The organism is Streptomyces sp. NPDC030245 (assembly GCF_055572995.1).
Window position 1 is genome coordinate 674,188 of record NZ_JBVICF010000002.1, and the last position, 55,598, is coordinate 729,785.

A 55,598-nucleotide genomic window follows, 5' to 3' on the forward strand; every position below is an offset into this window, starting at 1 on the left:
TGCGCACGCTCGTGGAGCGGGTCGCCGACGCGACCATCGCCGGGTTCCGCGACTCCGAGGGCGCCGATCTGCTCACCCAGTACGCCTGGCCCATCGCCTTCCAGGTGCTGAGCGCCCTGCTCGGCTGCCCCGACGAGGTGGGCCGCCGCATCGCCGACGGCATGGCCAAGATCTTCGAGGGGGTGGACGCCGCCGCCGGCAACGAGATCCTCGCCGGGGCCGTCGCCGATCTGGTGGCCCTGCGCCGGCGGCAGCCCGGGGACGACATCACCTCCCGGCTCCTCGCGCACGCCGCTGAGCTCGACGACGTGGAGATGGCGCACCAGCTCGTCACGCTCTACGGCGCGGGCATCGAGCCCCTCACCAACCTCATCGCCAACACCGTCCTCAGGATCCTCGTCGACGACCAGTTCTCGGGCGACCTGCACGCGGGGGGCTCCTCCGTGCGGGAGGCGCTGGACACGGTGCTCTACACCGACCCGCCCCTGGCGAACTACTGCATCAGCTATCCGCCGCACCCCGTCGACGTGGACGGCTTCCTGCTGCCCGCGCACCAGCCGGTCGTCATCTCGATGGCCGCCTGCAACAACGACCCCGCCCTCGGCGACCAGCGCATCGCGAGCAACCGCGCCCACCTCTCCTGGAGCACCGGCCCGCACGCCTGTCCCGCGCGCCCGCACGCCTATCTGATCGCCGAGACCGCCATCACCCACCTGATCGACGCGCTGCCCGAGATGGACCTCGCCGCCGCCCCCGACGACCTGATCTGGCGCCCGGGGCCCTTCCACCGGGCGCTGTCCGCCCTGCCCGTCCTCTTCCCCACCGCCGCATCCGTCTGAAGGGACCACCACCATGGCCGTGCCCACGCAGCCGATCGTCCTCGACCCCACCGGAGCCCGCGCACACGACGAGCACCGCAGGTTGCGGGCGCACGGTCAGGCGGTCCGTGTCGACATCCTGGGCGTCACCGCCTGGTCCGTCACCGACCCGGCGCTCCTCAAGGAGCTGCTGACCAGTCCGGACGTCTCCAAGGACGCCCGCGCCCACTGGCCGGAGTTCACCGACACGGTCCAGCGGTGGCCGCTGGCGCTGTGGGTCGCGGTGGAGAACATGTTCACCGCCTACGGCGCCGACCACCGGCGTCTGCGGCGCCTGGTGGCCCCCGCCTTCAGCCACCGCCGCATCACCGCGCTGCGGGAGAGCATAGACACGCTCGTCACCGACATCCTCGACGGGCTGGCCGCGCTCCCGCCCGGCGACACCGTCGACCTGCGCGAACACCTCGCGTATCCGCTGCCCATCGCGGTCATCAGCCGGCTCATGGGCGTACCGGCCGCGCAGCAGGACGCCTTCCGCCGGGTCGTCGACGGCGTCTTCGACACCACCCTGACCGCCGAGCAGTCCGAGGCCAACACCAAGGCGCTCTACGAGGCCCTCCACCTGCTCATCGCCGCAAAGCGCGGCGAGCCCGGCGACGACATGACCTCCCTGCTGATCGCCTCGCGCGACGAGGACGAGGAGGGCGGCATGTCGGAGGACGAACTGCGCGACACGCTGCTGCTGATGATCAGCGCCGGGTACGAGACCACGGTCAACGTCATCGACCAGGCGATCACCCAGCTGCTCACCCACCCCGACCAGCTCGCGCTGCTCCGCTCGGGTCAGGTCGACTGGAGCGAGGCCGTCGAAGAGACCCTGCGCCTCGAACCGGCCGTCAGGCACCTGCCCCTGCGGTACGCGGTGACCGACATCGCCCTGCCCGACGGCCGGACGATCGCCAAGGGCGAGGCGATCCTCGCCTCCTACGCGGCCGCCAACCGGCACCCGGACTGGCACGGCGAGAGCGCGGACGACTTCGACATCACTCGTACGGTCAAGGAGCACCTCGCCTTCGGCCACGGCGTCCACTTCTGCCTCGGGGCCCCGCTCGCGCGCCTTGAGGTCAGCACCGCTCTGCGCATGCTCTTCGACCGCTTCCCGCAGCTCGAACTGGCCGTACCGGCAGGCGAGTTGAAGCCCCTCGGCTCCCTGCTCAGCAACGGCCACCAGGCCCTGCCCGTACGCCTGCGGCCCGCGCAGCCCTGACGAGGTAAGGGTGGCCGTGGCCGACGGCCGGTCGGCCACGGCCACCCTCTACGAGCCGCGCCCGGTGCCGTCCACCGCGTGATCCGCCGGCTCCCTCTTCCGCGAGGGCCGGGCGGTTCTGCGCCGGTCAAGCCGGGAGACCACCGGCCCGGCCGTGAGGCCGTGCAGCACGACCGACACCAGTACGGTGAAGGTCACCACCGCCCACAACTCCCGCTCCGGCACCGGGAAACTCTGCCGGCCCAGCGCGTAGGCGAGGTAGTACAGCGACCCGATGCCGCGGATGCCGTAGGCGGCGACCATCCACCGCTCCCGGCCCCGCACCCGGCCGCCCAGGAGCCCCGCCCAGCCGGCGAGCGGCCTGATCACGAGCAGGAGCAGCAGCCCGGTGGCGGCGCCCTGCCAGGTCAGCGGTGCCAGGCCGCCCAGCGCGACGAAGGCGCCGAGGAGGAAGAGCAGGGCCGCGGTGAGCAGGCGCTCGACCTGCTCGACGAAGTCGTGCAGCACGTTGTGGAAGCCGTGTGCGCGCTCGGCCGCCCGGACGGTGCACGCGGTGGTGAAGACCGCCAGGAAGCCGTAGCCACCGGCGAGTTCGGTCACCCCGTACGAGAGGAAGGTGGCGGCGAGTGCCACAAATCCTTCCTTGTACTCGGACAGGCGCAGCGCCGTCGCGCGGGTCCGGAAGAACAGCCAGCCCAGGAGCCGCCCGACAAGCAGCCCGCTCAGTACGCCGACGACGCCCTTGAAGGCGACGTCCTCCACCGCCCACGCGCCGACCCACTCGGCCGACCAGCCGGACCCCGCAGCGGCGGCCAGCGCGATGGCCGCGTAGGTGAGCGGGAAGGCGAGCCCGTCGTTGAGCCCCGCCTCGCTGGTGAGGGCGAACCGCACCTCGTCCTCGTCGTGCTCGTCCCCGGTGGGCTCGCCCACCCGCACCTCCGAGGCGAGCACGGGGTCCGTCGGTGCGAGGACGGCCGCGAGCAGCAGGGCGGCGGCGGGCGGCCAGTCAAGGAGCCACCAGGCCGCCAGCGCGGTGCCGACGAAGGTCAGGAGCATCGTGATGCCGAGCAGCCGCCAGGTCGAGGACCACAGCCGTGGGCCCACCGGCCGGTTCAGGGCAAGGCCCGCACCCATCAGGGCGATGATGACGCAGACTTCGGTGACGTGCTCGGTCAGCAGCCGGTGCTGCATGGGGTCGACCGCCGGCAGGGGCAGCGGCAGCAGGTACACGGCGACGCCGCCCACCAGGAAGACCACGGGCAGCGACAGCGGCCGCCCGGCCACCACGCGGGGCAGCACCGCCGCGAGCAGCGCTCCCGCTCCCAGCCACACGAACACGCCGTCGGCAAGCGTCACTGTGCTGTGCCTGTCCTTTCCGTGTCCCCCAACCCATACCTCACATGGGTTGCACCGCACCACACGGCTCACAGTTCCACGTGCCCTGGTGAGGGCGCCTTACGCGGTCTCGGGCAGCACGGCCCGGAAAACGATCAAGGGGCCGTTTCAGATTTCTCTGAAACGGCCCCTGATCTGCGACTCTTTCGAGTCGGGACGACAGGATTTGAACCTGCGACCCCTTGACCCCCAGTCAAGTGCGCTACCAAGCTGCGCCACGTCCCGTGGTGTTCCGCGCGGTGTTCCCGCGTGATCACAGGTAGAACTCTACCCCACGCGGACGGGTGCTTCGTCCTGCGGTGACCGCCGTCAGGCACGCGCGACAATCGGCGTATGAGCTCTGCACCTGGACCGTACGGACGTGACCGTGAGCGGGATCGCGACGAGGAGGGGCGGGCCCGCAACCAGCGGCCCCGCGACGGGCTCGGGCGGCCGCTGCCGTACGGCGCCGACGGAGTGCCGCGGCAGCCGGAGGGTGTCGTGCGCGCGCCCGAGGAGTCCGTGAGCGAGGCGCAGGCGCTGCTGGACGCGGGGCGGCCCTTCCACGCTCACGAGGTCTTCGAGGACGCGTGGAAGTCCGGGCCCGAGGCGGAGCGCGGCCTGTGGAAGGGGCTGGCCCAGCTCGCCGTCGGTCTCACGCACTCGGCGCGCGGCAACACCACGGGCGGTGCCCGCCTGCTGCTGCGCGGGGCCGCCGCCGTCTCCGACTGGAGCGCGCGGACCGGGCAGGACCGGCCGTACGGGATCGGTGTCGCCGAACTGGTCACCTGGGCGGAGACGTTGGCCGGGCGGCTTGAGCGGGAGGGGAGCGCGGTGGACGCGGCGTCCCACGCGCCGCGACTGCGCGGCGGGACACGGTAGGGGCAGCGGCGGCCCGTCCGCCGGTTCGGCGGACGGCGGCCCTGTCACCGCACCGGACTCGCCCGGCATGCACATGGCCGGGGGCGGTGTGAGGGTGTCCGTGTGACGACGACCACCGACCAGTCGGCTGCTTCCGCCTTCGCCGAGGCGCAGGCGCCGCCCGTGCTCGACCGGCGGCGCCGCAACGTCGTCTTCGTGACGATCATGCTGGGGATGCTGCTCGCCGCCCTCGACCAGACGATCGTCGGCACCGCGCTGCCGACGATCGTGTCGGATCTGGGCGGCGCGGAACACATGTCGTGGGTCGTCACGTCGTATCTGCTCGCGGAGACCGTCGCGACGGTCCTCGTCGGCAAGTTCGGTGACCTGTTCGGGCGCAAGGTCGTCTTCCAGGTGTCCGCGGTCATCTTCATCACCGGGTCGTTCCTGTGCGGTCTGTCGACGAACATGACGCTGCTGATCGCCTGGCGGGCGATGCAGGGCATCGGCGCGGGCGGGCTCATGGTCACGTCCATGGCGCTGATCGCCGATGTGATCCCGCTGCGGGAGCGCGGCAAGTACCAGGGTGCGATCGGTGCCGTCTTCGGGGTGTCCACGGTGATCGGGCCGCTGCTCGGCGGGCTGTTCACGGACCATCTGACGTGGCGCTGGGCGTTCTACGTCAACGTGCCCATCGCGATCGTCGTGGTCCTCGCGGCCGCCCGCACGATCCCCGTCGTGAAGTCGGCGGTGCGGCCCGTCATCGACTATCTGGGCATCGCGCTCGTCGCCGTCGGCGCGAGCGCGCTGATCCTGGCGACGAGTTGGGGCGGCAACCAGTACGCGTGGGGGTCGCCGACGATCATCGGTCTGTTCGTCGGCGGGCTGGTCGCGCTGGCGCTGTTCTGTGTCGTCGAGACGCGGGCCGCCGAGCCGATGCTGCCGATGCGGCTCTTCGCCAACCCCGTCTTCACGGTCTGCTCGATCCTCAGCTTCATCGTGGGCTTCGCGATGCTCGGCGCGATGACGTTCCTGCCGACCTACCTCCAGTACGTCGACGGCGACTCGGCCACCGTCTCCGGTGTGCGCACGCTGCCCATGGTCGTCGGGCTGCTCATCGCCTCCGTCTTCAGCGGCAACGTCGTCAGCAAGACCGGCACGTACCGCGTCTTCCCGATCGTCGGCGCGCTGGTGATGGCGCTCGGGCTCTATCTGCTCTCGCTGATGGGGCGGACCACCAGCACCTGGCTGGAGTCGCTGTACATGTTCGTGCTCGGCACCGGCATCGGGCTGTGCATGCAGGTCCTGACGATCGCCGTGCAGAACACCGTCGCGTACGCCGACCTCGGCACCGCCACGTCCGGAGTCACCTTCTTCCGTACGCTGGGCAGCTCGTTCGGCACGGCCGTGTTCGGCACCATCTACGCCAACACCCTGGCGCCGAACCTGAAGGACGGGGTCGCCGAGGCGGCGCGGGCCGGCGGTGACCCGGCCGTGCTCGGCAGGGCGGCGCAGAGCCCGGGCGGGCTGCACGAACTGCCCGCGGCCGGCGCGGAGCCCATCATCAAGGCATACGCGGACACCCTCCAGACGGTCTTTCTGTGGACCGTCCCGGTGGCGCTTCTCGGGTTCCTGGTGGCGCTCTTCCTCAAGCAGGTGCAGTTGCGCGACAGCGCGCGCATGGGCGCCCCGGACATGGGCGAGGGCTTCGCGCAGCCGTCCAGCGGCGACTCCGGGCATCTGCTGGAGCGGGGCGTCGCCAACATCATCCGGAACGTGGGCATGACCACGGCCCGCGGCATCATCCGGGACTCCGACACCCGCCTGGACATCGCGGGCGCCTGGGCGGTCATGCAGGTCTCGCTCTTCACCCGCATGGTCGGGCACGCCAGCCTGGGGCTGATCGCGGCCCGGCGCAGGCTCCCGCCCGAGGTCCTGGTGCCCGTCTTCGACCGCATGGTCGAGGAGGGCTATCTGACCCGTACGGACGTGTACTTCTCGCTCACGCCCGCCGGGGAGCGCGAGGCGGAGGTCGTCTCCCGGGCGTGGTCCGCCTGGCTGGGCGAGGAGGTCACGAAGGATCTCGGGCGGCCGCCGGACCAGGAGCTCGCCGCGGCGGTCGACGCGATCGCCAAGCGGCTGCTCGCGGAGGATCTGGAGCACGGGCTCACACCCGAGACGACGGGCGCCACGGTCGGCGCGCGCTGAAGGGGTTCGTGGCGCCCCCGGGCCCGCCCGGGAATGGTTCCTACGCGCTGTAGTGCGCCCTCAGTTCCCGCTTGAGGACCTTCATGCTGGGGCCGAGGGGAAGCTCGTCGATGAACTCCACGAGGCGCGGGTACTTGTGCCGGCCCAGGTGGTCCTTGGACCACTCGATGATCGCCGCCGCGTCGTCGGGCGTGGCGTCGGCCGCCGGTACGACGACGGCGCAGATCTCCTCGCCGTGCACGGGGTCGGGCAGTCCGATCACGGCGGTCTGGGCGACGGCCGGGTGGCGCATCAGGACCTCTTCGACCTCGCGCGGGTAGACGTTGAAGCCGCCGCGGATGATGACGTCCTTCTTGCGGTCGACGATGGTCAGGAAGCCGTCGGCGTCCTTGGTGCCCAGGTCGCCGCTGCGGAACCAGCCGTCGACCAGGGCCTCGGCAGTCGCCTCGGGGCGCCCCAGGTAGCCGGAGAAGACGTTGTGGCCGCGGATGACGACCTCGCCGAGTTCACCGGTGGGCAGCAGCTCGACACGGTCGTCGAGGTCGGCGCGGGCGATCTCCACGTCGACGCCCCACAGCGGGTGGCCGATGGTGCCGGGCCTCGTGCCGAAGTCGGGCTGGTTGACGGACGCGGTCGGAGAGGTCTCGGAGAGCCCGTACCCCTCGTAGACGGGGGTGCCGAAGGCCTTCTCGAAGCGTTCGAGCACGGCAACGGGCAGCGAGGCGCCGCCCGAGATGCAGATCCGCAGCCGGGGCAGCCGCTCGGCGGCCTCGGCTGCGGCGACCAGGCCCACGTACATGGTGGGGACGCCGTGGAAGGTGTTGACGCCCTCCGCGACCATCAGCTCGATGGCCCGTGCCGCGTCGAAGCGGGGCAGCAGGACGAGGGTGGCGCCCGCCCGCCACGTCGAGTTCATGGAGACGGTCTGGCCGAAGGCGTGGAAGAGCGGGAGCGCGCCGAGGGCGGTGTCGTCGGGGCGGATGTCGTTGGCGTCGAAGGCGTTGACCGTCGCGTTCATCACCAGGTTGAAGTGGCTGAGCACGGCGCCCTTGGGGACGCCCGTGGTGCCGCTGGTGTAGAAGACGACGGCCGGGTCGTCGGCGTCACGTGTGACGTACGTGGTGAGGGGCTCGGTGGTGCGGGCGAGGCTCTCCAGCTCGCCCTCGGCGCCGAGCCGCAGCATCCGCACCCCGGTGGCCTCGGCGGCCGGTCCGCCCGTCCCGGCCTGCGCGGGGTGGCAGAGGAGCAGGGTCGCGCCGCTGTCCCGCAGGACGTGCTCGACCTCCTCCGCGGAGAGCAGCAGATGGACGGGGACGACGACTCCGCCCGCGGCGAGGACGGCGTAGTACGCCTTCGGGAACTCGGCGGTGTTGGGCGCCATCAGCGCGACACGGTCCCCCGGCCGCACACCGAGCTCCGCGAGAGCCGCACCCTGGGCGCGGGCCTCGCGCCACAGCTCCCGGAACGTGAAGCGCTGTGCGCCCTCGACGAGGGCGATGCGGTCCGGGTGACGGCGGGCGGGCTCGGCGAGGATCGCGGCGAGGGACAGCGTGGCCATGAGGAAGGATGCTCCGTTCCGAGGGGCTGGGGCAGTGGGGCTTGGGGTGCGTCTTTCGTGGGGGATCCCCGGGTCGTCCCCGGGGTCAGTCGCGCTCGACCAGGAGCGCGCTGCCCTGTCCCACGCCCACGCACATCGTGGCGAGGCCGCGCGTGGCGCCGGTGCGGCGCATTCTGTGCAGCAGGGTGGTGAGGATGCGGGCGCCGGAGCAGCCGAGCGGGTGGCCCAGTGCGATGGCCCCGCCGGAGGGATTGACCAGCTCGGGGTCGATGCCGAGGGCGTCGACGCAGGCGAGCGCCTGGGCCGCGAACGCCTCGTTGAACTCCGCCTCCTGGAGGTCGCCGATCTCCCAGCCGACCCGGGCCAGCACCTTCCGCGTGGCCGGCACGGGGCCGATGCCCATGACGTCGGGGTGGACGCCCGCCGAGGCCCCTGCCGCGTACCGCCCGAGGGATTCGAGGCCGAGGTCGTTGAGCGCCTCCTCGCTGACGAGGAGCAGCCCGGCGGCGCCGTCGTTCATCGGCGACGCGTTGCCCGCGGTGACGGTGCCGCCCTCGCGGAAGACGGGGCGCAGGCCGCTGAGCTTCTCGTACGAGGTGTCCTCGCGCACGCATTCGTCCGCGTCGACGACGACGCCGTCCGGGCGCGTGACGGGCAGGAGTTCGTCGTCGAAATGGCCGTTCTTGCGGGCGGCGGCCGCCCGCTGGTGGCTGCGGAGCGCGAACTCGTCCTGGCGTTCGCGCGGGACGCCGTAGCGCTCGGCGACCTCCTCCGCGGTCTCGCCCATGGCGAGGACCCCATGGAGGTCCTTCATCCGCTTGTTGGTGAGGCGCCAGCCGAGGCGGGTGTCGGCGGTCTCCATGCGGTGCGGCAGCGCCTCGTCGGGGCGGGGCAGCACGAAGGGCGCGCGGCTCATCGACTCGGAGCCGCCCGCGAGGACGATGTCGGCCTCGCCGGCGGCGATCGTGCGCGCGGCGGTGGTGACGGCTTCGAGTCCGGAGGCGCAGAGCCGGTTCACGGTCGCGCCGGGCACGGACTCGGGGAGCCCGGCGAGGAGGGCGGCCATCCTCGCGACGTTACGGTTGTCCTCGCCCGCCTGGTTGGCGGCGCCCCAGTAGATGTCGTCGATCCGGGCGGGATCCAGCTGGGGGATGTCGGCGAGGAGGCCCCTCACGACGCCCGCTGCGAGGTCGTCGGGGCGGACGGCGGAGAGGGCGCCGCGGAGTCTGCCGATGGGGGTGCGGCGGGCGGCGGCGAAGTGGACGGTGCGCACGATACGGCTCCGGATCGTTCTGCGAGGTCTCGCTGCGTAAATTAGCGCTGCTAGTTTTGGAGTCTATGCGCGAGGTGGGGGCCATGGGAAGGGTTTCTTGGGCCTCACCAAGGGCCCCCGGTCCCGGGCGAAGACCCTCCTGCGCCGACCCCGGAGTGCCCACCGCCGGGCCGAGGGCGCCTTACGCCTCCCCCCGCCCCAGTTCCGCCAGGCGCGCCAGGGCGGGCAGGGCCGCCGCCACGGCCGTGCGCTGCTCCGGGGTCAACTGAGCCACGAGCGGCGCGAGATGCCGCGTGCGGTCCTCGTGGCGGGAGCGGCCGATGCTGCGGCCCTTCTCGGTGAGGTGGACGAGGACGGCGCGCCCGTCGGTCGGGTCCGGGCGGCGCTCCACCAGGCCGTCGCGCTCCAGACGGGTGACCAGCTGGGTGATGCCCGGCTGGCTGACCTGCTCGGTCTTCGCCAGCTCGGTCAGCCGCCTGGGGCCGCCGCCGAACGCGAGGGTGTCGAGCACCGACAGCGTCGTGAACGGCAGCTTCTCCAGCACCGGGAGGCGGATGTAGAAGCGGTTGAAGTTCTCGATCGCCGCGGTGAACGCCTCCACGTCCAGCTCACCGCCCCCGCCGCCGGCGCCGTGGTCCCGGTTGTCGTCGCGCTGCTCGTCGTCGTGCATGTCCGCCACCCTGAAATTACTTTGCTCACTTATGTAAGCTGCTTATATTGTTCTCGGCCGCGCCTCGTCGGCGCAAGGAGAGAGTTCCATGACTGTTCGTATCGGCATCAACGGCTTCGGGCGAATCGGCCGCAACGTCTTCCGGGCGGCGGCGGCACGGGACACGGACCTGGAGATCGTGGCGGTCAACGATCTGGGCGACGTGCCGACCATGGCCCATCTGCTCGCCTACGACTCGGTCCTCGGCCGCTTCCCCGGCGAGGTCACCTCCGAGCCCGGCGCGATCCGCGCCGGCGGCCGGACCGTCCAGGTGTTCGCCGAGCGCGACCCCGCAGGGCTGCCCTGGGGAGAGTTCGGCGTGGACGTGGTCATCGAGGCGACGGGCGTCTTCACCGACGCCGACCGGGCCCGCGCCCACGTCGAGGGCGGCGCCAAGAAGGTCATCGTCGCGGCCCCGGCCAGCGGCGAGGACGTCACGATCGTGCTCGGCGTGAACGACGACGCCTACGACCCCGAGCGGCACACGATCATCTCCAACGCCTCGTGCACCACCAACTGCCTCGGCGTCCTCGCGAAGGTGCTGCACGACGCCGTGGGCATCGACTCCGGCATGATGACCACCGTCCACGCCTACACCCAGGACCAGAACCTCCAGGACGCCCCGCACAAGGACCTGCGCCGCGCCCGTGCCGCGGGCCTGAACATCGTCCCGACCTCCAGCGGCGCCGCCAAGGCCATCGGTCTCGTCCTGCCCGAACTCGCCGGCCGCCTCGACGCGTTCGCGCTGCGGGTCCCCGTCCCGACCGGTTCGGTCACCGACCTCACCGTCACCACGCAACGGCCCACGAGCGTCGAGGAGATCAAGGAGGCGTACGCGGCGGCGGCCGCGGGACCGTACAAGGGAGTGCTGTCCTACACCGAGGCCCCCATCGTCAGCACCGACATCGTCACCGACCCCGCGTCCTGCGTCTTCGACGCCGGGCTCACCCGCGTCACGGGACCGCAGGTCAAGGTCGTCGGCTGGTACGACAACGAATGGGGCTACTCCAACCGCCTCATCGACCTCGCCCGGCTGGTCGGCGCCTCCCTCTAGCCGGAAGCTGCCGAGGCTAGCCGAGGGCGACCCGGACCGCGCCGCCCCGCACGTCCACCCGCGCCGTCCAGCTCCCGGAGACACGGAACGGCCGGTTCGGGACGGCCGGGCGGCGCGGGCGGGCGCGGTGCAGGGTCCTGCCGTCCTGGGTGATGACGAGGGTGGGGCGGGGGACGAACTCCGTGGCTCGGAGGGTGAATTGGTCCGTCGGCTCGTCCGGGCAGAGCCGGTTCGGGGCGATCCAGGCGAGCGGGGCCGCGACCCGCAGCGGCACCGAGGCCGAGGGCCAGTCCCCGTCGGCGAGGTAGCGCCGCACGGCCGCGGCCGCCAGGGCCCCCTCTCGGGCCACCACGCGCGCCGGCTCGGCGGCGTGCAGTACGTTGCCCACCGCGAAGACGCCTCGCTCGTCCGTGCGGAAGGCGCTGTCGACCGCGGGGCCCCGCGTGCCGGGATCGAGCAACAGGCCGCCGCGCCGCGCCAGTTCATGGTCGGGAATGAAGTCACCGGTGAAGACGACCGTGTCGCAGGGGACGTACGCCGTCCTGCCGTCCCGGTGGCGCAGCCTGACCCCCGACAGGCGGCCGCGGCCGAGGAGTTCGGCCACGGTGGCGTCGGTGAGCAGCGGTACGCCGCGCCGCAGCCGTGCGTCCAGGGCGCGGGCGGGCGGCGCCTGGTGGCGGGAGTGTTCGGTGACCTGCGCGGTGACGGAGACCCCGGCCCGCCGCAGCGTGTCGAGGGCCGTGAAGCTCACCGGTTCCGCGCCCACCACGACAGCCCGGGTGCCGATCCGCTGCCGGTGGAGGTGGACGGCCTGCTGGAGCTCGCCCGTGGTGTAGACCCCGGCGGGCCGCGTCCCCGGGACCAGGCGTGCGGCGCGCGGCCGCTCCCGGGCGCCCGTGGCGAGGACGACCGCGCGGGCGGTGATCCGCTCCAGGCCCCGGGGGCTCGTGGTGTCCAGGGTGAGCGGTGCCGACCAGGACGTGACGGTGACGCCGGTCCGCAGGACCGCGCCGGTGCCCACGGCCGCGGCCACGCACCGCTCCGCGTACTGCGGTCCGGTCATCCCGATGCGTCCGAAGCCCCCGTGCAGGCAGTGCCGCGGCACCCCGCCCGCCTGCCGCTCGCGGTCCACCACCTCGACCTCGCCGACGCCCGCCGCGGCAAGCCCGACCGCCGTGGCGAGGCCCGCGGGCCCGGCGCCGACGACCAGCACGTCGACAATCCGCTCGCGCCTCATCCGGTACCCAACTCCGCACCCCGTTCGTAGAGTTCCCGCACCACGGCACCGCAGTGGAAGCCCTGGCAGCGGCCGCCCCGCGCCCGGGTGCGCCGCCGCAGGCCGTCCAGCGAGCCGGGCGGCACCGTGGCCGCGAGGGCATCCCGGATCTCGCCGCGCGTCACCCGTTCACAGTGGCAGACCACGTCACCGTAGGCGGGATCGGTGGCGATGAGGTCGGCGCGCTGATAGGGGCGCGGGAAGGCCTCGCCGAGGTTCGGCATGCGGACGGGCGGCAGGTCGTGGGGGCCGGCCGGATCGAGACCCGTGGCGGCGAGGAGGTCGGTGACGTGTGCCGCGATGGCCAGGGACGCGGTGAGGCCGGTGGAGCGGATGCCGCCGACGGTGACGTAGCGCTGTTCCTTGTGGGCGCTGATGCGGTAGTCGTCGTGCTCGGTGGCGGCGCGCAGTCCGGCGTAGACCGCGGTGACCTCTTCGTCGAGCAGCTCCGGGAGGATGCGGCGGCCCTTCTCACGGAGCGCGGCGATGCCGTCGGCCGTCGACCCGGTGGCCGTCCTGTCGTCCAGCTCCTCGGCGGTGGGCCCCAGAAGGACGTTGCCGTATACGGTCGGGGCGACGAGGACGCCCTTGCCGAGCGCCGTGGGGACGGGCAGCAGGATGTGCCGCAGCAGGTCGCGGGCGAGCTTGTCGAAGACGAGGAGCTGGCCCCGGCGCGGGGTGACGGTGAAGTCGTCGTGGCCGAGCAGCCGGTCGACGGTGTCGGCGTGCAGGCCGGCGGCGTTGACGAGGTGCCGGGTCCGCACTGCGCCGCGGCTCGTGGTCAGGAGGTGCGTGTCGGTCGTCGTATCGACGCTCTGCACACGGCAGTTGAGGTGCAGGTCGACGCCGGCGCGCACGGCCTGGGTGGCGTAGGCGAGGGTGGTGGTCCAGGGGCAGATGATGCTCTCGCCGGGGACGTCGAGTGCGCCGAGGGCGCCGGGGCCGAGGTGCGGCTCACGCGCCCGGACCTCGGCGGGCCCGATGATCCGCGCCGCGTCGTAGCCGTTGCGCTCCGCCTTCTCCAAGAGGCCTGGCAGGGCCGCCAGTTGTTCGGCGTCCCAGGCGACGAGCAGCGCGCCGACCGGTTCGACGGGGATGCCGGACTCGGCGGCGTACGCGGCGAGCAGCCGTCCGCCCTCGCGGACCAGCCGGGCCTCCAGGGATCCGGGCACGGCGTCGAAGCCGGTGTGCAGGATCGCCGTGTTCGCCTTCGACGTGCCCTCGCCGACGTCGTTGGCCGCCTCAAGGAGGGCGATGCGCAGGCCGGGGTGGCGGGCCAGTTCGCGGGCGACGGCCGAGCCGACGACTCCCGCGCCGACGACGGTCACGTCGTACGTCACGTCGGGCGGCGCGCCGCGCCTGGTCAGCGCCATCAGGGCGTACGTTCCAGGAGTGCCGTCACCGCCGCGTCGAAGTCCGCGAGGCGTTCGGCGGCCCGGTCCGCGTCGATCCGCGGTTCGTAGACGGCGGCGGGCTCCCACCGCGGGACGACGTCGGCGACGGTGAGTGCGGGGTCGAGGCCCATGCGGGCGACGGCGGCCGCGCCGAGGGCGGTGACGTCGGGCAAAGCCGAGACTTCGACGGGCAGTTGCAGCAGGTCGGCCTGGGTCTGCATGAGCAGCGCCGAGCGGGTCAGACCGCCGTCGACGCGCAGGCTCGTCAGGGGCTGTCCCAGGTCGGCGGCGACGGCGTCGGCGAGCGAGACGACCTGCGCGGCGATGCCTTCGCAGAGGGCGCGCACCAGGTGGCCCGCGGTGGTGTCGAGGCCGAGCCCGGTCAGTGAGCCGCGCAGGTCGCCGCGCCACCAGGGGGCCGCGAGACCGGCGAGTGCCGGTACGAAGGTGACGCCCCCGGCGCCCGGGACGGTGGAGCCCACCGGGTCGATGTCCTCGGCGCCCGTGATCACGCCGAGGTCGGTGAGCCAGCGGACGGCGGACGCGGCCGTGTAGACCTGCCCGTCGAGGCAGTAGCTGCTGCGGCCCGCGAGCCGCCAGGCGACACAGCTGACCAGACCGGAGCTGCCGCGCCGTGGCCGCGCACCGGTCTGGGCGAGCAGGAACGCCCCTGTCCCGTAGGTGCACTTGGCGCTGCCCGGGGTGGTCACGTGCTGGGCGAGCAGTGCGGCCTGTTGGTCGACGAGGAGGCCGGTGAGGGGGAGTTCGGGGCCGAACGCGGTGGTCGTGCCGACCGGTCCCGCCGCGTCGACGACGCGGGGCAGCGGTTCGTCACCGAGGCCGTAGAGCTCCAGGGCGCGCGGTGACCAGGCGACGGTGTCGAGGTCGAGGAGCTGGGTGCGGCCCGCTGTCGCGGCGTCCGTCGCACAGGCCCCGGTGAGGCGGTGGACGAGCCAGGCGTCGCTGGTCGTGACCGTGCCACGCCGGGTCAGGTGGCGGCGTATCCACGCCATCTTGGGGGCGGCGAAGTACGGGTCGAGGGGCAGGCCGGTGAGGTCCCGCAACTCCTCTGCGTGGTCGACGAGTTCGGCGCAGACCGACTCGGCGCGGCGGTCCTGCCAGACGAGGGCGTCGGTGAGGGGGCGGCCGGTTTCCGGGTCCCAGGCGAGGACGGTCTCGCCCTGGTTGGCGAGGCCGACGGCGGCGACCGGTTCGCCCGCGTCCGCGAGCGCCCGGCGGCCCGCTTCGACGACGGAGGAGAACAGTTCGGCGGGGTCGGCCTCCACCAGGCCGCCGGGCAGGTGGCGGGGGCGCACCGGCGCCGCGCCCGATCCGATCACGCCGCGCTCCGGGCAGACGACGAGCGCCTTCGTCCCGGAGGTGCCCTGGTCCACGGCGAGCACGGGGCGCTGCGCCGGGGGCCGCTGATAGCTGATCACCGCGGGAAGACTGCTACAGCGTCCCTGAGGGCGTCAAGGGATCGCGGTGACGGATCGCGGTGACAGAAGACGCCCGTCAAATGATCGCTCGGCGCGCCGTATTGACAGAACGGGGTCATAAAAGATCGGTGAAGTCCCCTGCAACCGGAAGGCCCGGATCTACACTGTCCGCCGAGCCCCACCCGTCGACCGCCGCCCACACCTGCAACTCCCGCATCGAGCACGCCCGTTAAGCGTTCAACCTCCGCCCTCTTCCCCCAACAGAGGTCTCATGCCCATGCCGTTAGGCCGCCCGGTGTACCACCCGGCAGGCCACGACGAAGCGTTGCGCGCGGTGCTCCAGGACCTCAAGGCCGGCCGCTGGGTCTCCACGCGCAACCTGCTGACCGAGACACCCGACTGGGGGCTGTGGACCCAGCGCACGCAGATCCTGGGGGCCGCCGTCGCCGGGTCCGACGTGGTACGGACCTGGCGCGCCGAGGAACCGCGCAGCGCGTCGGCCGCGGTGCTGCACACCCGCGTCCTGGTGGAGCGGGCCCTGCGTGCCCACCGCACGGGGCACCGCGGGACCAACGACCTGTGGCGCGAGGCGGTCGCCGCGTGCGCCGACGCGTCGGCCATGTCGCCCGAGGACCCCGTGCCGTGGATCTGCCTGCTCGCCCTGGCCCGGCTGGACGTGGGGCAGCGCTGGGACGAGCACCGGGTGGCACCTCCGGAGCCGATGCTCTTCCCCGGCCCCTGGCAGTTCCTCGCCGAGGCCGACAAGCGGGACCCGGGCAACCGTGAGGCCTACCACCGGATGCTTCAGTTCGTGTACGGGCGCCGCGCGGAGGGGCCGCTCACCGAGGCGTACAACTTCGTGCAGTGGGCCTCGGCGTCGGCGCCCGCGGGCTCCGCGCTGCACCTGCTGCCGCTGCACGTGCGGGTCGAGCGGTACCGCAGGGAGTCCGGGCAGGAGCAGGCCCTCGATCTGCACTGGATCTCCGAGGACGCCACGCGCGCCGCGCTCCGCGCCCTGCATCTGTGGTTCGACCACGCGGCGCCCGCCACGACCTCGCTCCTGGACCTGAACCACCTGGCGCACGCGCTGTGGGGCGCCCACCAGTTCCACGACGCGTCGCGCGTGTTCCGGGCCCTCGACCCCTTCTACACGACCGTGCCGTGGGCGTACCGCACCCACTCCCCCGGTGACGCGGACGCCGCCGCCGAGGTCTTCGTCCAGGCCCGCGCCCGCTGCTTCAGCGCCTCCCGCGGCCCCGGCTAGGCCCACGCTCCCGCCCCACGGCCCCACCTTCCCCGCACCCCACCGCAGCTCCCCACCGGAGGTCCCACCGTGTCCCGCACCACCTGGTCGTCGAGCTCCGTCCCAGCGCCACGCCAGGACGAGGAGGAACGGCTCAGAGAGCTCGGCTACCAGCCCGTCCTCGCCCGCCGCATGGGCGGCTTCGGCAACTTCGCCATCAGCTTCTCCGTCATCTCCATCCTGTCCGGCTGCATGACCCTCTACGGCTTCGGGCTGACCACCGGCGGCCCCGCCGTGATGCTCTGGGGCTGGGTCGGCGTCGGCCTGTTCGTGCTCTGCGTGGGCCTCGCGCTCGCCGAGGTCACCAGCGCGTACCCGACGTCGGGCGCCCTCTACTACATGGCCGACCGGCTCGGCGGGCGCCGCTGGGGCTGGTACACCGGCTGGCTGAACCTCCTCGGTTTGCTCGGCGCGATAGCCGGCATCGACTACGGCGCCGCGCTGTTCACCGGCGCGTTCCTGAACCTGAAGTTCGGCTTCACGCCGACCCCGGAGAAGACGTTCCTGATCTTCCTGTGCATCCTGCTGCTGCACGCCGTCCTGAACCTCTTCAACGTCCGCCTGGTGAGCCTGCTCAACTCGGTCAGCGTGTGGTGGCACCTGGCCGGCGTCACCGTGATCGTCGGCGCCCTCGCGATCGTCCCCGATCACCACCAGTCCGCCTCGGACGTCTTCACCACGTACTTCGACGGCACCGGCTGGGACAACCCGCTCTACGTCACCGCCATCGGCCTGCTCCTCGCCCAGTACACGTTCTCCGGCTACGACGCGTCCGCGCACCTGTCCGAGGAGACCTCCAACGCGTCGGTGTCCGCGGCCCGCGGCATCGTGCGCGCCATCTGGGCGTCCTGGATCGCCGGGTTCGTGCTGCTCACGGGGCTGACCTTCGCGATCCAGGACTACGCGGGCACGCTCGACACGGACACCGGGGTACCGCCCGCGCAGATCATGATCGACGCGCTCGGCGAGTCCGGGGCGATGGCGCTGCTGCTCATCGTGATCGTGGCGCAGCTGTTCTGCGGCAACGCCGAGACGGCCGCCGCGAGCCGCATGGTGTTCGCGTTCAGCCGCGACAACGCGCTGCCGGGGTCCGCGCTCTGGCGCAAGGTCAGCTCCCGCACCCAGGTGCCGGTGCCCGCGGTGTGGCTGTCGGTGGGACTCGCCGCGGTGATCGCCCTGCCGTCCCTGTACTCGGCGACCGCGTACACCGCCGTGACCGCCATCAACGTCATCGGGATCACGCCCGCGTACGCCATCCCGATCTACCTGCGCCTGCGCGCCGGCGACCGCTTCCGCCCCGGACCGTGGAACCTGGGCCGCTGGAGCAGGCCCATCGGCTGGACCGCGGTGGTCTGGGTGGCGTTCGTGACGGTGCTGTTCTGTCTCCCGCAGACCTCGCCGGTGACGGCCGAGACGATGAACTACGCGTCGATCGCGCTCGCCGTGGTGCTGCTCCTGGCCACCGTGTGGTGGTTCGTGGCGCGCCGCTCCTACAGCACCCCGCAGGCGTACGGCTCGGACCGCGAGCAGGCCGAGGTCGCGGAGAACATCGTCTGACCGAGTACGGGGGGCGCGTCGGGACTCCCCCGTCGGAGCGTCAGCGGCCGCCCGCGACCCTCAGCACCGTGCCCGTCGCGTACGAGGCGTCGTCCGAGAGCAGCCAGGCGACGGCCGCCGCGATCTCCGACGGCCGGCCGGCGCGGCCCAGCGGGATGCCCGACGCGAGCTTCGCGGGGCGCTCGGGGTCGGCGTGGAACTCGGTCCAGATGACGCCGGGCGCCACGGCGTTGACGCGGATGCCGTCCGCCGCGACCTCCTTGGACAGACCGACCGTCATCGTGTCGACCGCGCCCTTGGCGGCCGCGTAGTGCACGTACTCGCCGGGTGCGCCGAGGGTGGCCGCGGCGGACGAGAGGTTCACGATCGCGCCGCCGCCGGTGGCCCGCATGTCCCGCACCGCGCGCCGGGCGCAGAGCAGATATCCCAGTACGTTCACGTCGAGCGCCCGGCGCATGCCCTCGGCGTCGGCGTCGGCGAGGGGGCCGACGGGGCCGCTGACACCGGCGTTGTTGACCAGTCCGGTGACCGGGCCGAGCTCGGCGGCGGCGGTGTCGAAGAGGCGGTCGACGTCGGCCTCGTCGGCGGTGTCGACCCGGACGGTGACGCAGCGGCGTCCGGCCGCGCGGACCGCGTCGGCGGCCTCCTGCGCGGCGGCCGCGTTCGAACCGTAGCCGATGACGACGTCATGGCCGTCCGCGGCGAGCCGTGCGCTGACAGCGGCGCCGATGCCACGACTGCCGCCGGTGACGACGGTGACGGGGTGGAGCTGCACGGGGACCTCCGGCTCTGGGTGGCTGACTGTCGCGCCGCCCGGACGCGGGGGTCGGCCCGCGTCCGGAACACGCCGTCATCCTACGAAGCGGTGATCTTCGTCAGGGCCGAGGGGCGCCGTCGCCGCGGCCGCGCGGGGCTACCGGGTCTCCGCCGGGAGCACGGCGTCCTCCGGGGCCGCCTTCTCCGCGGGCAGGCTGTCCATGAAGGAGCTGACCGAGAAGACGGCGTTGCCGGGGCCCGCCGGGCCGTATCCGGGCGGCGAGGAGAGGCCGTTCGCCTCCATCGTGGCGCGGTAGGCCTCCAGGAGCCGCACGTGGTACTCCAGGGGCGCGCCCTGCGGGTTCGCCTTGCCGAGCGGGGTCGTCGGCTCCGGGCACCAGGTGGTGAAGCGGGGCGTGATGCCGCGCGACATGAAGTACTGGAGCCCCTCGACGGTCGAGTCGATGGCCTCGTCGACGGTCTTGAAGCCGAAGGGCTCCGCCATCTCCACGCCCGCCACGAAGTTCGGGATCACATTGCGCGGCCCGAACACCTCCGCGGAGTCCAGGATGCGGCGGTGCCACTCGTCGCGGCCGACGTAGCGCTCCTTGCCGGGGCAGTACCGCTCGAAGAGGTACGGATCCCACACCTCGTAGTTGGGGTGGTAGATCCGCACGCCGTAGTCGTGGAAGCGCTGCACGTCCGCCTTGGGCAGGGCCTGGGCGACGACCTTGCCGATCCAGCGGCCCGGGAAGCGCTCCTCGATGGCCTTCGCGTACTGCCCGTAGAAGTCGGCCTCGTCCTTGCCCTGGAGCCGCGTGGTGATGGCCCCGCCGGTGAGCGTGTACGCGGTGGACGACTTGTTCGTGTCGTACTTGTCGATGATGGCGAGGGCCTCCAGGACCTCGTCCATCGGCTTCACGCCCGTGTAGGGGCGGCCCGCCGCCTTCTGCTGGCGCCAGTTGTGGTTGATGTCGCAGTACTGGCACTCCTCCTTGGCGCCGAAGTACTGGCAGACCCGGAAGACCGTCAGATAGATGAGGTAGCCCCACTGGATGGTGGGCGCCACCTCCATCACCGACTTGCCGTTCTCCAGCGTGTGCCGGTAGTAGTCCGGCATCGGGGGCAGGCCGACGTCGGAGATCCGCACGCCGTCCAGGTAGAGGCCGAGCACGCCGTTGTCGTCGGCGGCCACGCGGTACGGCGACGCCGGGTTCACGCGGACCGAGACGACGGTGCGGCGCAGCTCGTAGGGGCCGCCGGTGAGGACGATCTCCTCCGGCGGACGGCGCAGCGCGGCGGCGCCCAGCTCGGGGAGCGTGCCGTGGTCGAAGGAGAAGATGAAGTACGACTTCGGCTTGACGTCACCGGAAGCCTCGTTGGAGGTATCGCTGAGCGCCGACTCGTCGAAGGCGATGCCGCCGCGCAGCAGATCCTCCTTGATCACGGCTTCCCGCGGCACGTGCGGGAACCGCTCCATGAGTGACTCGATGAGCTGGGTACGGCTCTCGCTGCGGCTTGGCATGGGCCGGGCACCTCGGAATCCTGTCGACCGATCTGTTCCGTCCACGCTAATACCCCGCCGATCCGTTCCGGATCCGACTCCGGTCGCAGGACGCGTCCGCCGCAGGTCTATCCTGCGGGCCCGGCCGGGCGAGCCGGGTACGATCTCCGGCATGCCGCCCGCCGACCCCCGCATACCCGCCCCGAAGTGCGGAAACGGGCCACAGACCACTCCGGCACGGACTAGGATGAATGCTGCCGAAGCGGGCAGCGGGCAGCGGGCAGCGGGCAGCGGGTCCTGTCCCGTCGCGGGTGCCTCCGGCGACGGACAGCAGCGGCGAGAAGCACGTGCTCTTCGCCGCCCGGTCGGCGACCGCCCTGCACCGGCTCGTCGACGTGCTCCCCGTCTTCGCCGGTGACCACCGCGTCCGCCGCCGCTTCACCCTCGTGCCCGGCTCCGACTTCGGCGCCGACGCCCTCGCGGCCGTCGAGCGGGCGGGCGCGCGCACCATTCCGTGGGCGGAGGCCCTCACCTGCCGCCACGACCTGATCCTGGCCGCCAGCCCCAAGGGCGGCCTCGCCGAGCTCCGCGGCCCGCGGGTCCTGCTGCCGCACGGCGCGGGCTACAACAAGGCCCTCGGCGCGGAGACGGAAGGGGGCGGCCCCGGCGACTCCGCGTCCGGCATGGCCCCGGCGCTCCTGCTGCCGGGCGGCCGGCCCCTGGCGCGCCTCCACGCCCTCGCCCACCCCTCCCAGGTCGCCCGCCTCGCCACCGAGTGCCCGCCCGCGGCGGCGCGCGCCACGGTGACCGGCGATCCCACGCTCGACCGGGTCCTCGCCTCGCTGCCGCTGCGCGAGCGCTACCGGACCGCGCTGCGCACCCACGGGCGGCGACTCGTCGTCCTCACCTCCACGTGGGGGCCGCACTCCCTGCTCCGGCGCCACCCCGGGCTCCCCGCCCGCCTGGCCGCCGAGCTCCCCCACGACACGTACCAGCTCGGGCTCGTCCTGCACCCCAACGAACACAGCAGGACCGGCGGGTTCGACCTCGCCCAGGACCTCGCGCCCGCCCTCGACGCGGGCATGGTCCTGGCCCGGCCGCACGAGGAGTGGGCCTCGCTGCTCATCGCCGCCGACACGGTGATCACCGATCACGGCTCGGCGGCGCTGTACGCGGCGGCGGCGCGCGACGTCCCGGTGATCGCCGCGGGCGACGGCGGCGGCGAGCTGATACCGGGCACCCCGATGGCCCGACTCCTCGCCTGCGCACCGGCGTTGCCCTCCTTGGGCCGGCCGACTGCGGCCGATCTGGAGCGCGCCGTCGCCGCGCACCGGCCCGGTGTCCCGGCCGCGGCGGCCGGGCAGGCGTTCGCCGAGCGGGGGCATGCCGTACGCCGGCTGCGCGAGGAGCTGTACCGCGTCCTCGGCCTGACCCCGCCGGACACGCCCGCCGAGCCGCGCCTCCTGCCGGACCCCGCACCCGCCACCCGCACCCCCGCGGCCTTCGCCGTCCAGATCTCCCGGCAAGGCCCGCACCTGCACATCGAACGACGGCCCGCACGCTCCGACGCACCCGCCCATCACCTGGCGGCCGAGGACGGCAGGGCGTCGGACACCCAGGTGCAGAGCGCCGGGCTCGTGTTCCGCCGCGCCTCCCGCCCCGCCGGCCACCCCGTGCGCGGCGAGACCTGGACCGTCGACGGCTGGACGCGGCACGCGCTCGACGAGTACGGCGGCCCGCGCACGGCCGCCGTCGCGCTGAGCGCCGCGCACTGCGTGCTGCGCCGGTCCGGCGGCGCCCTCCTCTCCGTCCGTGTCGAACCGCACCGGGAGCCGGGTGGCCGCCTGCTCCACGCGGACCCGGCAGCGGTGCTCTCCGGCGTACACGCGTGGCTCGTGAACCACCCGGGGACGCCCACCGCCCCGGTGACGGTCCCCTGCGTCATCGCGGACCGCACCCACCGCGCGACCGTGGCCCTCGCCACCCAGGCGGAGGGGCAGCAGGAGATCTAGGTCCCGCCCCGGCGGGGACCTCACGGAGGCGGGATGAGTTCGATCAGGAACTCCTGGTCGGCGGCGCCGGAGCAGCGGCCCTGGACGATCTCCGCGCCGGCTTCGGTGTCCTGGTCGCGCAGGCTCAGACACTGGCCCGTGACGACGGGTTGCAGGCGGAAGTGCGTCGCGGCGGCCGGGCCGAGGGGGCTGACGCGGAACTGCTGGGCCCGGTCCTCGTCGGCGCAGTCGTCGCGAGGTTCGAGCAGGTCGCGGCCCGGCCCCTGCCGCAGGACCGTCAGGCAGCCGATGCGGTACTTCGGGTGGTGCCACTGGATCTGTACGACGTCCTTGCCCAGGGGTTCGAGGAAGACGCGGGGCTGGACCGCCTTCGCGCAGGGTCGCTGGACGGCGACGGCGGTCTTGTAGGCACCGGTGCGGTCCTTGCCCTCCGTCACGCAGAGCTCCGGCGTCCGGGCGGGGTGGATGCGTGCCCAGCTGCCCACCACCGGGATCCGCACGCCTGTGACGGGCATCGCGGCCGACACGGCCGTCGGCTCCGGCGCGTCGACGAGACTGCCGACGCCGAGGGTGCCTGCGACCCCGAGGCCCGCTGCGGCGGCCAGTCCGGCGGCCGTGTGCCACCACGGGGCGCGCACCGGGACGGACGCGGCGGTCCGGTCGTCGCCGCCCTCGGTGCCGCCGCCCCCGGTGCCGCCGACCGGTGCGTGTTCGTCGGTGGCGAGGCGCCGGCGGACCGCGAGCCACTGGCGTACTTCCTCGTCACCCAGGCCGCACGCGCGGGTGTAGGCCTCGACGAACCGTTCCCGGGGCAGGGTGACGCGGCCGAGGGTGGTCGCGATGGTGCTGGTGGGCAGGGTGTCTCCGTGTGCGGTGGCCTTGCTCTCCAGCTGACGGTAGGTCAGTCCGGACCACATCCGCATCGTGCGGAGCGCCGCCGCGAACTCGGCCGGGGTGCCGACCCCCGCCGGTTCCGGCGCTTCGGCCGGCCGTCCGGCCGCGGCGCCTCCCTCGTCCCGGCTCGTCACGGCGTCGGCCGGAGCCGGCGAAGAGCCCTCGCCGACGGGCGACGCCCTGGCGTGCGGGCGTGTACGGAACGCGCTGAGCACCGTTCCGAACAGGCTCGAACGCCGTTCGGCCTTGTCGGCGTGGTGCGCAACGGGCAGCGTCTGCCCCGACCGGTTCCGACCTTCACGCCGCCGCCCCCTTCGATGCCTGAGCACAGGAAGGCGGCCAACCTATGCACCACCGCTCCCGGTCGGCAGGTTTCATCCAGTCAATGTCACCGTCCGGCACATCGATCTCCAAGGAGCATCATGCGTACTCGCACCTGGTTCGTCGGGCTCGCGGCGGGAGCCGCTCTGCTGGCCGGCGGTTCGGTCACGACCGCACAGGCGGCCCCTGCCGCCGACGCCGGCGGGGAACCGCCCCGCTGGTCCCCCAGCGGGGTCCAGAGCTGTTCCTCCCACTCCCACAGCGACATCGACCCCGGCGGCGGGCAGACGGTCAGCACCCAGACGCTGCGCCGCAGCGGCCCGCACAACACCTGCGGCAGCAACCCCGTCCACAGCACGGCGGTCGACTACCACTGCTACACCACGAACGAGTCCGGCAACACGTGGACCTATGTGACGGTCCGTTCGACCGGAGCCCAGGGCTGGGTGTACGACGGGAACCTGACGAACGGCGGCAGCAACTACGCGTGCTGAGCTGACGCCTCACCGGGGTCGTCCAGGCCGCCGCCCCGCTCCCGCACCGCGCGCGCCGCGGTGCGGTACTCCGTGGCGGCGGCCTCGTCCCCCGTCTCCGCGGCCAGGTCGGCCAGGGCGTCCAGGGCCCGCAGCTCCTCGCGGGGGGACTCGCTGAGGCGGGCCTCCCGCAGCGACTCGTCGTAGAGCGCCATGGCCTCGCCGGACCGTCCGACGCGGCGCAGCACCCGGGCGAGCGCGAAGCCCGTACGGGCGGTGAGGCGGGCTCGGCCCAGCTCCTCGGCCCGCGTGTGCGCGGCCGTCAACAGGCGTGCTGCGCGGTCGAGTTCGCCGAGTTCGGTGAGGGCCTTGCCGAGCAGGTACGTCTGGAGCATGGCGCCGTAGGCGTTGCCGATCTCCGTGTGGACGCGTCCGGACGCCTCGAAGTCCGCGGCCGCCGCCGCCCACTCGCCGCGGGCGGCGCCGAGCAGTCCGCGGAACTCGATGACCGAGGCGCGCAGCCTTCTCTCCGGGGTGGTGTCCCCCAGCGTCTCGGCGGCCGCGGACGCGAGCCGCAGTTCCGTCGCCGCGTCGTCGAAACGTCCCCGCTCCCACAGCGGGCGCGCGAGCTGGCAGCGCATGCGGATCAGTGCGGTGAGGGGGCCTCCGGCGCGCAGCGCGGCGTCGCGTCCCGTGCTGAAGGTGTCGATGACCCGGGTGAGGCGGGGGTGGTCCATGTAGTGGGTCCACAGGGGTTCGCAGAGCGCCCAGGCCTCCGCGTCGAGTCCGTGCGCGTGGGCGATGCGCACGCAGTCGTGGAGCGCGAACCGTTGGGCCTCCAGCCAGTGCAGCGCCTTCGCCTTCCGCTGCTTCTCGCTGTCGGCGGCGGTGATGCCGAAGTCCGTGTCGGGGGTGCCGGGCAGGCACGGCACCGGCTCGGCGAAGGTCATGCGCGGGCCGGCGCGCAGCGTGTCGGCGCGCTGGGCCTGGCGGAGGTACCAGCGGATGACGCGCCGCCGGCCTTCGCCCGCCTCGGTGCTGTCGCCGTCCCGGCGCACCCGGTCCGCCCGGCGTGCCGCGTGGGCGCGCAGCAGGTCGTGCAGGCGCAGCCGTCCGTCCCGCTCCCTGGTCAGGAGGCTCGCCCTGACCAGCTCGTCCAGGGCGTCCTCGGCCTCGTCCTCTCCCCTGCCGAGCAGCGCGGTGGCCGCCTCCGGGTCGATCCAGGGGCCGGGGTGCTCGACAAGCAGCCGGTAGAGCGCGCCGGCGCCCGGGGTGAGGTCCTGGTACGCGGCGTCCCACACGGCCTCCACCGTGGGCACCCCTTTCGCGTCGAGTTCGGCGGCGAGCTGCGCGGTGAGGCGTGCGAGTCTGCGGGTGCGGTGCTTGCGCAGCCATTCGGCGGCCACGTGGAGGGCGGCGGGCAGGCCGCCGCAGATCCGGGTGAGCTCGGCGGCCGACGCGGGATCGGCGGTGAGCCGCGGGTCGTCGACGATGCGGTGCAACAGCCGCTCGGCGTGCGGCTCTTCGAGCGGGCCGACGGGGAGCTCCAGGTCGACGCCGCCCTCCACGTCGTAGAGCGTCTGGCGGCTGGTGGCGACCACGACGCTCTCCGCCGACGACGGGAGGAGCCGGCTGACCTCGGTGCCGGAGCGGACGTTGTCCAGGACGAGGACGAGGCGCCGCTTGCCGGTCTGCTCCCAGTACTGCTTGCGGCGCCGCGCCGGTGGGCCTTCGAGGAGGTCGGTGACCTTGAAGGAGCGCAGCAGTTCGCCCATGACGTCGGCGAGGTCGGCGCCGCCGTCGGGCCGGTGGTCGTCGAGGTCGACGTAGCGCACCACGTAGGTGTGCTCGTCGGCGAGGCGGTGGGCCAGGTGCACGGCGAGCGCGGTCTTGCCGACACCGTGCACGCCGGTGACGGAGACGACCAGCGGGCGTCCGGCCGTCCTGGGGCGGGCGGCGATGTCGAGCACGCGCGAACGCTGGTCGTCGCGGTCCTCGAAGTGCCGCACGTCCGGGGGCATCTGATGGGGCATGAGGGAGTCCTCGGGCGTGCCCGGGGCGCCGTACACGTTCAGCACCTCCACCCGGCCCGTCTGGACGGCCGTCCCGACCTGTGCCTGCCCGCTCACACTGTTCCGCGTCCGCTCGTCCACGGCCCCAACCCTAGGAGACGCTCGCGTTCGGTGAGAGGGGCTCAGGTGTTTCGCGACAGGGAGCCCGAGTTCCGTGACGGGAGAGGGCGGCGGACGTCTCCTGGGGGCCTGTTCACAGGAGTGACGCAGGAGGCGACAACCGGGCAGTTTCTCCGGGGAGCGGGAAGTGCTGCCTCACGTCTGATCGCACTGGTGGTCGGCGTGCGGTGTGCCGCCCTCCGCCGCCGGGGGCGGCATCTGGCATGGCCTGTTCCGGCCCACCGGAAGGTGTAGCGGGCATGTGACTAAATCCCCGGGGAACTGCTGAGGACTCCGGACGGAAGGACATCACTTGATGCGCCATCAGCTGTCGAGCGTCACCACTGCCGCGTACGACGAGGCGGTCGTCCACTACACCTCGCCGAAGCGGCGGGACCCGGTGAAACGGCTCTGGGAAGAGCCCGTGACCCAAGACTTACTGGCCCGGGCGCTGGGATATCTGGGCCCCCGGGAGAAGACCCGAGTACTGGACGTGGGCTGCGGAGCGGGGGAAGGACTCAACTTCCTTCTCGCCCTGGAAGAGACCCAGCCCTGGCAGTTCACGAAAGGGCGCTACGAATACTGTGGCCTCGACATGGACGAGGCGCTCCTGGAGACGGCCCGCATGCTCCACTGCCGACGCCCGGAAGCCGGGTTCGTACAGGCGGACATGCGCGACCACGTCCCGCAGGATCCGTACGATCTCTACTTCTCCAGTGGGGTGCCGTACTCGCACCTCACTCCCGCCGAACTCACCGACGTCCTGAGCAGAATCTTCGCCGCCGTGCGGCGCAACCACACCCGGTCCGTCGTCGTGGTCGACGTCCTCGGTCGTTTCTCGATCGAGTGGGCCGACATGTGGGCGAACCAGCGGTGGGACTACCGGATGAGCTTCTTCCAGGGTGGCTCGTCCGCGGACGCCGCACCGGCGCCCTCCGTCCCGATGACGTTCTGGGACTCCTGGGGGCTGCGCAGGGTCATCGACGAGGCATGCGACCGCGCCGGCCAGCGGTACGAGAAGGTCTCGTTCCACGACCGGTCCATCATGGTCGGCCGGCACACGCAGACCCGGGAGTTCAACCCCGACATCCCGCCCTACCGGCTCCTGGTGAACCGGCTGGAACGCGGCGACGAAACAGTCACCCCCTCAGACCTCCGTTTCCCGCGCCTGCCCACAGGGACGGCGCCGGACCACGTCCTGAACTTCTTCGACGCCTTCGAGGAACAGTGGCAGGCCCTCCTGCGGACCGACTTCGGCCGACTCCCCGGCGAGATCGGTGCCCCGATGCTGGCCTGCGGACTGCGCCGCCTGGAGCACCGGATGGCACCCGGCCTCGGCGTCGGGCACTCCCTGACCGCGCTCGTCCACCTCGATGCCCAGGAACCCGACAACGGCGCGCGGAGGCTCTGAGCGGAGATGGCGGTCTCCGCGCTGATCTTCGATCTGGACGGCACACTCATCGACAGCGGCAAGCACTACCTGCGCACCGTCCGGACCGTCTTCGCCACCCACGGAACACCCCACGTGGAAACCCACGCCTACGATCGCTGCGCCGGACTCAGCACGCGAGACATGCTGGCACTGCTGCGCGAGCACTACGAAGTCGGCACCGACGTCGACACCCTCATGCGCGACACCGAACGGGTCTACCTCGAAGGACTGCCGGACGGCGTCACCGCGATTCCGGGACCGAACACCCTGCTGCGGTGGGCGCACACCGCGGGCTTCCCCACCGCCGTCGCCTCGGGGTCACCCGACGCGATCATCACGGCGGCGCTGAAAGCCTGCGGTGCCGACGAGTACATCGACGCACAAGTGGCGGTGGAGAAAGTGCCGCGGGGCAAGCCGGCGCCCGACATCTTCCACTGCGCGGCCCGTTTGCTCGGTGCGGCTCCCGAGGAATGTCTGGTCATCGAGGACTCACCGGCCGGTGTCACGGCGGCGGCCCGAGCCGGAATGCGGTGCGTGGCCGTGCCCGCCCCGGGGACGGACCCGTACTCCCCATCGCTCGCCACGGCTGAACTGGTACTGCCGAGGAACGACCTGTCCCGAGCCCGAAGACTGCTGGAGGACGACATCCCGAGGAACCTGACCCGACCCGCGGCACCCGGACCGGAAACCTCAGACCTGGAACGTCGCACCACCCGGAGGTGACACCCCCATGGACACCACACAGCAGACCATGACCCACACCCACGAGACGACCGCTGCCGGCCCGGCCGCACAGGCGGAATCCGGCAAGGTGACGGCCTTCAACGACAGCCTGAGCCGGTTACGCCGCTCGCTGCGCCGTTCCGTGTGGCAGACCGGCCCCCTGGCGCAGAGCCAGGACATGACCTGGACTCCCTCCCTGGTACGCACCGAGCCCGACCCTGACGTTTCCCGGCTGACCGCCGCCGAGTTCGGCTACGGTCCAGGGCCGGACGGATCCGCGCCCCGCGGCGGGCCGGATCCCCGGCAGACGGTCTACTCCGGCCCCCACCGGCTCCTGACCGACGAGGGCGTGCGGCGGTTGCGCCGGATCTGCGAGAACCTCGCCGACCGGGCACCGGACGACGACTACATCGTCAGCCGCCGCGTGCGGAACGTCTCCGGCGCGTCCCGGTTCGTCCGCGCCATGGTCAGCGACCACACCTTCCTCGGCCGGGTGTCGGCCATCGCCGGACTCCCCCTCGTTCCGCACCCGCTGAGCACCCCCGCGATCTGCGCCAACTACTTCGACACCCACCAGGTGCGCGTGGGTGACCGCACGGAACCCCAGAAGGCCCGCTGGCACTACGACGGGATGACCTACGTCTTCGTCATGCAACTCGCCGACCTGGAGGAGTTCGGCAACGGCCGCCTCATGATCTACCAGGGCACCCGGGCGGACTTCGAACGGGACAGGGATGCGGTGGCCGAACAGGGCAACACCCACCCGAAGGTCTTCGAACCGCCGCTCCGCAAGGCCGGCGACACCGCCTACACCCTGGGCAGTTCCCTCTGGCACGCGGTGCAGCCGGTGTCGTCCGGCTCCCGGATCAGCGTCATCCTCTCCTTCTTCGCCCCGCTGGAACGGCACGACAGCAACCCCTTCTGGCACCTGGCGGCCGAGGACGGCATCGCCGAGGCGCTCGGCGGGTTCACCAAGTTGCGCCGTGCCCAGCGCGACCCGCTCGCCTACTGCTCGCGCAACGGCATCGACCTGGCCCGCGTCGTCGTGGAGGCCGAGCGGGCGGCGCCGCTCGTGGCCCCCGCCACCACCCGACCCTGATCCCGGCCGGCGGCGCGCCACGCGCCGGGCCGGACCATCCCCTCCCCGAGCAAGGAGCCCCCACCGGATGCGTTCCCCCTCCCTGACCAGCGGGCCGCTGCCCGCGGCAGCGCTCGTCGTGATGTGGAGTTCCGGATTCATCGGGGCCCGGCTGGGGACCGACGCCGCCGACACACTCACCGTCCTGATGTGGCGCTTCCTCATCGTGGCCGCCCTGGTGGTGCCGTTGTGGTGGCTCGTCCGCCGCCACCGGCACCATCTGACGCGCCGTGATGTGGCCACACAGGTCGTGGTGGGGCTGCTCGCGCAGAGCATCTACCTGCTCAGCTCCGTCAAATCCATCGAACTGGGCGTGCCGGCCGGCACGACGTCCCTCATCGAGTCCCTTCAGCCGCTGGTCGCCGGAGCGCTGGTCGGCCCGCTCCTGAAGGAACGCGTGACCGGACGCCAGTGGGTCGGTCTGGTGCTCGGCCTCGTCGCGGTCGCCCTGGTGATCGGTGACGGGCTGAGCCTGGCCGACGACCGGCCGGGCTGGATCTACGCGGTGCCCTTCATCGGCATGGCCACGCTCACGGCGGCCACGCTCCTGCAACGAGGGCGTGGCACAGCCGTTCCCCTGACCGACTCGCTGGCGATCCAGTGCTGCACCAGCGCCGTACTGTTCACGTGCCTGGGTCTCGCCTCGGGGCACGCCCAGCCGCCCCGTGACGGGGACTTCTGGTGGGCGCTGCTCTGGATGGTCTTCCTGGCCACGTTCGGCGGTTACGGCTTCTACTGGCTCAACCTCAAGCACCACACGGTCACCAGGGTCAACAGCCTCATCTACCTGTGCCCGCCCACCACCGCGTTCTGGGCGTTCCTGATGTTCGGCGATCCGGTCGGCGCCCTGGCCGTGACCGGCTTCGTCATCAGCCTCGTCGCCGTGCTCCTGGTCCACCGTCCCGGGAGGCCCACCGCGACGCCACCCCACCGGGACGAGAGGACCGGAGCACCGCCGCTGTCGCGGAGCTGAGCACCGGAATGGTCACGGACCGAGCCTGACCGGCACTCCGCTGCGGGCCGACGCGTACCCCGCCTCGACGATGCGCAGCGTGCGCAGGCCGCCCTCGCCGTCCGCGACCGGCGTGCCGCCCTCTGCGGGCCCGTACAGGAAGGCACGCAGCATCAGTTCGTCCAGGTCGACGCCGAACGGCACCTCGGTGCCGCGTCCCCGGCGTTCGCTGAAGCCGTGCACCTTCTGGTCGAAGGCGTCCATCTCCAGGGTGGCGCGCTCGCCGACGACGGTGAGTTCCAGGCCGCCCCAGGAGTGGTGGGAGCGGGGGTGGGACCAGCTGCAATCGATGGTGGCGACGGCGCCGTTGGAGTAGGTGACGCTGACCAGTCCCGCGGTCTCGGCGGTGACCTCGTCGGCGTACAGGAGGTTGTTGGTCTGCGCGTAGACCTCGACGGGCCCGGCCTCTTCGAAGAGGTCGTCGAGGAGGTCGGCGATGTGCACGGTGTGGTCCATGAGGGCGCCGCCGCCGGAGAGCGCGGGCTCGGCGAACCAGCGGCGGGCGCGGTTCGGCATGGCGCCGTTGTTGGCGCCGGAGACGGCGAGGATCCGTCCGGCGTCGCCCGCGTCGACGGTGGCCTTCACGGCCGCGTACGCCGGACTGAACCGCACGGGGTGGGCGACCGCGAGCCGTACCCCGGCGGCGCGGCAGGCGGCGACCATCGCCTCGCCGTCCTCGACCGTGGCCGCCAGCGGCTTCTCGCAGAGGACGGGCACGCCGTGCGCGGCGGCGCGTTCCACGAGGGGGCGGTGCCGGGCGTTCTCGGAGCAGACGATCACCGCGTCCGGGCGCCGGGCGAAGGCTTCCTCGTACGTGTCCGCGTACGCGACCCCGAGCTCGTCGGCGAGCGCGCGGCCCCGCACCTCGCCGGGTGCCGCGAGGTCGGTGTCCGGGTCGCTGCCCAGGACCTCGATGCCGGGCATACGGTCCAGGAGCCGCAGGTAGCCCGCGGCGTGGACGTGGGCGAACGACAGGACGGCGACCTTCATCGCGCTGCCTCCTCGGGCTGCTCGGTCCCTGCGGTCCGCTCGATCTCGATGACGTGTCCGGTGCGGCTGGACTGCGCCGCGGCCTCGGCGATGCGCACCGCTTCGACGCCGTCACGGGTACTCACCCGAGGGTCGGGCCCACCGTCCCAGGACGCGGCGAACTCGCGGAGTTCGGTGAGGAAGGGGCTCTCCGTCATGGGGCTGGACGGAATGCCCTCGTTGGCGGCGCGCACTCCTTGTGCGGTGATCCGGAAGCCGGGTACGGCGGTCGAGTCGTGGTGCAGCAGGCCGTCGGCGCCCGCGACCCGGAACGTGGTGCGGAACGGCTGGTCGGGCAGGCCCCACAGCCCGCTGATGTGGCTGACGGCGCCCGACGCGTGGGTGAGGACGGCGGTCGCGGTGACGACTTCGGGCGGGGCGCCGGTGGCGTGCTCGACGCCGCGGGTCCGCGCGTGGACGCGGACGACGTCGCCCGCGAGCCAGCGCGCGATGTCGATGTCGTGCACCATCAGGTCCATGATGACGCCGCCCGACTGGGCCGGGTCGCCGAACCACGGCGCCCATTGGGGCCTGGCCCCGCCGCGTGTGAAGCGCAGCACGGCGAGCGCGCCGAGGTCGCCGCGGGCGACGGCCTTGCGCAGGGCGGCGTAGGCCGGGAAGTAGCGGACCACGTGGGCGGGGTGCAGTCGTACGCCTGCCGTGGCGGCCGCGGCGGCGAGCTCCTCGGCGTCGCGGGCGGTGAGGGCGAGCGGCTTCTCGCAGATGACGTGCCGCCTCGCGGCGACGGCCGCGAGGACGAGTTCCTTGTGGGTGGGGGTGGGGGTGCAGACGTCGACGGCGTGCGCGTCCGCGAGGAGGGTGTCCAGGCTCTCGACCGCCCGGACGGCGTGGCCGCGCTCGGCGTACTCCGCGGCGAGTTTCTCCGCGGAGCCGTCGACGGTGTACACGCTCACGCGGGCGCCGAGGGCCAGCCAGCCGGGCAGGTGGGCGCGCGCGATGCCGCCTGCGCCGAGCAGGCCTATGTGAAGCGGTGGCATGGAGAGGGGCTGCCTTTCCGTGGGGGTGGGCGGCGGGGCCGGGCCCGGTTCAGTCCTTGGAGCCGGAGAGGGCGACGCTCTGGACGAAGTGCCGTTGGAGGAAGACGTAGACGAGCAGCATGGGCAGGCTCGCGACGAGTGAACCGGCCATCATCACCGGGTAGTTCGTCTCGTACTGGCCCTCCAGGGAGGTGAGTCCGGCGCTGATCGGCATCTGCTCGGGGTCGGTGTTGACGATCAGGGGCCACAGCAGGTCGTTCCAGGACCACATGGCGGTGATGACGGCGAGGGCGGCGAGCGCGGGCCGGATCAGCGGCAGCATGATCGACCAGAAGACGCGGAAGGACCCGGCGCCGTCGATGCGGGCGGCCTCCTCCAGCTCCTTGGGGAGCGTCAGGAAGAACTGGCGGAGCATGAAGGTGCCGAACGCGCTGAACATGCCGGGCAGGAAGAGCGCGGGCGCGGTGTTGAGCAGGCCGAGCGACTGGATGATGTCGTACTGCGGCAGGACGAGCAGGGAGCTCGGGACCATCAGGACGGACAGGAAGAGCGCGAACAGGACGTTGCGGCCGCGGAATTGCATGCGTGCGAACGCGTAGGCGGCGAGGGAGCAGAACACGAGCTGGCCGAGGGTGCGCCCGACGGTGTTGAGCAGACTGTTGGTGAGCATTTCGCGGAACGGCAGCGCGGTGAAGACCTCTTCGAAGCTCGCCCCATTCCAGTTGTCCGGCAGGAAGGTGGGCGGCACGCGTGAGGTCTCGGCGAGGGTCTTGAGCGCGGTGAGCAGCTGCCAGAGGAACGGGAAGACCATGACCAGGGCACCGAGGGAGAGCGCGGCGTGGGTGGCGACGGAGCCGGGGTCGATGCGCTTTCGGGTCTCAGGCATAGTGCACCCACCTCTTCTGTATCCGGAACTGGAGATACGTCAGGGCCGCGATGACCAGCATCAGCAGGAAGGCGAGCGCGGCGGCGGCTCCCTGGGCGTTCTCGATGAAAGCCCATTTGTAGAAGAGCCCGACGATCGACTGCGTATCGCCGATCGCGGGGTTCTTCTCGCCCATCATGATGTAGATCAGGTCGAAGGTCTGGAGGGAATTGATCATGCAGATGACGGAGGCGAAGAAGATGGTCGGGCTGAGCAGCGGGAGCGTGATGGTGAAGAACCGGCGCAGCGCCCCGGCCCCGTCCAGTTCCGCGGCTTCGTAGTAGTCCCGGGGGATTCCCTTGATACCCGCCATGAAGATGACCAGGTAGTAGCCGGTGGTCGACCAGACGATGACCGTGCCGATCGCGTAGACGGCGGTGGAGGGGTCGGACACCCAGTAGCGGCCGTCGACGCCGATCCAGCCCAGGACTTCGTTGACGAGGCCGAAGTCGCCGTTGTAGAGCCAGTTCCAGACGAGCCCGACGGCGACGGGCAGGGTCACGAACGGTACGAAGTACAGGGCGCGGTAGAGGGCGACGCCGCGCAGTCCGCGCCGGTTGAGGAGGGATGCGACGACGATGGCGACCGGCAGCGCCATCAGCCCGATGACGCTGTAGATCAGCGTGTTGCCGAGGGCCTGCCAGACGGTGACGTCCTTGACGACGCGTACGTAATTGTCGGTGCCGATGAAGGTGTGGCCGCCGAACGCGCCGAATTCGGTGAAGCTGTAGTAGAAGGTCTGGAGGAGCGGCCAGAAGTAGAAGACGGCGAAGCCGATGCCGAGCGGCGCGATGTACCAGTAGGCGGACCGCTGGTTGCGGGACCCGGTCCGGGTGCCGGACGTGGACGCGTGGCCGCGTCCGGCCGACTTCGCGGCCGCCGTGGCGGGAAAGACACTCATGAGGCGCGTTCCTCCTTCAGGGCCCGGTCCATCTGCTCGCCGAGGGTGCGGGCAGCGCTCTCGATGCCGCCCTTGCCGCTGAAAGCGGCGCCGAGCAGCGGATATTGGAGGTTCTCCCAGACGGCGGTGTTCTCGGAGCTCGGATAGGGCACCGCGTACTTCTGCATCTCGATGAAGTGCTTGAGGTCGAATTCGGGCATCGCCTTGAGCCAGGCGTCCTGCGTGCCCTCGTACGAGGAGATGGTGACGCCTGCCTCGGCCTGGATCTCGGCCGCCTCACGGCCCGCCATGAAGTGCACGAACTTCCAGGCGGCCGCCTTCTTGTCGCTCTTGGCGGAGATGACGTTGGCCAGGCCGTGGATGATGGTGGCCCTGCGGCGCCCTTTGGGCAGGACGGCGATGCCGCCGTGGTCCTTGATCGCGGGTACGGCGTACATCTGCCCGGCCATCGCGGAGAGGTCGTAGTTCATGGCGACCTTCTCCGACCAGTAGCGCACGCGTCCGACGGATTCGACCATGGCGCTCTGCGGGGGTGACCAGCCCCGGTCGATCATGTCGGTGAGGAAGCGCAGGCCCTCGATGGAGCGTTCGTCGCCGAAGCCGGAGCGGCCGTTTCGCAGGATGTATCCGTCGGCGCCGTGGACGGCGGGGTAGATCGTGTTCTGCCGGTGCATCTCGGCGGCGAAGCCGTGCACGCCGTGGCTGGGGTCGGTGAGTTCGGCCGCCGCGTCGCGCACGTCGTCCCAGGTCCAGGTGGAGTCCGGATACTTGATGCCCGCCTTGTCGAACAGCTGTTTGTTGTACCAGAGGCCGATGGTGTCGAAGTCCTTGGGCAGTCCGTACTGCGTGCCGCGGTAGGCGTAGAGCTTCACCAGGGCCTCTGGATGGCGGTCCACGGGGGTGGCGTCGGCCTTGATGTGCCCGGAGAGCGGTTCGAGGACGCCGTTGGACGCGTACAGCTGGAAGTTGACGGCGTTCATCCAGAAGACGTCGGGGGCGGTGCCGCCGCGCATGGACGTCTTGAGGGTGGTCCAGTAGCTCGCCCAGGGCGTCAGCTGGATCCGTACGGATATCCGCGGATTGCGCTTCTCGAACGCGGCGATGATCTTCTCCATGCCCGGCGCCTGCGCCGGGTCCCACATCCCGTACGAGAGCGTCGTCCCGCCACCGCTGTCCGTGCCGTCGCCCCCTTGGGAGCAGGCGGCGAGCAAGGGGGCGGCCAGCGCCCCGCCGAGCAGAGTCCTTCTGCGCATCTGCGCCTTCGCCTCCCGATGAGTCCTCGGACGCCCCACGGCCGGCCCGCACGCGGCGGGCCCGCCGCTACGGCGCCTTGTCCGCGAGCAGGTCCTCCTCCACCAAATCGAGCGCCTTGCGTACGGCGCCGATGGCCACGCCCCGCTCGCCGAGCGAGCTCAGCGCGATGCGCGGGACGTGCAGGGTCATGGGGCGCAGCCGCTCTTCGAGCAGCGGAACCAGGTGCCGGCCGACGGGGGTCGCCCCGCCGGTCAGCACGATCAGTTCCGGGTCGACGGCGAGGGCGAGGGCGGCGATGCCCGGGGCGATGCGGTCGGCGAAGTCCGCGACGGCGGCGTGGGCGCGCGGGTCCGCGGCGTCCGCGGCGCGGGCGAGTGCGGCCACCTCGGACTCCCCGGGACGCCGCGCGCCCGGCCACTTGAGGGCTTCGTGCGCGGTGCTCATGCCGAGCAGCGGCAGCATGCCGAGCTCGCCCGCGCCGCCGCGCCTGCCCCGGTGCAGCCGGCCGCCGATGGTGAGGCTGCACGAGACGCGGTGCCCGGTGAGTACGCAGACGACGTCGCCCGCGAGGGTGGCGGCGCCCTGCCAGCGCTCGGCGAGCACCGCGAGGTTCACGTCGTTCTCGACGACGGTGTGCCCCGGCCTGCCGTCCTGGAGGAGCCGCCCCATGTCGACACCGGACCACTCCGGCACCACCACGGAGTTGAGGATGCCGCCCGTGTCCACCACTCCGGGCACGCCCACGCAGCGGGCGAGCACGGCGGCGCGGCGCGGCACGTGGGCGTCGAGGAAGGCCTCCGTGCCGTGCCGCAGCAGGTCGAGGCGGGCGCCGCCGCCGAGCTCAGGGTCGATGTCGCGGCGGTGGGCGGCCAGCACGGTGCCGCCGAGGTCGGCGAGGAGCAGCACCATCTTGTGCAGGCCTATGTCGGCGCCGAGCACGCAGCCGGCCTCGGTGCGGAACCGGAAGCGGCGTGCGGGTCTGCCCGGCGTGCGCTCGGCCGACCCCGCGGTGGACTCGCCGACGAGGCCGCGCTCGGACAGCTCTTCGACGGCGCCTTCCACGGTGGGCCTGGAGAGGCCGGTGCTCGCGGCGAGCTCGGTGAGGGTGCGCGGGCTGCGGTGGTGCAGGGCGCGCAGCACGACGGTGGTGTTGAGCCGCCGCAGCGCGATCAGGTCGTGCCCACGAGCCCTGTTCCGCATCAGTGCTTCACCCCGTATCCGCGCGGCGGCAGCCCACGTGACGGGCTGCGATGTCCACCGGCCCGCGGAATTAGGGAGGAGACTTGCATAACCGCCGCGGTCGGGGAACCCCTCTCGCGACGGTCGACCGAAATGACCGTCGGTCGGTCAGTCGAAGTACGTTTCGAGCGTGCCGCGGCGCCGGACGTCGAGCGTCGCGCAGTGGAACGAACCGCCGAACGGCGCGTAGTGCAGCAGGTCGCACGGGATCGGCTCGAACCCCCACCCTTCGAGGGCGCGCAGCATGCCCGTGTGGTGCCGCTCCGCGATGACCCGCTTCTCGTCGATCATCAGCACGTTCATGCTGAGCCACTTGCCGCACATCGAGGTCATCTTGAGCAGCCGCTCGTCGATGGGGTCGGGCTCCGGGGCGATCAGGACGTCCCACGAGTTCAGCACCTCGGGCAGGCGGTCGACGTCGATGTACTCCGGGTTGACGAGGACCTTGCCGGGCGCGAGCAGGATGAACGTGGTGTCGATGTGCATGGGCACGCGGCAGCGGCTCTCGATCTCGTGGACGCGGTACTCCGGCCCCAGGTGGCGGCGGAGCCATTCGATGCCCATCAGGTTCGTGACATTGCTCCGCGTCACGAAGAGATCGCGGCCCGCCCGCACGAAGTCCGCCGCGTCGAAGACCGGCTCGAACTCGGTGAGGATGTAGCGCATCGGCTCGCCCTCCTCGGGAGGGCGGAAGTCCTTCTCGTACAGCGCGTCGGTGAGTTGGGGCCGCGGTGCCGCCGTCCAGCGCGCGCCGCGCCGGAAGTAGTCCTTGAGGAGTTCGCGGTAGGAGTGCGTCTCGAAGTACCGGCACGGCCACGCCATCGGCGTCTCGATGATCTCGTCGCCGACGACGAGCATGCTGTCCCGCGGACAGGTGTTGCAGAAACCGCGCGACTGCCAGTCGGGGGTGCCGAAGCGGTGCTTGTGGTCGGCGACCTCCGGCCGTACCACCGTGACGTCGAGGGATTCCAGGAGAGCGATGAACTGGTCGAGCTCCTGCTGCGCCGGCTCGATCAGTCGCTGCGGATACTCGAAGCCGGCGGCGAGGCCCTGGAGCCGTGCCGCCCAGGGCGGGATGTTGCACGCCACGACCGGATGGCTGGAGGGAATGGTCGCACCCTCCAGACGGCCGACGATGATCTCCTCCAGCGGGTCCCACTCGTTGTGCGAATTGACGGGAGAACTTCCGGGTCTGCCCATGGACGCCATGCTCAACCGCCTCCGCTCGCATCGATCGACCGGTCCGACCGGTCCCCTGGGTACCGGGTGGCCAAATCGGCTGACTCAATGCTTTACCACGGGCAGCGCGTGCATCGACGCATGGACAGACGTGGCCGCTCTGTGAAGATCCAGGTGGGGGTACGCACGCCTGCTGTGCACGGATGGGGCAGGATGACGTCCGCGCCGGAACCGAGCTCTCGCCCCGGCGTGACCGCACTCCCCGGAATCGAGCAGGTATCACAAGGTGACGACACATCACATACGCCCCACGCAGGCGCACTCCCCCCGTACGACGGGAGCGAACTGATGACCCGTGCCCTCACACTGCACGACTGGATCGCGGCCGGGATCGCGGTCGTCGCCGGCGTCGTCGCCGGGCTGCTGCTCCGCGCGCTGCTGAGGTGGCTCGGCGAACGGGCGAGCAGGACCCGGTGGAGCGGTGACGACGTCATCGTCGACGCCCTGCGCACCCTCGTCCCCTGCGCGGCCATCACCGCCGGGCTCGCCGCCGCGGCGGGCGCGCTGCCGCTCACGCCGCGCACCGGACGCAACGTCACGATGACGCTGACCGCGCTGCTCATCTTCGCCGCCACGCTCACGGCGGCGCGGATCGTCACCGGCCTGGTCAAGGCCGTGGCGCAGTCCCGCTCCGGAGTGGCCGGGTCGGCCACCATCTTCGTGAACATCACGCGTGTCGTGGTCCTCGCGATGGGCTTCCTCATCGTCCTTCAGACCCTCGGCATCTCCATCGCGCCGCTGCTCACCGCGCTCGGCGTGGGAGGTCTCGCGGTCGCCCTCGCCCTCCAGGACACGCTCGCCAACCTCTTCGCGGGCGTGCACATCCTCGCCGCGAAGACCGTGCAGCCCGGCGACTACATCCAGCTCAGCAGCGGGGAGGAGGGCTACGTCGTCGACATCAACTGGCGCAACACCACGGTCCGCCAGCTCTCCAACAACCTGGTCATCATCCCCAACGCGAAGCTCGCGGGCACCAACATGACCAACTACAGCCGCCCCGAGCAGGAACTGTCGATCATGGTGCAGGTCGGGGTCAGCTACGACAGCGACCTGGACCAGGTCGAGAAGGTCACGACCGAGGTGGTGGACGAGGTGATGGCCGACATCACCGGCGCGGTCCCCGACCACGAGGCGGCCATCCGCTTCCACACCTTCGGCGACTCGCGGATCAGCTTCACGGTGATCCTCGGCGTCGGCGAGTTCAGCGACCAGTACCGCATCAAGCACGAGTTCATCAAGCGCCTGCACCAGCGTTACCGCGCCGAGGGCATCCGGGTGCCCGCCCCCGTCCGCACGGTCAGGGTGCAGCAGGGCGAGCTGCCGCCGCCGCTCGGCATCCCGCACCAGCGCGACCGCGACGCGCCGGTCTCCTCGCAGCTGCACTGAGGCCCCGCCGGGCTGAGCCGAGTGGCCGACCGCTCGGTGGCGGCGCCGCGGAGCGCGTGGTCCACTCGCGGGCATGGGGCACGACCACGGGCCGTCCGCCGGGGCGGCGGGCGGCACTCTCAGCGGGACGTACCGCAACCGCCTGCTGTGGACCATCGGCATCAGCGGCTCGATCACCGTCATCCAGGTGGTCGGCGCGCTCCTGTCCGGCAGCCTCGCGCTGCTCGCCGACGCCGCGCACAGCCTGACCGACGCGGTCGGCGTCTCGCTGGCCCTCGGCGCGATCACCCTCGCCCAGCGGGCGCCGACGCCGCGGCGCACCTTCGGGTTCTACCGTGTGGAGATCTTCTCCGCGGTCCTGAACGCGCTGCTCCTGGTCGCGATCTTCGCGTGGGTCCTGTGGTCGGCGATCGGCCGGTTCAGCGAGCCCGTGGAGGTCAAGGGCGGCCTGATGTTCGTGGTCGCGCTGGGCGGGCTCGCCGCCAATCTGGTGGGCCTGTGGCTGCTGCGGGACGCCAAGGAGAAGAGCCTCAACCTGCGGGGCGCGTATCTGGAGGTCCTCGGCGACGCGCTCGGCTCGGTCGCGGTGATCGTGGGCGGCCTGGTCATCCTGCTCACGGGGTGGCAGGCAGCCGACCCCGTCGCGTCGATCGTCATCGGCCTGCTGATCGTGCCCCGCGCGTACGGCCTGCTGCGGGACTCGGTGCACGTGCTGCTGGAGGCGACGCCGCAGGACGTCGACCTCGGGGAGGTGCGCAGGCACCTGATGGCGGAGCGTGGCGTGGTCGCCGTGCACGATCTGCACGGCTGGACGGTCACCTCGGGGATGCCGGTCCTCACCGCGCACGTGGTCGTCACGGAGGCGGCTCTCGCGAGCGGGTACGGGGAGCTCCTGGGGCGCCTTCAGCGGTGTGTCGGAGGCCACTTCGACGTGGCGCACTCGACGCTCCAGCTGGAGCCGGAGGGGCATGTGGAGGAGGACGGCGCGCTGCACACCTAGCGCCGGGGGCCGGGTCAGGCGTCGTCGGCGCCGAGGACCCGCCGTACCGCCTGCTGGGCCGCGTAGAAGTCGGCGTCGGAGACGCCCGGGTCGTCCTCGACGCCGTCGAGCCACTCCGCGATCTCCTCGGCCGTCCACAGGTCGAAACCCTTTGGAATGTCCAGTGTCGTGGTCTCCGCGCGGAGCTGCTCGGCGGCGGCGGCTTCCTTCATGCTGCGCGTGCTGACTTCGATCATCGTGATCGTGGCTCTCCCTTCGGGCCTTGAGCCCTCCGCTCCTGGAGGGGCACGGACGGGCGACCATGCCAGACGCCTCCCCGGGCTGTCCAACCGCGCCTTCGCGGGACGTCCGGCGGCGCCTTCTGTCAGGAGGCGGGGTGGTCCGCGCCGGATATGTCACGCACGGCGCCGGTCAGCGGCGCCCGTACGCGCCATCCGACCGATTCATACAGGTGCCGGCCTTCCGGCGTCGCACCCAACACACCCTCCGTAGCGCCCTGTTCGGCGGCGGCGTCGGTCAGCGCGCGCAACACCAGGCGCCCCAGGCCGCGGCGTTGATGAGCCGGGTCGGTCTCGACCTGGTCGACGACCGCGGCGGACCCCGCCACGGCCACCTGCCCGCGCGCGGCGAAGGCACCGTCGGCGGTGCGCACGAGGGCGCGGGTGACGCCGGCGCGGGTCCAGGTGCGCAGCCGGTAGCCGTCGGCCGCCCCGGGCGGGTCCTGGGAGCGGGCGGCGTCCAAGGGGACGGACATGAGGAAGTTGGGTCCACCGGACACGGACCACCCGGCGCCGAGCCACGGTTCCAGCGCCTCCGGGGAGGCGGGCACCTTCAGCCACACGCCGGGCGCGCCGATGTCCTCGGTGAGGGCGCGGACGGCCGCGTCGTCGGCGGTGGTCAGCACGTGGCGTGCGACGTGTCCGGGCAGGCCGACGTCGACGGTGTATCCCCAGGCGGTAGGGGTGGGTTCGGCTGTGCCGCGCGAAACGGTCCAGCCGGAGACCCACGCTCGTACGACCTCGGCCGTGTCCATGAAAGGTAACTCCCCCCGAGCGCGAGTAATAGCTGCTCAGCAACTATACCCATTACACCCGGGCGCGGGTGCCGCAGCCCGGCGGGCCGGGTGGTGCGCCCGCCCCCGCGGTCAGGGCCGCAGGTCTTCCAGGTAGTGGAGCGCCTCGTCCAGCGTGGTGGCGAAGTCCATGTCCGGGTCGTCGGCCCAGTCCATCGAGACCTGGAGCATCACTCCGAACACGGCTCCGGTGTAGGCGCGGACCGCGGGGTCCCGCGGGTCGCGGCCGGCCCGTTTGGCCACCTGCTCGCTCATGACCTGCATGGTCTGACCGATGTTGCCGAGGCTCGCGCCCCAGAGCTCGGGCTCGGAGAGGATGAGCACGAACCGTTCGCGTTGCAGGGCCAGTTCCTGCTCGCTGATGTCCTGGAGCATCGAGCGGATGGCCTGGCGTTCGGCCTGGATCGGCGTCAGGTCGGGCGACTGGGCCTGGACCATCATCGCGAAGGGCAGTTCGTAGTCGTGCGAGAAGACCAGGTCCTGCTTGGTCGCGAAGTAGCGGAAGACGGTGCTGGGGGCGACCTCGGCGGCTTCGGCGATCTGCTCGATGGTCGTGGCGGTGTAGCCCTGTTCCCTGAACAAGCGCACCGCCTCCCGCTGAATCGCGGCCTTCGTCCGGGCCTTCTTGCGTTCTCTCAGACCAGGCACTGTTTTGCCCTGGTCAGACTGCGTCTGCGGCTTCATGCTCAGATTCTGCGGTCTTGGCGGTGCTCTGACCAACATGACGGGGCAGCCACACCACCGCGAGCAGCACGCCGAGCAGCCCCAGGCCGCCGGAGACCACGAGCACCACGTCCAGGGCGTGGACGTACGCGGAACGCACCGAGTCGGCCAGGCCGTTGGACTTGATCGCCCGGGCCACCGCGAGGCCGCCGAAGACGGAGTCCTTGACCGCGCCGTGCGCCTGCTCGGGCACGCCGTCGAGGTCGAGCTTGCCGCGGTAGCCGGAGTTGAGGACGGAGCCGAGGATGGCCGCGCCGAAGCTGCCGCCGAGGGTACGGATGGACTGGTTGACGCCCGAGCCGACGCCGGCGGAGTCCTCCGAGAGCGCGCCGAGTGCGGCGTCCATGGCGGTGGGCAGGGCGATGCCGAGGCCCAGGCCGTAGGCCGCGGTCCAGGCGGCCGCCAGGCCGGTGCCGCTGCCGACGTCCGTGGTGCCGCCGTAGAAGAGGGCCGCGGCGAGGAGGGCGAAGCCGATGCCGACCGCGGTCTTCGGGCCGAGGGCCTTGGCGACCTTGTTGGCGACCGTCACACCCACGAGCAGACCGCCGACCATGGGGAGCAGCCGGAAGCCGCTGCCCATCGCGTCGGTGCCGAGGACCGCCTGGTAGTACTGCGGCATCGTGAACAGCACGCCGAACATCGTGAAGTTGATGACGGTGCCGAGCATGGTGCCCGAGGTGAAGCGGGCCGAGCGGAACAGCGAGAGGTCGACCAGCGGGTCCGCGACCCGCTTCTCCCACATCACGAACACGACCAGGGCGAGCAGACCGCCGATGCACGGCACGAGCGTGGTGACGTCCGTCCAGCCCTTCTCGCCGCCCTGGATCACGCCGTACGTCAGCGCGGCCAGGCCGACGCTGGAGAACACCAGGCCGCCGATGTCGAACGGCTTGGCCTCCTTGGCCTTGGACTCGGGCAGCCAGGCGGAGACCGCGAGAAAGGCGAGGATCACCACCGGCACGTTGATCAGGAAGACGGAGCCCCACCAGAAGTGGTTGAGCAGGTAGCCGCCGAGGATCGGTCCGAGCGGATAGGCGAGCATCGCCGCACCGGCCACCGCTCCGATGGCCTTCGGCCGCTCCTCGTCGGAGAACATGACCGGCAGCAGCGACAGCGTCGTCGGCATGATCAGCGCGGCGCCCAGTCCGAGCACCGCACGCGCGCCGATGAAGGTGCCGGAAGACGTCGCGCAGGCACAGGCCAGTGAGGCGATGCCGAAGAGCACCAGGGCGGTGAGCAGGACCTTCTTGCGTCCGAACCGGTCGCCGAGCATGCCGGCCGGGATCATTCCGGCCGCGAACACCAGCGTGTACGACGTCACGAACCACTGAAGCTCGACGTTGTTCGCGCCGAGGTCGTCGGCCATGGCCGGCAGGGCCAGGCTCAGGATCGTGACATCGAAGCCCACGACCATCGAGGCGAGTACGAGAGCCCCGACGGCCCACCACCGCCGCGCACCCAGATCAGCAGACACGGGAGTCGACCTCCTAAAGAGAGCTCAGTATCTAGCGAGAGCGTACTCTCACTTTTCTCGGAGGGGTACCACCCGTTCCGCATAGGGATGCACGCGCGGGAGGTGCCGACTCACCCTCACCGGCGACGGCACCGTCGACTGGACACGTCAGGCGGCGGGGCAGAGCGCCGCGGGGTCGACAGGGGCCGAGGCCGCGCGGCCCACCGTCGCGTGCACGGCACGCGCGGTGCGTACGGGGGCCACGGCGGCCTGCGAACGGTTTCGGGCGAAGACGACGAGGCGCAGCACCACGAACCGCGCGACACCGGCGAGTGCGGAGGCCGACAGGTACACGACCTGTTCGAGCACCGCGCCGGGCGCCGCCACCAGCTGTTGCAGGGCGAACATCGCCACGCAGGTCACCGCGTAGGCGGCCGCCGCGGACCCGGCCGACTGCACATGCTGCCGCCAGGTCGCGCGCCCGCCCGCGCCGAAGGTGAAGCGGGCGTGGAGCTCGGTGGCGACGAGGGTGGAGACCACGGTGACCAGGGCGTTCGCCAGCGCCCAGGGCATCAGGGACGCGAGGGCCGCGACGGCGAAGCTGGAGGCGAGACCCACCCCGCCACCGCACAGCACGAAGCGGAGGAAGGCGGCGCAGGCACCGGGCGCGGCGGCCTGCTCCTGGCTCTGCGCTGTCCCCATGATGCGTCCCCCTTGATAGCCGTCTCCGCGATACGCGCCCTTCCTGTCCCGCGGGACAGGAAGGGCGCGTGATTCGATGACGCCATCATGGCACATCTATGGCACCATCTGGCGCCATTTTTTGCCGAGGTGGAGCCACACAGGCGCCACACAGACGTCGACCCCGCCCACCTCTACGTCATGCGGAGGCGGGCGGGGTCGGTGTGAGGGGTCGGTCGGCGGGCTTCCGCCCTACCGCTGCGGGGGATCCTGCTGCGACTGGTCCGAGCCGAATTGGCCCCTCAGCTTGTCCTGGGCCGTGTCGACCTGACTGCTGTACTTGCCCTGCGTCCTGTCGTCGACGAAGTCGCCTGCCTTGTCGATTCCCTGGCCGGCTTTGTCCTCGTGCCCCTTGAGCATCTGCTTGAGCTTGTCCATGACCGACATGGGCGTACCTGCCTCTCTGCGTTCCTCCCCCCATCCAGGGTCAGGGCACTGCGCGCCATCCGCATCCGCAACCACACGTTGACCCGACCGGCCCCCACGACCTGCCGCCCGGAATCCGCGCCGTCACCATGGCCACGACGCCGGGGCACCGCGTCAGCCGAACCCGACAACCCGGCGACCCAGCGACCCAGCGACTCGGGGACCCGGCGACCCGGCGACCGACCAGAGAGGCTCATCCGTGCACCGCTGGCTTTCCGAACGGCGCCGATCGGCCGTGAGCCTGGTCATCGCGGGGTGCGCGGCAGTGCTCCTTCCCCTCGACGCCGTGGCGCGGATCTCGGCAGCGGACGTCGGCGTCCTCGTCTTCTTCGCGTACCTGCTCCCCTATCTCGCCCTCACCTTGACCGCCTTCCTGGGTGTCGGCCCCGAGGAGGTCCGCTCCTGGGCGCGGCGCGAAGCCCGCGGCACGTTCCTACAGCGCTACGTCCTCGGAACCGCACCCGGGCCCGGGGGGTCGCTCCTCATCGCGGCCGCCGCGCTGGTGGTGGCGGTGCTGTGGCTGCCCGGCCATCTCAGCACCACCTTCTCCGTCCTCCCCCGCACGCTGGTCGCCCTCTCCCTGGTCGTCGTCGCCTGGATCTGCGTGGTCGTGGCCTTCGCCGTCACCTTCCAGGCCGACAACCTCGTGGAGAACGAGCGGGCGCTGGACTTCCCCGGAGAGCAGCTCCCGGCCTGGGGCGACTACGTCTACTTCGCCCTTGCCGCGATGACGACGTTCGGCACCACCGACGTCGTCGTGACCTCACGGGCCATGCGCAGGACCGTGGCGGCGAACACGGTCATCGCCTTCGTCTTCAACACCGTCACGGTGGCGATCCTGGTGTCCGCGCTGGGCGACCGCTAGCGGACCTGCGAAACCTGCGGACGGTTCAGACGGACAAGCGGCCGATGTCCTCGGGATCCAGTCCGGTCAGGCGCGCGATGCGCTCCGCGGGAATGCCCGCGGTCAGGGCCCGGTGCACGAGGGCCTGCCAGTCCTGGGTCGTGTCCCGGAATTCGAGCAGTTCGCTCTCCATGTCCGTGACGGCCTGGGGCGCGCACTCCTGCTGGACCTTGAGCGCCTCCTCCTCGCTCAACGGCACCGGCAGCCGCTCGGCGTCCTTGGGGATGAGCGTCTCGGCCTCGGCGGGCAGGATCCTCACCTGTTCCGAGGCCGGGGAGGCCTCGTGGGCCTGCAACCACGCCTGTACCGCAGGGGTTTCCTTGCAGTCCAAGGCACCGACGGCGGCGAGGGCCGCGCCCAGGCGGGGGTGCCGGTCGGGGAGGAGGAACAGGTACGCGTCATCGGCCATCGCGGGAAATCACCTTCTCGTTCGGGCATCCGGGCATCAGGACATCAAGACACCAGGACGGTCGCACGTCCGGACGTGTCTGGACGTCAGGTGGCCGCGGGCGGTGCGGCCCCGGCGAACACATTCCCGCGGTCGGCCGGTTCACTCGGGGCCGCCGACGGGACCTCTCGAACCCGCCATGCGGTCGACCGCCGTCGTCGCCGCGGCCACGAAGGCGGCGATCGCCGGATGGGCGCCGCCGCCCGCGCGGAACGCCACCTTCGAGCGACGGAACAGCGGCAACCGCGTGAGCACCACACCCTCGGGGCTCGGCACAGCGGCCATCCGCGGCACGAACCCGGCCCCTTGCCCGGCGGCGACCAGAGCAAGGACGGTGCGGAAGTCGTTGACCTGGTGGCGGATCCTCGGCTGGAACCCGGCGGCCTGACAGGCCCGTACGGCCATCGCGTGACCGGTCGTACCGTCCCGCGCGGTGATCCACGGCAGCTCGGCGCAAGGTCCGAGCAGCGCCGCCAGCGTGCTCCCGGAGCCGGGCCCGGGGTCGGGCTCGGGGTCCAGGTCGTCGGAGTCACCGCCGCCCCCGCCGTAAGTGACGAGGTACATCGGCTCTTCGAGCAGCGGCACCTCGTCCACGGTCGTGTCAGGGGTCGCGGGGACGAAGTCGTAGTCATGGACGAGGGCCACGTCCAGCTCACCGGCCCGCAGGCCGTCGGAGACGCGCGCGGAGTCGATCTCCCGCACCATCGGCTCCAACGCCGGGTGCCGAAGCGCCAGTTCGGCCAGCGCGCCGGGAACGATGGTGTGGCCGCCGGAAGGGAACGTACCGATGCGCAGCGGCCCGCCGATGCCGTCCCGCGCGCCCGCCAGCTCGGCGACCGCCTGTTCGAGACGGTTCAGCACCGCGTCGGCGTGCGCGACGAGGGAGCGGCCGGCGGGCGTGAGGACCACGCGTCTGCCGCTGCGCTCCAGCAGGGGCACGCCCGCCTCCCGCTCCAGCACGCCGAGCTGCTGCGAGACGGCGGACGCGGTGAAAGTCAGCGCTTCGGCCACGGCGGCGATGGTGCCCCGCCGGTCGAGTTCGCGGAGGAGGTGAAGGCGACGGACATCAAGCATAAGTTCAGCTTAGGTGTGAGGGCGGAAATCTGAAATGGATCTACCGAGTGGTGTGGGCCAGGGTAAGAGCATGAACACCACATCGAGCGCCTTGCCGAACCCCATGTCGAGCCCCATGTCGAGCCCCACGCCGAACCCCGAACCGGTCTTCAACGGTCTGTACGTCCCCCTGGTGACCCCGTTCACCGACGACCTGCGCCTGGCCCCCGACGCGCTGGCCCGGCTCGCCGACGAGGCGCTGGCGGCCGGTGCCTCCGGGCTCGTCGCCCTCGGTACGACCGCCGAGGCCGCCACGCTGACCGCCGAGGAGAGAGAGACGGTCGTCCGCGTCTGCGCGGCCGCCTGCCGGGCGCACGGGGCATCGCTCATCGTCGGCGTGGGCACCAACGACACCGTCGCCGCCATCGCGGCGCTGCGAGAGCTGGCGGCCAGGGGCGACGTCGCCGCCGCGCTGGTGCCCGCGCCGCCGTACATCCGCCCCGGCGAGGCGGGGACCTTGGCGCACTTCGCCGCGCTGGCCGAGCACGGCGGTCTGCCTCTGGTCGTGTACGACATTCCCTACCGCACCGGGCAGCCGCTGAGCGCCGGCACGATCACCGCGCTCGGCCGCCTGCCGGAGGTCGTCGGCATCAAGCACGCGACCGGCGCGATCGACCCGACCACCATGGAGTTGCTCGACTCGTGCCCGCCCGGTTTCGCCGTGCTCGGCGGTGACGACATCGTCCTCTCGCCGCTCGTCGCGGCGGGCGCCCACGGCGGAATCGTCGCGTCGGCCAATCTCCGTACCGCCGACTACGCCGAGATGATCGCGCTGTGGCGGCGCGGCTCCGCCACGGCCGCCCGCGCTCTCGGGGCCGAGCTGGCCCGGCTGTCCGCCGCTCTCTTCGCCGAACCGAACCCGACGGTGATCAAGGGGGTGCTGCACGCCCAGGGCCGCATCCCCAGCCCGGCCGTTCGTATGCCGTTGCTGGCCGCGTCCGCCGACTCGGTCCACCGGGCGGCACCCCTGGCCACGAGCCTCGCTCAAGTCCCCGGTCTCGCATAGTGGTCACTCCCTGGACCCGGTGGCCGGTCACTGTGTTTACATGCGCGTAATGCTTGCGGCTTGAGCGTCCCGCGCGCGGCAACGGCGCCGAGCGTCCCGACCGGGCTGCACCGGAGTGAGCGGAAGGGCTTCTTTGACCACGCGACCCGACACGAAGACAGCGGACAGGAAGACAGCGGTCAGGAAGACAGCGCTCTCCCAGAAGACCGCGCTCTCCCAGCTGCTCACCGAGATCGAACGCCGCAATCCCGCCCAGCCGGAGTTCCACCAGGCCGCCCGCGAGGTCCTGGAGACGCTGGCGCCGGTCGTCGCGGCCCGCCCCGAATACGCCGAGGCCGGCCTGATCGAGCGGCTGTGCGAACCGGAGCGGCAGATCATCTTCCGGGTGCCGTGGCAGGACGACCACGGGCACGTGCGGGTCAACCGCGGCTTCCGCGTGGAGTTCAACAGCGCCCTCGGCCCGTACAAGGGCGGCCTGCGCTTCCACCCGTCGGTGAACCTCGGCGTCATCAAGTTCCTGGGCTTCGAGCAGATCTTCAAGAACGCGCTGACGGGCCTCGGCATCGGCGGCGGCAAGGGCGGCAGCGACTTCGACCCGCGCGGCCGCAGCGACGCGGAAGTCATGCGTTTCTGCCAGTCGTTCATGACGGAGCTGTATCGGCACATCGGCGAGCACACGGACGTACCCGCGGGTGACATCGGCGTCGGCGGCCGGGAGATCGGCTACCTGTTCGGCCAGTACCGGCGCATCACCAACCGCTGGGAGGCGGGGGTCCTCACCGGCAAGGGGCAGAGCTGGGGCGGCTCCCTGATCCGTCCGGAGGCGACCGGCTACGGCAACGTGCTCTTCACGGCGGCGATGCTGCGCGAGCGCGGCGAGGAGCTCGAAGGCCAGACGGCGGTCGTGTCCGGCTCCGGCAACGTCGCCATCTACACGATCGAGAAGCTGACCGCGCTGGGTGCCAACGCCGTGACGTGTTCGGACTCCTCGGGCTACGTGGTCGACGAGAAGGGCATCGACCTGGACCTCCTCAAGCAGGTCAAGGAGGTCGAACGCGCCCGCGTGGACACCTACGCCCAGCGCCGCGGCGCCTCGGCCCGCTTCGTGCCGGGCCGGCGTGTCTGGGAGGTGCCGGCCGACATCGCGCTGCCGTCCGCCACGCAGAACGAACTGGACGCCGACGATGCCACCACTCTGATCCGGGGCGGCGTGAAGGCGGTCTCGGAGGGCGCCAACATGCCGACGACCCCCGAGGCCGTGCGCCTCTTCCAGCAGGCGGGTGTCGCTTTCGGGCCCGGCAAGGCGGCCAACGCGGGCGGCGTCGCGGTCAGCGCGCTGGAGATGGCGCAGAACCACGCCCGTACGTCGTGGTCGGCGGAGCGCGTCGAAGAGGAACTGGCGCGCATCATGAACGACATCCACCGCACCTGCCACGAGACCGCCGAGCGCTACGGCGTCCCCGGGGACTACGTGACGGGCGCGAACATCGCCGGCTTCGAGCGGGTGGCGGACGCGATGTCCGCGCAGGGCGTCATCTGACCCGCGGTGCGACACTGGCGGATGTGACGGACGACGAACGGCGGACGGGCCGGCGCCTGGAGCAGGCCATCCTGGACCTGCTCGAACGACGCGACCCGTCCGCGACGATCTGCCCCTCCGACGCCGCACGGGCGGTGTACGGAGGGGACGACGACGGCTGGCGCGCCCTGATGGAACCGGCGCGCCGCGCCGCCCGCCGACTGGTCACGGCCGGCGAGGTGGAGATCACCCAGGGCGGCCGGCCCGTGGATCCGGCGGACGCGCGCGGCCCGATCCGGATCCGCCGACTCCGCTGACCGTGTGCTCGGGTGACCGCGTGCTCAGGCGGTGGTGCGGAAGGGCCCGGTGACCTCGTAGGTGATGCCGCCGGACGAGCTGCCGGACGTACCGCGCTGGCTGGAGAAGTAGAGCCGCTTGCCGTCGGGCGAGAAGGCCGGGCCGGTGATCTCTGAGCCGGACTGGCCGTTGATCCGCAGGAAGGGCGCCACGATCTCGGCGGGCGTGATGACGCAGATCTCCATGTTGCCGCCGTCCTCGGCGACGAACAGGTCTCCGGACGAGCTGCCGGTGACGTTGTCCACACCGGTCAGGGGCGGGGTGCCGTTGGTGACGAGGCTGTCGTCGTAGGCGAGTTCGTAGGTGCTGTCGCGCAGGTTGAGCCGCCAGACGCGATTGTCGCCCTTGGTGGTGAACCAGACGGTGTCGGAGGCATAGTGGCAGCCCTCGCCGCCGTTGAAGATCTTGGCGCCGGAGACCTGGTCGCGGGTGTAGGTGGGCGAGCCGTCCGGGTCGGGCACGTCCCTCCAGGTGAAGGATCCGGTGCTGCTCGTCCCCGCGACAAGCACCTGGAGGGTCCCGGAGGAGAGGTCGCCCCAGGTGGTCGGCGTGAACCGGTAGAAGCAGCCGTCCGACTCGTCCTCGGTCAGGTAGATCACCTTGCGGACCGGGTCGGCGGCGGCGGCCTCGTGCTTGAACTGGCCCATCGCGCTCCGGCGGACGGCGGCCTTCGTGCCCCACGGGTCCGTCTCGTAGACATAGCCGCGGCTGACTTCCTCGCAGGACAGCCAGGTGTTCCACGGGGTGGCCCCACCGGCGCAGTTGTTGCGGGTGTTGGAGAGGACCCGGTAAGCACCCGTGACGGAACCGGACGAGTTGAACTTGACGGCGCTCGCCCCGCCCCCGGTGGCGAGCTCGGAGTTGGAGACGTAGATCCAGCCCGTGCCGTCGGCGAAACAGGCGCCGCCGTCGGGGGCGCCGTGCCAGGTGTACGAGGTGCCGGACACGGTCCGCCCCGAGCGGGCTATGACACGGCTGGTGAAGCCGGCCGGCAGCATGATGCCGTTGGCGTCGGCGGCCAGCAGACCGCCGTAGGGGCTGGTGCCGTTCTGGGCCGGGGCCGCGTAGGCGGCGCCGTGCATGAGGGTGCCACCGAAGACGGCGGCAGAGGTGCCGATCACGGCACCACGCAGGAAGTTGCGACGGTCCACAGATACTCCTACACCGGGAAACGAACGATGAGTTGGCGGGCGTCGCCGACTGGTCACAGGGACCGTAGGGGCCCCGGCCGTGCGGGGGCAGGGACGAGTGAGCCAACATTTCCCGGCGAAGGGGTGCGCGATCGCGGCGCGCAGGTCAGCGGCCCGGCACCGAGTGAACTGTGCGGAAACCCTTGCGACTTGAGCGACGCGCGGTGTTCACGGGGAGGAGGGCGGCTCGCCCTCTTCGCGCGGTTCGTCGGCGGTGTCCTCCACCGACCTCGACCTCGCGGGAGCCGCCGCCGCCCGCGTGTTGACGTAAGTGGTCAGCTGCCGCACCTGCCGTTCCAGGTTCTTGATCCGGTCCAGGATGTCCTCGGGAAGATTCGGCATCAGGTGCCCTCCATGCTGTCGGCGCCTTCGACGCCTTCGAGGAAGAGTTCCGCGGTTTCGGCGCGGCCCCGCTCGGGGGCGTTGACCTTGACTCCGATGACGCGGTACGTCGCGTCGAGCCCCTCGCTGAACCACACGTCGTGAATGCGCAGCCGCACGGTCGTGCCGAGGAGCGACGGCGTGGTGTCCGCGTCGAGGCGGACACGGACGGCGGGGATCACCACCGGCCCGCCCAGCGCGGCGAGTTCGGCGCGGGCCAGCGAGTCGAGTGTGGCCTTGGCGGTGACGTTGCTGTGGTCGGACGTGGTGTCCAGGCGCGGGAAGCCGGCGCCGATCAGCGCGTGCGCCACGTGTTCGTCCGAGATGACGGGGCGGTCCGCGCCTTCGGGGGTGCCCCCGCGGGCGCGCGCGGTGGTGCCGCCGCGGGTGGCGTCGCGGGGGAAGGAGTACGTGAGGATGTCGCCCGGCAGGTCCAGGACCGTGGTGCCCTCGCCGACATGGATGCGCGGGACGCCGAACAGCAGCCGCTGGGCGCGGTGACCGGTCGCCGGGTCCCGGTACACACTCACCAGATACTCGAACCCCGGCTCCATCGTGGCCAGTTGAGCGATCGCCTCCTCCACCGTCGTCTCGTCGCCGTCGAGGTACGTCACGGTGCGCCGTGTGCCCGGCGGCGCGGGTGCGAAGCCGACGCCGATGTCGCCGCCGGGCACGCTCTGGATGTGCTCCCACAGGCCGCGCACGATGGCGACGTCCTCGGTGTCGGTGTACGTGAGGTTCCGCCGGATGCGGCGGTGGGCGGCGTACGAGTCGAAGGTGGCGGCCTGGAGCGCGACGGTCACCATGCCCTGCTCGTCCGTGGCCGAGGTGAGGGTCCAGACGATGCCGCCCCAGCACACCTGGTCGCCGCGTTCGAGGTAGACGGCGGTACGGCCCTCCAGGAGCTCCCTGACCCGCCGCGCCATCCGCCGGTTGGACACCGGCAGGGTGGCGCTGAGCGAGCCCGGCTTGCCGATGTAGTCGTCGAACTCCAGGCCCTGGAGCGGCAGTACGTCGATGGGGGTGCCCGTACACAGGTCGGTGAAGTACGCGAGATAGGGGCTGTCCATGGGTCAGGCGACCGGGTCGATACGGATGAAGCGGCTGTCGTACCAGGTCTTGGGGGACCCGGCCTTGTGGGCGGCGGACGCGAGGTACTTGACGCCCGGGGTGAGGCGTCCCAGCGGGAAGTTGGTGAACACGGAGGCCGAGCCCGCCCCGGTGTAGACGGCGGCGATGTCGTCGGAGGCGGTGACGAGGAGCGCGCCGCCCGCCGACGGCCGGACGTTCACCGAGAAGAAGCCGCCGCCTCCGCCCTCGCCCGCGATGCGCGCCCCGACCGATATGTGCACCCAGGTCGACGACGGCGCGGTGAACTCGGCGGTGAGCGGGCCCGCGTCGGTGAGGGTCTCGGTGTACGCCGTGGAAGCGGTGTGCCCGAGGGCCGAGCTGCGCTTGAGCATGGCGTCGGGGATGTACTGCTGCCACTGGCTGCCGTCCCAGCGCTCCAGACGCCCGCCCGCGTCCCGGTACTGCCCCGCGTAGGTGCCCTGGGCGCCGTGTCCGCCCCCGGCGGGCAGGATGCCGCCGAGCGCCGCGGTGTAGCGGCGCCGGTCGGCGACCGCCGTCGCCCAGGTGATGCCCCGCGTGGCCGAGGCGCCCGCGCCGACCGACACCTCGTACAGCAGCTCGGCGCTCTTCGGCAGCGCGGGCGGCACCGGCGCGCTCGCGGGAGTTCCCTGCACGATCTCCAGGACGGCCTCGTAGCGCCCCGAGGCGTCGTAGTCCGCGTCGTACACCCGCACCACGAGCGCGTCGATGCGCGGCAGGGTGGCGTGCCCGTCGGCGAAGGTGAGCTGCGTGTCGGCGTCCACGGTGACGGGGTAGCCGCCCTGGGCCGCCGCGGAGCCACCGGGCACCCACAGCCTGCCGGGCGAGAGCCGGGCCTGCATGCTGGTGGCGGCGCTGCCGGTCAGCTGGAGTCCGCCCACGGCGCAGCCGCCGCGGGCGGTCAGCGGGCCGGAGGACGCCATCCCGAGGCTCATGGCGAGCCGGGTGTCCTCCCGGGTCTGTCCGGTGGGCAGATGCCATGCGGAACGTGTCGTCATGGAACTCTCCAAAGTCGCCGGGGTCGGCGGTCGGTGGGGTGGGCGCCGTCGCGCGCTCCGGACACGGGCCGAACCCCGCGGTACGGCTTCACCGTCCTGCGGCACGGCCTCACCGTCCCCTGGTGTGGCCGTGCCATCCCTCGGTACGGCCTCACCATTCGGCCGACCGCCAGGCGACGGTGGCCGACGCCGACGCCGCGTCGCCGGACTCGGCCCGGAAGGACAGCCGGGAGGCGCCGGGGGCCAGGGTGAACAGCTCCTCGGGGACGCTGCCGACGACCGCGGTGTGGCGGCGCGAGGCCGTCCCGTTGAACAGCACGGAGCCCTCGGCGGTGTCGACCTCCAGCACGTCGCCGCGCAGCAGGGACACGTCGTACTCCAGCCAGGTGCCGCTGTCGTGGTTGGCGAGGCGCGGACCGGCGCACGGCCCGGTGAAGGTGATCAGCGGGTGGGCGGGGGCGCTGCCCGCGTTCTCCGCCGTGGCCTCGCCGACGGACCCCGGGGTGCCCCAGTTCAAGGGCCACGTCAACGGCCAGGTCAGGCCCGGCTCCCGGCGCGGCAGACCGATCTCGACCCGGCGCGCGACGCTCTCGTACCGGCGTGGGTCCATGGCCTTCCACTGGAGCGTCACCTTGGCCAGGCGGGAGGCGAGGAACTGCCGGTCCGTGGGGACGACGCGCTGGGTGACGCGCGCCTTCACGGCCAGCGTCTCGCCGTACAGCCGCACCGCGAGCCACTCCTCCTCGTCCCGTATCCCGGTGGCGGAGCGCAGCGTACGCAGGGCGGCCAGGGCCGCTTCGGGGCCGCCGTCCGGGTCCGGGGCGAGCCACAGCTGAGCGGTGACGGTGCGGGGCTGGGCCCACTGGGTGCCCGGCCAGCCGCCGTGCCCCGCCGGCCGGTTCGCGTCGGACGACTCGATGCCCGGCAGCTCCTCCCAGCCGGTGAGGCCCTCGGCCGCCACCCAGTAGGCGGTGCCGGGACCGATCAGGAGATCCGCCCACTGCACCTGCCCGTCCCTGTCGATCAGCGCCCCGGGCCCGGCATCGGCGCCCCCCACCCCACCGGACGCGCCGAATCCGTTCCGCACCCTCGCCGCCCCCGCGTTCATCCGCTCACCACGCCCCCCTTGGTCTGCCGCACGGCTTCAGCCCCGGGCCTTCATCAGAAACATCAGATCCTCGGCGGTCTGCCGGGCGCTGCCGCCGCGCGCCTCGTAGTAGTTCTCGATCACCACACCGCTGCCGCGCTGCTGCGGCCCCAGCGCACGGGGCTGCCCCGCACCCGGCCGTGGCCCCCGCCCGAGCAGCGCCTCCAGCCTGTTCAACGGCAGCACGGCCTCGGCCTGCCCCGCCTCGCCGAGCAGCGCGAGCGTGCCCCCGGCGCGGGGCAGCACGACGCCGCCCTGAGCGAGCGTCGGGATCCTCGGCAGATTGACGCCGAAGGTCTTGCCGCCGACGCCCGGCACCCAGCCCGGGATGGACACCTTCACCTTGTTGAGCGCCCCGATCGCCGAGTTGACCAGGCCGATCACCGCGTTGATGGGCCCCTTCACGGCGCCGAGCACGCTGTTGAAGACGCCTTTCGTGAAGTTCGCCAGGCCGCTCCAGGCCCGGTGCAGACCGTCGCGTACGGCACGGAAGGCGGCCGGGATGCGTTCGC

General features: G+C 71.9%; 51 protein-coding genes and 1 tRNA gene (2 of these 52 only partly in view). 19 read left to right on the forward strand and 33 right to left on the reverse strand.

Going from position 1 to position 55,598, the window contains the following annotated elements:
* Both ACZ4Z4_RS07490 and ACZ4Z4_RS07495 read left to right on the forward strand, forming a co-directional pair.
* A protein-coding gene (locus ACZ4Z4_RS07490; protein ID WP_468323551.1) for a cytochrome P450 crosses the window boundary here: on the forward strand, positions 1 to 839 show its 3' portion. Its footprint begins 370 nt before the window's first position; the window shows 839 of its 1,209 coding nt (coding positions 371–1,209); its start codon lies off the left edge, out of view; it ends in the stop codon at positions 837 to 839.
* Positions 840 to 852: 13 nt separating this feature from the next.
* Complete coding sequence (locus ACZ4Z4_RS07495; protein WP_468323553.1) at positions 853 to 2,085, forward strand: cytochrome P450 family protein; 1,233 nt, start codon at positions 853 to 855, stop codon at positions 2,083 to 2,085.
* 48 nt (positions 2,086 to 2,133) lie between these two features.
* On the opposite strand, the gene ACZ4Z4_RS07500 is transcribed toward ACZ4Z4_RS07495, so the two are convergent.
* A complete protein-coding gene (locus ACZ4Z4_RS07500) occupies positions 2,134 to 3,441 on the reverse strand; it encodes a cation:proton antiporter (protein ID WP_468323555.1) in 1,308 nt (435 codons plus the stop codon).
* Between the two features lie 190 nt (positions 3,442 to 3,631).
* A tRNA-Pro gene (locus ACZ4Z4_RS07505) sits at positions 3,632 to 3,705 on the reverse strand.
* A 108-nt stretch (positions 3,706 to 3,813) separates the two neighbouring features.
* Here ACZ4Z4_RS07505 and ACZ4Z4_RS07510 point away from each other — a divergent pair.
* Positions 3,814 to 4,341, forward strand: coding sequence for a DUF309 domain-containing protein (locus ACZ4Z4_RS07510; RefSeq protein ID WP_468323557.1), 528 nt, complete (start codon positions 3,814 to 3,816; stop codon positions 4,339 to 4,341).
* Between the two features lie 102 nt (positions 4,342 to 4,443).
* A complete protein-coding gene (locus ACZ4Z4_RS07515) occupies positions 4,444 to 6,528 on the forward strand; it encodes an MDR family MFS transporter (RefSeq protein ID WP_468323559.1) in 2,085 nt (694 codons plus the stop codon).
* A gap of 40 nt (positions 6,529 to 6,568) precedes the next feature.
* Here ACZ4Z4_RS07515 and ACZ4Z4_RS07520 read toward each other — a convergent pair whose 3' ends face one another.
* From ACZ4Z4_RS07520 to ACZ4Z4_RS07530, 3 genes are all read right to left on the reverse strand, one after another.
* Entirely contained in the window at positions 6,569 to 8,086 is a 1,518-nt protein-coding gene (locus ACZ4Z4_RS07520; RefSeq protein WP_468323562.1) for a long-chain-fatty-acid--CoA ligase, read from the reverse strand.
* A gap of 85 nt (positions 8,087 to 8,171) precedes the next feature.
* A complete protein-coding gene (locus ACZ4Z4_RS07525) occupies positions 8,172 to 9,359 on the reverse strand; it encodes a thiolase family protein (RefSeq protein WP_468323565.1) in 1,188 nt (395 codons plus the stop codon).
* A 181-nt stretch (positions 9,360 to 9,540) separates the two neighbouring features.
* The gene (locus ACZ4Z4_RS07530; RefSeq protein WP_468323568.1) at positions 9,541 to 10,029 is read right to left on the reverse strand and encodes a MarR family winged helix-turn-helix transcriptional regulator; all 489 of its coding nucleotides are present in this window, start codon (positions 10,027 to 10,029) and stop codon (positions 9,541 to 9,543) included.
* Between the two features lie 88 nt (positions 10,030 to 10,117).
* On the opposite strand from ACZ4Z4_RS07530, the gene gap reads away from it, so the two are divergent.
* Positions 10,118 to 11,122 carry a type I glyceraldehyde-3-phosphate dehydrogenase gene (gap, locus tag ACZ4Z4_RS07535; RefSeq protein WP_468323570.1) on the forward strand — a complete coding sequence of 335 codons (1,005 nt, stop codon included), beginning with the start codon at positions 10,118 to 10,120 and terminating at the stop codon, positions 11,120 to 11,122.
* A gap of 16 nt (positions 11,123 to 11,138) precedes the next feature.
* Here the strand turns inward: gap and ACZ4Z4_RS07540 are convergent, their stop codons facing one another.
* The 3 genes from ACZ4Z4_RS07540 to ACZ4Z4_RS07550 are packed head-to-tail and all read right to left on the reverse strand — an operon-like array spanning position 11,139 to position 15,231.
* Positions 11,139 to 12,359 carry an NAD(P)/FAD-dependent oxidoreductase gene (locus ACZ4Z4_RS07540; RefSeq protein WP_468323572.1) on the reverse strand — a complete coding sequence of 407 codons (1,221 nt, stop codon included), beginning with the start codon at positions 12,357 to 12,359 and terminating at the stop codon, positions 11,139 to 11,141.
* Positions 12,356 to 13,771, reverse strand: coding sequence for an FAD-dependent oxidoreductase (locus tag ACZ4Z4_RS07545; RefSeq protein ID WP_468323575.1), 1,416 nt, complete (start codon positions 13,769 to 13,771; stop codon positions 12,356 to 12,358). The genes ACZ4Z4_RS07540 and ACZ4Z4_RS07545 overlap by 4 nt, the downstream gene beginning before the upstream one ends.
* Positions 13,771 to 15,231 (reverse strand): FGGY family carbohydrate kinase, encoded by a 1,461-nt coding sequence (locus ACZ4Z4_RS07550; protein ID WP_468323577.1) that lies wholly within the window; start codon positions 15,229 to 15,231, stop codon positions 13,771 to 13,773. The genes ACZ4Z4_RS07545 and ACZ4Z4_RS07550 overlap by 1 nt, the downstream gene beginning before the upstream one ends.
* A gap of 271 nt (positions 15,232 to 15,502) precedes the next feature.
* On the opposite strand from ACZ4Z4_RS07550, the gene ACZ4Z4_RS07555 reads away from it, so the two are divergent.
* The gene (locus ACZ4Z4_RS07555) at positions 15,503 to 16,495 is read left to right on the forward strand and encodes a hypothetical protein (protein ID WP_468323579.1); all 993 of its coding nucleotides are present in this window, start codon (positions 15,503 to 15,505) and stop codon (positions 16,493 to 16,495) included.
* 69 nt (positions 16,496 to 16,564) lie between these two features.
* Entirely contained in the window at positions 16,565 to 18,091 is a 1,527-nt protein-coding gene (locus ACZ4Z4_RS07560) for an amino acid permease (protein WP_468323582.1), read from the forward strand.
* A 40-nt stretch (positions 18,092 to 18,131) separates the two neighbouring features.
* Here the strand turns inward: ACZ4Z4_RS07560 and ACZ4Z4_RS07565 are convergent, their stop codons facing one another.
* Positions 18,132 to 18,866, reverse strand: a complete 735-nt coding sequence (locus ACZ4Z4_RS07565) for an SDR family NAD(P)-dependent oxidoreductase (protein ID WP_468323585.1) — start codon at positions 18,864 to 18,866, stop codon at positions 18,132 to 18,134.
* A 138-nt stretch (positions 18,867 to 19,004) separates the two neighbouring features.
* Positions 19,005 to 20,372 carry a radical SAM protein gene (locus tag ACZ4Z4_RS07570; protein WP_468323588.1) on the reverse strand — a complete coding sequence of 456 codons (1,368 nt, stop codon included), beginning with the start codon at positions 20,370 to 20,372 and terminating at the stop codon, positions 19,005 to 19,007.
* A gap of 290 nt (positions 20,373 to 20,662) precedes the next feature.
* Between ACZ4Z4_RS07570 and ACZ4Z4_RS07575 the strand changes: the two genes are divergently transcribed.
* Positions 20,663 to 22,363, forward strand: coding sequence for a translation initiation factor 2 (locus ACZ4Z4_RS07575; protein ID WP_468323591.1), 1,701 nt, complete (start codon positions 20,663 to 20,665; stop codon positions 22,361 to 22,363).
* Between the two features lie 20 nt (positions 22,364 to 22,383).
* Here the strand turns inward: ACZ4Z4_RS07575 and ACZ4Z4_RS07580 are convergent, their stop codons facing one another.
* Entirely contained in the window at positions 22,384 to 23,391 is a 1,008-nt protein-coding gene (locus ACZ4Z4_RS07580) for a helix-turn-helix domain-containing protein (protein WP_468323593.1), read from the reverse strand.
* 288 nt (positions 23,392 to 23,679) lie between these two features.
* Between ACZ4Z4_RS07580 and ACZ4Z4_RS07585 the strand changes: the two genes are divergently transcribed.
* Entirely contained in the window at positions 23,680 to 24,072 is a 393-nt protein-coding gene (locus ACZ4Z4_RS07585) for a hypothetical protein (protein WP_468323595.1), read from the forward strand.
* On the opposite strand, the gene ACZ4Z4_RS07590 is transcribed toward ACZ4Z4_RS07585, so the two are convergent.
* On the reverse strand, positions 24,060 to 26,204 hold the full coding sequence (locus tag ACZ4Z4_RS07590; RefSeq protein ID WP_468323597.1) for a hypothetical protein: 2,145 nt from the start codon (positions 26,202 to 26,204) through the stop codon (positions 24,060 to 24,062). The genes ACZ4Z4_RS07585 and ACZ4Z4_RS07590 overlap by 13 nt on opposite strands.
* Positions 26,205 to 26,538: 334 nt before the next feature.
* Between ACZ4Z4_RS07590 and ACZ4Z4_RS07595 the strand changes: the two genes are divergently transcribed.
* From ACZ4Z4_RS07595 to ACZ4Z4_RS07610, 4 genes are all read left to right on the forward strand, one after another.
* Positions 26,539 to 27,633, forward strand: coding sequence for a class I SAM-dependent methyltransferase (locus ACZ4Z4_RS07595; RefSeq protein WP_468323600.1), 1,095 nt, complete (start codon positions 26,539 to 26,541; stop codon positions 27,631 to 27,633).
* A 6-nt stretch (positions 27,634 to 27,639) separates the two neighbouring features.
* Positions 27,640 to 28,377 carry an HAD family hydrolase gene (locus ACZ4Z4_RS07600; RefSeq protein ID WP_468323602.1) on the forward strand — a complete coding sequence of 246 codons (738 nt, stop codon included), beginning with the start codon at positions 27,640 to 27,642 and terminating at the stop codon, positions 28,375 to 28,377.
* Positions 28,378 to 28,384: 7 nt separating this feature from the next.
* Complete coding sequence (locus tag ACZ4Z4_RS07605) at positions 28,385 to 29,476, forward strand: hypothetical protein (protein WP_468323605.1); 1,092 nt, start codon at positions 28,385 to 28,387, stop codon at positions 29,474 to 29,476.
* Between the two features lie 67 nt (positions 29,477 to 29,543).
* On the forward strand, positions 29,544 to 30,488 hold the full coding sequence (locus tag ACZ4Z4_RS07610; RefSeq protein WP_468323608.1) for a DMT family transporter: 945 nt from the start codon (positions 29,544 to 29,546) through the stop codon (positions 30,486 to 30,488).
* A 12-nt stretch (positions 30,489 to 30,500) separates the two neighbouring features.
* Here the strand turns inward: ACZ4Z4_RS07610 and ACZ4Z4_RS07615 are convergent, their stop codons facing one another.
* The 7 genes from ACZ4Z4_RS07615 to ACZ4Z4_RS07645 all read right to left on the reverse strand — a co-directional run bounded on the left by ACZ4Z4_RS07615 (position 30,501) and on the right by ACZ4Z4_RS07645 (position 38,073).
* Positions 30,501 to 31,517, reverse strand: a complete 1,017-nt coding sequence (locus ACZ4Z4_RS07615; protein ID WP_468323611.1) for a Gfo/Idh/MocA family protein — start codon at positions 31,515 to 31,517, stop codon at positions 30,501 to 30,503.
* On the reverse strand, positions 31,514 to 32,554 hold the full coding sequence (locus tag ACZ4Z4_RS07620) for a Gfo/Idh/MocA family protein (protein ID WP_468323614.1): 1,041 nt from the start codon (positions 32,552 to 32,554) through the stop codon (positions 31,514 to 31,516). The genes ACZ4Z4_RS07615 and ACZ4Z4_RS07620 overlap by 4 nt, the downstream gene beginning before the upstream one ends.
* Before the next feature lie 49 nt (positions 32,555 to 32,603).
* A complete protein-coding gene (locus tag ACZ4Z4_RS07625; RefSeq protein WP_468323617.1) occupies positions 32,604 to 33,440 on the reverse strand; it encodes a carbohydrate ABC transporter permease in 837 nt (278 codons plus the stop codon).
* On the reverse strand, positions 33,433 to 34,380 hold the full coding sequence (locus ACZ4Z4_RS07630; protein ID WP_468323620.1) for a carbohydrate ABC transporter permease: 948 nt from the start codon (positions 34,378 to 34,380) through the stop codon (positions 33,433 to 33,435). The genes ACZ4Z4_RS07625 and ACZ4Z4_RS07630 overlap by 8 nt, the downstream gene beginning before the upstream one ends.
* Positions 34,377 to 35,633: an ABC transporter substrate-binding protein gene (locus ACZ4Z4_RS07635; protein ID WP_468323622.1), complete on the reverse strand. Its 1,257-nt coding sequence runs from the start codon at positions 35,631 to 35,633 to the stop codon at positions 34,377 to 34,379. Before ACZ4Z4_RS07635 ends, ACZ4Z4_RS07630 begins: the two co-directional genes overlap by 4 nt.
* Positions 35,634 to 35,700: 67 nt before the next feature.
* A complete protein-coding gene (locus tag ACZ4Z4_RS07640; RefSeq protein WP_468323625.1) occupies positions 35,701 to 36,834 on the reverse strand; it encodes an ROK family protein in 1,134 nt (377 codons plus the stop codon).
* Between the two features lie 147 nt (positions 36,835 to 36,981).
* Positions 36,982 to 38,073 carry an amidinotransferase gene (locus ACZ4Z4_RS07645; RefSeq protein WP_468323628.1) on the reverse strand — a complete coding sequence of 364 codons (1,092 nt, stop codon included), beginning with the start codon at positions 38,071 to 38,073 and terminating at the stop codon, positions 36,982 to 36,984.
* A gap of 327 nt (positions 38,074 to 38,400) precedes the next feature.
* On the opposite strand from ACZ4Z4_RS07645, the gene ACZ4Z4_RS07650 reads away from it, so the two are divergent.
* Positions 38,401 to 39,498, forward strand: a complete 1,098-nt coding sequence (locus tag ACZ4Z4_RS07650) for a mechanosensitive ion channel family protein (protein ID WP_468323630.1) — start codon at positions 38,401 to 38,403, stop codon at positions 39,496 to 39,498.
* Positions 39,499 to 39,571: 73 nt separating this feature from the next.
* Entirely contained in the window at positions 39,572 to 40,498 is a 927-nt protein-coding gene (locus ACZ4Z4_RS07655; protein ID WP_468323632.1) for a cation diffusion facilitator family transporter, read from the forward strand.
* A gap of 14 nt (positions 40,499 to 40,512) precedes the next feature.
* Here the strand turns inward: ACZ4Z4_RS07655 and ACZ4Z4_RS07660 are convergent, their stop codons facing one another.
* The 6 genes from ACZ4Z4_RS07660 to ACZ4Z4_RS07685 all read right to left on the reverse strand — a co-directional run bounded on the left by ACZ4Z4_RS07660 (position 40,513) and on the right by ACZ4Z4_RS07685 (position 44,874).
* Positions 40,513 to 40,734 (reverse strand): hypothetical protein, encoded by a 222-nt coding sequence (locus ACZ4Z4_RS07660; RefSeq protein ID WP_468323634.1) that lies wholly within the window; start codon positions 40,732 to 40,734, stop codon positions 40,513 to 40,515.
* Between the two features lie 128 nt (positions 40,735 to 40,862).
* On the reverse strand, positions 40,863 to 41,531 hold the full coding sequence (locus ACZ4Z4_RS07665; RefSeq protein ID WP_468323636.1) for a GNAT family N-acetyltransferase: 669 nt from the start codon (positions 41,529 to 41,531) through the stop codon (positions 40,863 to 40,865).
* 111 nt (positions 41,532 to 41,642) lie between these two features.
* The gene (locus tag ACZ4Z4_RS07670; protein WP_468324170.1) at positions 41,643 to 42,158 is read right to left on the reverse strand and encodes an acyl-CoA-like ligand-binding transcription factor; all 516 of its coding nucleotides are present in this window, start codon (positions 42,156 to 42,158) and stop codon (positions 41,643 to 41,645) included.
* Between the two features lie 73 nt (positions 42,159 to 42,231).
* Entirely contained in the window at positions 42,232 to 43,767 is a 1,536-nt protein-coding gene (locus ACZ4Z4_RS07675; RefSeq protein WP_468323639.1) for a DHA2 family efflux MFS transporter permease subunit, read from the reverse strand.
* 147 nt (positions 43,768 to 43,914) lie between these two features.
* Positions 43,915 to 44,448, reverse strand: a complete 534-nt coding sequence (locus ACZ4Z4_RS07680) for a GtrA family protein (protein WP_468323642.1) — start codon at positions 44,446 to 44,448, stop codon at positions 43,915 to 43,917.
* 231 nt (positions 44,449 to 44,679) lie between these two features.
* Positions 44,680 to 44,874, reverse strand: a complete 195-nt coding sequence (locus tag ACZ4Z4_RS07685; protein ID WP_468323644.1) for an antitoxin — start codon at positions 44,872 to 44,874, stop codon at positions 44,680 to 44,682.
* Between the two features lie 238 nt (positions 44,875 to 45,112).
* On the opposite strand from ACZ4Z4_RS07685, the gene ACZ4Z4_RS07690 reads away from it, so the two are divergent.
* Complete coding sequence (locus ACZ4Z4_RS07690) at positions 45,113 to 45,778, forward strand: DUF1345 domain-containing protein (protein ID WP_468323646.1); 666 nt, start codon at positions 45,113 to 45,115, stop codon at positions 45,776 to 45,778.
* Between the two features lie 25 nt (positions 45,779 to 45,803).
* Here the strand turns inward: ACZ4Z4_RS07690 and ACZ4Z4_RS07695 are convergent, their stop codons facing one another.
* Both ACZ4Z4_RS07695 and ACZ4Z4_RS07700 read right to left on the reverse strand, forming a co-directional pair.
* A complete protein-coding gene (locus ACZ4Z4_RS07695) occupies positions 45,804 to 46,226 on the reverse strand; it encodes a DUF6003 family protein (RefSeq protein WP_468323648.1) in 423 nt (140 codons plus the stop codon).
* A 141-nt stretch (positions 46,227 to 46,367) separates the two neighbouring features.
* The gene (locus tag ACZ4Z4_RS07700; RefSeq protein WP_468323650.1) at positions 46,368 to 47,339 is read right to left on the reverse strand and encodes a LysR family transcriptional regulator; all 972 of its coding nucleotides are present in this window, start codon (positions 47,337 to 47,339) and stop codon (positions 46,368 to 46,370) included.
* A gap of 70 nt (positions 47,340 to 47,409) precedes the next feature.
* Here ACZ4Z4_RS07700 and ACZ4Z4_RS07705 point away from each other — a divergent pair, with 70 nt between their 5' ends.
* From ACZ4Z4_RS07705 to ACZ4Z4_RS07715, 3 genes are all read left to right on the forward strand, one after another.
* A complete protein-coding gene (locus tag ACZ4Z4_RS07705) occupies positions 47,410 to 48,384 on the forward strand; it encodes a 4-hydroxy-tetrahydrodipicolinate synthase family protein (protein WP_468323652.1) in 975 nt (324 codons plus the stop codon).
* A gap of 220 nt (positions 48,385 to 48,604) precedes the next feature.
* Positions 48,605 to 49,924, forward strand: a complete 1,320-nt coding sequence (gene gdhA, locus ACZ4Z4_RS07710) for an NADP-specific glutamate dehydrogenase (RefSeq protein WP_468324172.1) — start codon at positions 48,605 to 48,607, stop codon at positions 49,922 to 49,924.
* Positions 49,925 to 49,947: 23 nt separating this feature from the next.
* On the forward strand, positions 49,948 to 50,220 hold the full coding sequence (locus tag ACZ4Z4_RS07715; protein ID WP_468323654.1) for a DUF3253 domain-containing protein: 273 nt from the start codon (positions 49,948 to 49,950) through the stop codon (positions 50,218 to 50,220).
* 24 nt (positions 50,221 to 50,244) lie between these two features.
* On the opposite strand, the gene ACZ4Z4_RS07720 is transcribed toward ACZ4Z4_RS07715, so the two are convergent.
* The 6 genes from ACZ4Z4_RS07720 to ACZ4Z4_RS07745 all read right to left on the reverse strand — a co-directional run.
* Positions 50,245 to 51,411, reverse strand: a complete 1,167-nt coding sequence (locus tag ACZ4Z4_RS07720; protein ID WP_468323657.1) for an alkaline phosphatase PhoX — start codon at positions 51,409 to 51,411, stop codon at positions 50,245 to 50,247.
* 207 nt (positions 51,412 to 51,618) lie between these two features.
* The gene (locus ACZ4Z4_RS07725) at positions 51,619 to 51,792 is read right to left on the reverse strand and encodes a hypothetical protein (protein WP_468323659.1); all 174 of its coding nucleotides are present in this window, start codon (positions 51,790 to 51,792) and stop codon (positions 51,619 to 51,621) included.
* Positions 51,792 to 52,901: a hypothetical protein gene (locus tag ACZ4Z4_RS07730; RefSeq protein WP_468323662.1), complete on the reverse strand. Its 1,110-nt coding sequence runs from the start codon at positions 52,899 to 52,901 to the stop codon at positions 51,792 to 51,794. Before ACZ4Z4_RS07730 ends, ACZ4Z4_RS07725 begins: the two co-directional genes overlap by 1 nt.
* A 3-nt stretch (positions 52,902 to 52,904) precedes the next feature.
* Positions 52,905 to 53,939 (reverse strand): hypothetical protein, encoded by a 1,035-nt coding sequence (locus tag ACZ4Z4_RS07735; protein ID WP_468323665.1) that lies wholly within the window; start codon positions 53,937 to 53,939, stop codon positions 52,905 to 52,907.
* A 151-nt stretch (positions 53,940 to 54,090) separates the two neighbouring features.
* On the reverse strand, positions 54,091 to 55,047 hold the full coding sequence (locus ACZ4Z4_RS07740) for a phage distal tail protein (RefSeq protein WP_468323667.1): 957 nt from the start codon (positions 55,045 to 55,047) through the stop codon (positions 54,091 to 54,093).
* Positions 55,048 to 55,083: 36 nt separating this feature from the next.
* A protein-coding gene (locus ACZ4Z4_RS07745; RefSeq protein ID WP_468323669.1) for a phage tail family protein crosses the window boundary here: on the reverse strand, positions 55,084 to 55,598 show its 3' end. It continues 655 nt past the right edge of the window; only the last 515 of its 1,170 coding nucleotides appear in the window; its start codon lies off the right edge, out of view; the stop codon is at positions 55,084 to 55,086.

Bases quoted from the DNA above. Each gene is read 5' to 3' on its own strand.
- ACZ4Z4_RS07495 (WP_468323553.1), top strand. From the start codon at position 853: ATGGCCGTGCCCACGCAGCCGATCGTCCTCGACCCCACCGGAGCCCGC.
- ACZ4Z4_RS07510 (WP_468323557.1), top strand. From the start codon at position 3,814: ATGAGCTCTGCACCTGGACCGTACGGACGTGACCGTGAGCGGGATCGC.
- ACZ4Z4_RS07520 (WP_468323562.1), bottom strand. From the start codon at position 8,086: ATGGCCACGCTGTCCCTCGCCGCGATCCTCGCCGAGCCCGCCCGCCGT.
- ACZ4Z4_RS07530 (WP_468323568.1), bottom strand. From the start codon at position 10,029: ATGCACGACGACGAGCAGCGCGACGACAACCGGGACCACGGCGCCGGC.
- gap (WP_468323570.1), top strand. From the start codon at position 10,118: ATGACTGTTCGTATCGGCATCAACGGCTTCGGGCGAATCGGCCGCAAC.
- ACZ4Z4_RS07540 (WP_468323572.1), bottom strand. From the start codon at position 12,359: ATGAGGCGCGAGCGGATTGTCGACGTGCTGGTCGTCGGCGCCGGGCCC.
- ACZ4Z4_RS07545 (WP_468323575.1), bottom strand. From the start codon at position 13,771: ATGGCGCTGACCAGGCGCGGCGCGCCGCCCGACGTGACGTACGACGTG.
- ACZ4Z4_RS07555 (WP_468323579.1), top strand. From the start codon at position 15,503: ATGCCCATGCCGTTAGGCCGCCCGGTGTACCACCCGGCAGGCCACGAC.
- ACZ4Z4_RS07570 (WP_468323588.1), bottom strand. From the start codon at position 20,372: ATGCCAAGCCGCAGCGAGAGCCGTACCCAGCTCATCGAGTCACTCATG.
- ACZ4Z4_RS07585 (WP_468323595.1), top strand. From the start codon at position 23,680: ATGCGTACTCGCACCTGGTTCGTCGGGCTCGCGGCGGGAGCCGCTCTG.
- ACZ4Z4_RS07595 (WP_468323600.1), top strand. From the start codon at position 26,539: ATGCGCCATCAGCTGTCGAGCGTCACCACTGCCGCGTACGACGAGGCG.
- ACZ4Z4_RS07600 (WP_468323602.1), top strand. From the start codon at position 27,640: ATGGCGGTCTCCGCGCTGATCTTCGATCTGGACGGCACACTCATCGAC.
- ACZ4Z4_RS07605 (WP_468323605.1), top strand. From the start codon at position 28,385: ATGGACACCACACAGCAGACCATGACCCACACCCACGAGACGACCGCT.
- ACZ4Z4_RS07610 (WP_468323608.1), top strand. From the start codon at position 29,544: ATGCGTTCCCCCTCCCTGACCAGCGGGCCGCTGCCCGCGGCAGCGCTC.
- ACZ4Z4_RS07615 (WP_468323611.1), bottom strand. From the start codon at position 31,517: ATGAAGGTCGCCGTCCTGTCGTTCGCCCACGTCCACGCCGCGGGCTAC.
- ACZ4Z4_RS07620 (WP_468323614.1), bottom strand. From the start codon at position 32,554: ATGCCACCGCTTCACATAGGCCTGCTCGGCGCAGGCGGCATCGCGCGC.
- ACZ4Z4_RS07625 (WP_468323617.1), bottom strand. From the start codon at position 33,440: ATGCCTGAGACCCGAAAGCGCATCGACCCCGGCTCCGTCGCCACCCAC.
- ACZ4Z4_RS07630 (WP_468323620.1), bottom strand. From the start codon at position 34,380: ATGAGTGTCTTTCCCGCCACGGCGGCCGCGAAGTCGGCCGGACGCGGC.
- ACZ4Z4_RS07635 (WP_468323622.1), bottom strand. From the start codon at position 35,633: ATGCGCAGAAGGACTCTGCTCGGCGGGGCGCTGGCCGCCCCCTTGCTC.
- ACZ4Z4_RS07640 (WP_468323625.1), bottom strand. From the start codon at position 36,834: ATGCGGAACAGGGCTCGTGGGCACGACCTGATCGCGCTGCGGCGGCTC.
- ACZ4Z4_RS07645 (WP_468323628.1), bottom strand. From the start codon at position 38,073: ATGGGCAGACCCGGAAGTTCTCCCGTCAATTCGCACAACGAGTGGGAC.
- ACZ4Z4_RS07650 (WP_468323630.1), top strand. From the start codon at position 38,401: ATGACCCGTGCCCTCACACTGCACGACTGGATCGCGGCCGGGATCGCG.
- ACZ4Z4_RS07655 (WP_468323632.1), top strand. From the start codon at position 39,572: ATGGGGCACGACCACGGGCCGTCCGCCGGGGCGGCGGGCGGCACTCTC.
- ACZ4Z4_RS07660 (WP_468323634.1), bottom strand. From the start codon at position 40,734: ATGATCGAAGTCAGCACGCGCAGCATGAAGGAAGCCGCCGCCGCCGAG.
- ACZ4Z4_RS07665 (WP_468323636.1), bottom strand. From the start codon at position 41,531: ATGGACACGGCCGAGGTCGTACGAGCGTGGGTCTCCGGCTGGACCGTT.
- ACZ4Z4_RS07680 (WP_468323642.1), bottom strand. From the start codon at position 44,448: ATGGGGACAGCGCAGAGCCAGGAGCAGGCCGCCGCGCCCGGTGCCTGC.
- ACZ4Z4_RS07685 (WP_468323644.1), bottom strand. From the start codon at position 44,874: ATGTCGGTCATGGACAAGCTCAAGCAGATGCTCAAGGGGCACGAGGAC.
- ACZ4Z4_RS07695 (WP_468323648.1), bottom strand. From the start codon at position 46,226: ATGGCCGATGACGCGTACCTGTTCCTCCTCCCCGACCGGCACCCCCGC.
- ACZ4Z4_RS07700 (WP_468323650.1), bottom strand. From the start codon at position 47,339: ATGCTTGATGTCCGTCGCCTTCACCTCCTCCGCGAACTCGACCGGCGG.
- ACZ4Z4_RS07705 (WP_468323652.1), top strand. From the start codon at position 47,410: ATGAACACCACATCGAGCGCCTTGCCGAACCCCATGTCGAGCCCCATG.
- ACZ4Z4_RS07725 (WP_468323659.1), bottom strand. From the start codon at position 51,792: ATGCCGAATCTTCCCGAGGACATCCTGGACCGGATCAAGAACCTGGAA.
- ACZ4Z4_RS07730 (WP_468323662.1), bottom strand. From the start codon at position 52,901: ATGGACAGCCCCTATCTCGCGTACTTCACCGACCTGTGTACGGGCACC.
- ACZ4Z4_RS07735 (WP_468323665.1), bottom strand. From the start codon at position 53,939: ATGACGACACGTTCCGCATGGCATCTGCCCACCGGACAGACCCGGGAG.
- ACZ4Z4_RS07740 (WP_468323667.1), bottom strand. From the start codon at position 55,047: ATGAACGCGGGGGCGGCGAGGGTGCGGAACGGATTCGGCGCGTCCGGT.